This is a genomic window from Arthrobacter sp. MP_M4 (assembly GCF_035984855.1).
Taxonomy (GTDB): domain Bacteria; phylum Actinomycetota; class Actinomycetes; order Actinomycetales; family Micrococcaceae; genus Arthrobacter.
The window spans coordinates 56,575-114,245 of record NZ_JAXCHX010000004.1; the positions used below are offsets into that span (position 1 = coordinate 56,575).

A 57,671-nucleotide genomic window follows, 5' to 3' on the forward strand; every position below is an offset into this window, starting at 1 on the left:
GCCTATATCGACGACGGCGGCGGGCACCGGATTTTTTACCACACAGTTGTGGACGAGGAATTCCGGGGCCGGGGGCTCGCCGGCCGGCTCGCGGCACAGGCGCTTGAGGACACCGTCGCTGCCGGCTTGAAGGTCGTCCCGGTTTGTCCGTACATCAAAAAGTACCTCCAAGGTCACCCCCGGTACGCGGCGAGCGTCCAGGTCCCCACCCCGGCACTGCTCCGAGTTCTCGACGGCGTGTTGCCGCAGCGCGGCCGGCGCTGAAGCCGGGCCCGGGTTCCTTCCCCGGGACTGGCCGAAGGGCGACTCTTAGCTCATGCAGTCAGCGCAATACGAGTGGCCGGCTTTCTCACGGGCGAGCTGCGAGCGGTGTCGGACGAGAAAACATGAGTAGCACATAAACTCGTCGTCCTTCTGCGGGATAACGGTTACCGTTAGTTCCTCGCCGGACAGGTCGGCTCCGGGCAGTTCCACACCCTCCGAAGTGTCGGCTTCGTCGAGCTCACGGGTGACGCTGCGGGCGTCCGGCGCGTTCGCGGACCGCAGGGCTTCCAGTGAGGCGTTGCGTGATTCCGCAACGTCGGATCGGACTTCGTCATAATCGGTTGCCACCTGGTTGATTCTCGATTCCGTTTTGTTATGGGTTTACCGGACTTGAACCGTACAGTACTTACCCGTTAATTCGCTGGGTGCAGGGGGACTGCGGACAGTGACTCTGCTAACACCGTCAGATGGTGGCTGCGGCCGGGATCTGTTGGCTGATTGTCGCCCCGAATTCATGTGCCGTTCACAGCTCGGTCCTAGGCTGGTGCTTCACAGACCATCCGCCAGAAGGGATCCGTGATGGCAGATATAGCAGCAGTGCTCGGCAGGCTCACGCCGGAGGAAGTTGACCACATCCGTTCTCTCGGGCCCGCGGGGCACCTGCCGAGACAGCTCACGGATGCCTTTGACCGCGCAGCTGGCGGTCCGGGGGCGGGTCGCGGATACTACGTGGCCAGCGGCAGCGTCAGCGCCACGGGTGGGCCGCACTTTGTGTTGCGCAGCGACGTCTCTGGCTGGTTTTTTGGGCCCGCGGCCTACGGGTCACAGCCCCGCTAAGACGGTGAGGCAAGCCCGCGGTCGCCGCGCCGGCCCCTGCCGGGTTCCTAGCCCGCGACCCGGATGAAGAGCGGGTCCATCGGCTGTCCGGCAGCATATTGGCCGTCGAAAAGCTCGGATCCTTCCGGGGAAACGACGACGTCGACGTTGTCCCACACCCAGGACCCGGCGTCGACTCGCGGAACGGAAGGGGCGAGAAACCCCACGGTGGCCCGGTCGTGGCGGCCGCCGCCACCGGTGCTGATCGAGAGCACTCCGCTGCCGCCGGTGAATGTGATCCAGGGGTCCAGAAGACGCACCAGCAACATGCCGTGGTGGCCGGCGAGCCGAACGTCGCCGCGGAAGCGCAGTACGCCGGCGCCCCGAGCAAAATCGTAGTCTGAAGCTTCGGGACTGAAGGAGAACAAGGAACAGTCCGAGACGGTGGCCCCGTCGGTCGCGGAAACTGAACCGTCCGGCAAACTGGTGATGTAGTCGACGAAGCTGCGCTTGATGCCCCAGCTCAGGCCCAGCGCGGGCTGCGGATCGGGTGAGGCGGACGCTGGGTTCACGTAGGTTCTCCTGAGGGTGAAAAGTTGGTCTCCTCCGAGCCTAGCGGCGCATGGCTTCCAGGATGAACTGCAGCCAGGCCGCCGTGACATCCGGCGTAGTCCGCCGGGGCAGCAGGGGCGCCCGACCCTGGCGGGCGATGCCTGGCCCCTGATGGTGAAGAGGCCGCCCGCCACGCTGGGCCGCGACAGAGGCAATGTGTCGAAGCAAGGGGAATGGATACTTGCCCGGCTGCCCGGTTACGCAGAATGGTGCCCTCAGGTACTTGGCGCCCTTACGAGGTGTACCTGAGTTTCGGGACGGCAAAGGATCGGGTAGTTGCATTCCTTGTTGTGCATTGTCCTGCATGCAACCGTTTGTCTAGAGGGCGGATAGAAATGCATCTGGATATATCCCGCAATTCTTTTTCAGCTCTTCGACAATCGATTAAGAGATACCGGAAGGAGGTAAAGGTGAAGACTCCGGGCATTTCCACACCGACAATCTCCGTTCAACTTTTTGGAACATTCGAAATCCGGCGCGATGGCGCGGTGCTCCGGGCCGCCGACCTGGGTGGCTGCAAGCCGCGGCATATTCTGGAAATCCTGCTCCTGAACCTCGGTACACCTGTTTCCAAGACGCGCCTGGTGGAGATCCTATGGGGGTCCCGGGCCAGTGCGGGGGCGGTGGCCACTCTTGAGAGCTACGTCAGTGGCCTGCGTCGCGTGATCCAGCCCGGCAACACGAAATGCGGCCCCCTCCGCACCGCCAACGCCGGCTACGTCCTCGATCCCCAGCTGGTGGAGCTGGACCTGTCTGAATTCCAGGACCTGGTCCTCGTGGCCCGGCGCTCCCCGCCGGCGGAGGCCCACGAGCTCTCGATGCGGGCGCTGGAACTGGCGGCAGAGCCGTTGCTGGGTTTTGAACTCGTGGCTGACTGGGCGGAGGAAGCCCGGACCCGGCACGCCGCAGAGAAGGTCGCCACACAGATTCTCGCCGCTGAGACGGCGGCGTTCCTGAACAAATCCGAGCTCGCCATTTCGTTGGCGCAAACGGCGGTCCGGTCCGAGCCACTCAACGAACGGGCGTGGACGGTTCTCGTTGCGGGCTACGAGCAGGCGGGGCTGCCGGTCGAGGGACTGTCCGCATACGAACGCTGCCGCCGGTTGTTTGACCGGGACATGGGTTGCGCTCCCGGGCCTGCGCTGCAGGCGGCGTACTTGCGGCTTTTGCGGCAGCGCGCCGACGGAAACACGGATCTCTCGGAAGTCCTGGCAGCTCTGCTGTATCTCGCCGAACGGTTGCACGGACCCAAGCGCGGCCTGCTCGCCGCGGAGGAGTCCCGGCGCAGGCAGGAGAACGCCGGTCGAGTTGTGGACTCCTTCCTGCGCCAGGCGCTGGCCGTCGCCATCTGAAGTCCGGCCGTGCCGCCCCGGCCCGCGTCCTGGATCATCTAGGCGGCTTTGACGACCGGAAGCTCGGCCCAGTGGGTGGTGTAGCGGGGGGACAGCATGTCCCGTCTCATGCTCCAGTCCGGTCCGCCGCGGATTCCGGCGTGTCCCAGGCCAATCGCCTCGCGTCCATACTTTTTGCTGACCTCTTCAAGGAGGGACCCTATGCCGCGTTCCTCGTGCAAGTTCTCAAAGACTGCCAGAGGCGGCTGATTGCCCGTCGGCCGGAGGTCGGTAACCATGAGACCGGCACACACGTACTTGACGCCCTCATTAATCCGGGGGAGCAGGGCGAAGGCAGCCCGTGCCAGAACGACCGGGTCAGCGGTGGGCATTGGCAGCGGCACGCACACGGACGGGTGCGCACTGTGCTGCTGGTTGAAGGGGGACGTGCCCGCGAACGCCGTCAGAACCTTGGCCTGCAGCCTGTGCCGCGCCAGCCGCGCACTAGCCTGCTGGGCATAGATGCCGAGGACTTGGCGCAGCCCGGCCGCGGTGGTGATGGGAGCGGCGAAGGACCGGCTGAAGATCAGTTGGTCACGTCCGATCCGTTGCTCTTCCAGCGGAATGCACGCAGTTCCCTGGAGCTCAAGCACAGTCCGCATCAGCACCACGGAGAATCGGTCCCTGATCCTGACCGGGTCTGCGCGCGCAAGGTCCAGTACCGAGTGAATTCCCGTGCTGTTGAGTCTCTTGGTCAACCGGGACGCAACGCCCCAGAGTTCAATCACGGACAGTCCGGCCATGAGGTTGTTCCGCTGGGCAACCGGGACAGCATCCCAGTGGCAGACGCCGTCGAACGCTGGATTATTCTTGGCCCACTTGTTGGCCAGTTTTGCGAGGGTCTCCGTGCCGGCGATGCCCACGCAGACGGGGACGCCGACGTTGCGGCGCACCGCCGTTTTCATGCTGTGGCCGACCCGCAACAGCTCGTCCGGGGCGCCGCTGACGCCCAGGAACGCCTCGTCGATGCTGTATACCTCCAGCCAGGCGGAGTATCGGCCAAGGAGTTCCATGACCCGGGCGCTGATGTCACCGTAAAGCTCGTAGTTGCTGGAACGCGCCACCAGTCCCCATTCCCTTGCCCGCGGCGCGAGCTTAAACCAGGGTTCCCCGAGGGGAATTCCGAGTGCCTTGGCCTCCGGCGACCGGGTGACAGCGCATCCGTCCTTGTTGGAGAGCACCACCAGGGGACGGCCCTCCAAGGACGGGTCGAAGGCTCGTTCGGCGCTGGCGTAGAAGCAGTTCACGTCGACAAGGGCAATGCTTCCCCGTCCCGGTCCGGTCCTGTGCGGGTAAGGCATGCTTTTCATTGCTCGTTCCTCTTCCGGGTGTGCGCTCGCGGCCATACCACCGTGCGAGCGCACGAGTCGGGATTCCTGCGACCATGACACACCCTCTATCGAATCCATGTTCGATAGTCCAAGGTAGGGTGCGGCGGTGACAACGTCTTTGCCTTTGGTACGGCGGTTCGGCGGTACTCGGACGTCGAGCAGGGTCCGACCACATGATGAGGGGCCTTCCCACCGAATTGGTCATTCCAAGGCGCCGTTTCGAGGACCCTCTAAGAGCCGGCGGGCGTCCGGCATCTCTTCTGCAGCTTCAGGCCGCCAATCCCGTGCCACAATCTGGCGAAACCCGATCGACCGTTCAGACCCTATTAACCTCGCGGACCTCGTCGGTCCGCAGCGTGCTGGTGGACCACGTCAACTGCGTCCTCACGAACCAGTACCGGCAAGAGCTCGGACTGAGTGACAACCCATCGGACCAAGCAGCACCCGCAGTGACCGGCCGGATGACCAATGATCAGGTCAGTGTCCTGGTCAACGGAGTCGACGTACCCGGTGCGGAAGTCGATACAGACCCGTTCCTGTACGGCATCGGCGCAGAACCAGCAGGCGGTGGCGTCGTTACCGCCGTGCTTCCACGCAACGAGCCCAAACTCATCCGGGTCCAGTTCACGCCCCGGAGCTAGCGGCCCTTGAGAAGGCGAGGCTACTGCAGGGCCGGGGTCCAGGGATCGCCCTGCGAGGTGCGGGACCCGTCAGCCGCGAATCATCTGATTCGCGCGCGACGTCGGTGAGCCAGATCGTACTCTCTGGGTCCCAGCCGGCGATGACCGTAGCCGCGTCTGTGTCGACCTGGAGCGCGCGGGTGGCGCCCCCTGAGGGAGCCCAGGCCAGAGAGGTGCGCGGCGTCCCACTCACCCGCCACCAGGAAGAGTTCAGAATCGCCGTGACCGATGCGGTCTGCCGGGACAAAACGGGTTTCCACTCCGCGTTGGACAAAGTCCTGGACAAGCACCTGAGAACCCGCATGCAGAAACTCGCCCTGCAGATCGAAAAGGTCAAAGAGATACGCCGTACGGCCGGCACGAACGCGGCTACACTGCGTGGTACTGCAACGAGATAGTGGGGCGCGGGCGCAGGGGCCGGCCGCCGCACCGGTCGGGTAGCCGGACGCAATGATTCCATGCGGTCTCCGACCGCTCCGAGTACGATCAAATACGAGGAAACAGCGCGAGAGGAGATCCGATGGATAGGTCGCCCGGGTCACCATATGCCAGCTGTCCTGGCCCTTCCAACATGGTGGCCGGAACGTTCGTTTTGGACGGTGCAACCCAGGCCATGCAGTGGTCTGACGAGATCTACAGCATCCACGGCTACCATCGCGGGGACGTCGTTCCGACCCTGGCCCTGGCTCTGGCGCACAAGCACCCTGACGACTTACCCCGGATCCAGGCCATCAACGGTGAACTTTTCGCCCATGGCGGGCACGTGGCCATCTATCATCGTCTGATTGATGCTCGCTCGCGGGAGCACACGGTACTCACAGCGGGGGAGGCGCTCCTGGACGACCAAGGAAGTCTGCTGTCAGTGACAGGGATCATGCTGGACCTTACCTCAACCATCCGCACCGAGACGGAACTGGCCGCCCGCGATGCCATCCGTGGGGCCCTGGGCACTCGTGTCACCATCGCTAAAGCCGAAGGCATTCTGATGGGGCGCCTCGGTATCAGTTCGACGGAAGCGTTCAGACTGCTGGCAACGTTCAGCAACAACAGGAACATCAAGCTTGCCGGTGTCGCGTGCGGGCTCGTGACGCTGGCCGATGATCCTGCGGACGGAAGCGCGGTGGGGGATTTCATCGAGGAGCTCATCACGGCCGGCCCGCATCCCCGGAGCACCTCTTATAAGACAGTTCCCGCTGCTCGGAGGATCCCGCCCGCGCTGGAAGGGCCCCGTCTAGACGTGGTGCAGGCACCAGGTTGCAACGCCCCAGATAACAAGATCTGACAGCGCCGCAACCCTTATGTCCGGGTACCAGGGGTTGTCCGCCTGAAGGATCACCCCGGACACCGTGATGCGAAGCCTCTTGACGGTGAGTTCGCCGTCGAGGACGGCAACGACGACGCACCCGTCGCGGGGTTCGAGCGCCCGGTTGACGATCAGTTCGTCGCCGTCGCTGATTCCCGCCCCCTCCATGGAGTCCCCGGACACCCGGACCACATAGGTGCTGGTGATGTCTTTGATGAGGTGCTCATTCAAGTCGATCCGGCCGTCAAAGTAATCCTGGGCGGGCGAGGGATAGCCGGCCGCAACCCGCACCGGCGAGATCAGAACCGACAGTAGAGAAGTGCCCGCATCCATCACGCGGGGTCCGATGATTACGCCCACGACACACCCTTATTCGAATATATGTTCGATGTCTCCAGTGTAGCCTCCCCTTCTTCGGAAGGGGGCCTGCCACTGTTCCTTACCGGCCTTGGGGGTCCCTGCCAGGGATCCCGAACCGGGTCCGGCGATGACGTCCGGGGCACCGGTGTTTTTCAGACGTCGCTCAGTCAGGTCCCGCGCGCTGACGTCGGCTCCCAGCCGATCGATCCTGGCAACCACGACGTCCGGTGACGCCAGTTCGGCGAGGGAGCCGACGTCGTCGATCTCGGCTCGCATGGCTGCCTCCACGTCGTATCCGGCGGGAAGGTATCCAAGCACCGGGCCGCCGAAGGCGGTGACCTGTTGCTCTGATAATCCAAAGGGGGTCCATCAGGCCCTGGGCTACGGACAGCGCGCCACTTCCGGGCAGGGTCCTGGTGAAAGCGGCCCTTGCCGGTTTCAGCTGGCGACGCCGCGGCAAAGTTAGCTTCATCACGTACCGGGCCGTCGACGAAATTCGGGGCGCGGCGGGCCCCATACTTGGATTGACCCCGGCGGCCAACTTCCCACCGCCAGGCATGAGGAGGGTCCGTGAAAACTCTAGGTATTGTCAAAAGCGTCGTCAGCAACGAGTACTTCCCCGCGGGTGCGGTCCTGGCCGGAGTAACCCTGTTTTGGGTCCTCGGGCTCTTCGGAGGGCTGTCCCTGCTGAGCGACCACCAGACGCTGCTGACCACTCTGGCGTGGCTGCTGTTCGTCTACGTGGCGGCGGTGCTGACGCCGCTCGCCGGACTGATCGCGGCAATGGACCTGTCCCGCCGTTGGCTGCGGAACCGGGCGTCGACCTCCGCTGGCGCGCCCGATACCGCGTCCAAGTAGCCCCGCGGGGCCCGCTATTCGAAGCGGGACGGGTCGCCCATGCCGCGCCGGACGATTTCCGCCGTGCCGCTGGAGTAATCGATCACCGTCGTCGGCTCGGAGCCGCAGTCTCCGGAGTCAATGACGGCGTCCACTACGTGCTCGAGCCGTTCCTTGATTTCCCATCCCTGCGTCAGGGGCTCGTCCTCGTCCGGCAGCAGGAGTGTGCTCGATAGCAGCGGCTCGCCTAATTCTGCCAGCAGTGCCTGGACCACCCGGTTGTCCGGGATACGCACGCCTACGGTCTTCTTCTTCGGATGCAGGAGACGCCGGGGGACTTCCTTGGTGGCGGGCAGGATGAACGTGTAGCTCCCGGGAGTGACAGCCTTGAGGGTGCGGAACACGTCGTTGTCGATCTGCACGAACTGTCCCAGCTGGGCGAAGTCCTTGCACACCAGCGTGAAGTGGTGTTTGTCGTTGAGATGGCGGATGGTTCGGATGCGGTCCAGGGCCTCCCGGTTGCCGATTTGGGCGCCGAGCGCATAGCAGGAGTCGGTGGGATAGGCGATCAGACCTCCGGACCGGACGATTTCCACCGCCTGGCTGATGGACCGCGCCTGCGGGTTTTCGGGGTGGACATCGAAGTATCTCGCCATGGGACGAGCTTACGCGCCCGACGCCGGCCCGGGCACGCCGACGTGCGGACTCGCCGCGAGCGCCACTGGTGCGGCCGTGGTCAGGGAAGTTCCGGCAGCCTTTGCGCTCCTAAGCCTCGCGGGTCGCGTTGCGTTACGCCGGTGTCGGTGCTAACCCTAGTGGGGGAAGACGATCAACTGACGCACCGCCATCAAAGAGGAGTAGCACATGACTTTGCCCCGCGACGAAGACAGCACACTGCGACACTGGAGTACCCGACTCATCCAGGCGCTGCAGATTCTTGATCTGGAAATGGACCACGAGAAAATCGTCCAGGTCGCGGACGAGTCGCTCAGGGCCGTCGGGCCCCATGCGGACGCCATCAGCGCCTTTATCGTTGGCTTCGCTGCGGGAACAGCATCGACCGACGGCAGGAAGAGCGTCGACGAGGCGGTCCACGCAGCATCAAACAAGGTCCTGGAGCTGTGTGAGCACGGCGAGGCTGGCGGGCCGGACGAAGAGGGCTGGAGCAAGCGCGCCCAGTAAACCGGCGCCAAAAAAGGGCTTGTCCCGCGGGGTGGTGAACCTCCCGCGGGACATGCCCTTTTATTGTTCCCGGGGTGGACGTCCAGGGGTTGGATCTACCGGCTGTTGCCGGCACAGGGCATGTCCTGCTGGGGGGGAGACCCCGCGGGACCCGCCCTGCGCCGGCGGGACTGCTACTGCGTCTTGGCCGGAGTGGAGACCGCGGCAACCGTGCCGGCCGGCGTCTGGTCCTCGCTGGGCTCAAGCCGCACGATGACGGCCTTGGAAACCGGAGTGTTGCTGCCTTCGGCCGTGTGGTTCAGTGGCACCAGCACGTTTGCTTCCGGGTAGTAGGCGGCCGCACAGCCACGGGAGGTCGGGTAGGAGACCACCCGGAACTTGCGAAGCACGCGCTCCGCGCCGTCCTGGTACTCGCCCCGGATGTCCACGAACATTCCGTCGGCCAGGGCAAGTTCCGTAATATCCTCCGGATTCACAAAGACCACATGCCGGCCCTTCTTGATGCCCCGGTAGCGGTCGTTGTGCCCGTAGATGGTGGTGTTGAACTGGTCGTGGGAGCGCATGGTCTGCAGAATCAGCGTGCCTGCGGGCCTCTCCACGTGTTCCAACTCGTTGACGGTCAGCACGGCCTTGCCGGTCGGGGTGGGGAAGGTGCGTGAATCCCGCGGCCCGTTCTCCAGGACGAAGCCGCCTTCATTCCGGATCCGTTCGTTGTAGTCCTCGCAACCACCGACGACCCGCGAGATGTGGTCCCGGATGGCGTCGTAGTTCTTCTCGAAGCCATCCCAGTCCGCGTTGATCTTGTTTCCCACCAGCGCCTTGCCGAGCCTGCTGACAATCACCGGCTCTGACAGCAGGTTGTGCGAAACCGGTTCCACGCTGCCCCATGAGGGGTGCACGGCGCACACGGTGTCCTCCACCGAAACGAACTGCGGCCCGGATTCCTGGATGTCGATCTCCGTGCGGCCCATGGTGGGCAGAATCAGCGCTTCGGCGCCCGTGACCGTGTGGGAGCGGTTGAGTTTCGTGGAAATCTGCACCGAGAGCTCAGTGCTTTCCATCGCGGCCTCGGTGGCGTTGGTGTCCGACATGGCGCCCACGAAGTTGCCGCCGAGCGCGACGAAAGCCTTGATCCCGCCGTCGCGCATCCTGTTGATCGTTTCGACGGCGTCTACGCCGTGTTCGCGGGGCGGCTCAAAGCCGAACTCCTCCCCAAGGGCCTCCATGAAGGACTGCGGCATCTGCTCCCAAATTCCCATGGTGCGGTCACCTTGGACGTTGCTGTGGCCGCGGATGGGGGAGGCGCCGGCGCCGGGCTTGCCGATGTTCCCGCGCAACAGGAGCAGGTTAATGATCTCCTTGATGGTCGCGACGCCCTTCTTCTGCTGCGTGATGCCCATGGCCCAGGTGATGATGACCTTTTCGGCCTTCAGGTAGCGCGCGGCAAGCTCATCGATGTCCTCGGTGCGCAGTCCCGTGGCGGTCAGGACTTCGGCGTCGTCTACCCGGCTGAGGTGCTCCGTGAGTTCCTCCAGCCCCTCACAGTGCTCGTCAAGGAAAGCCTGGTCCAGGACCGTGCCCGGGTTGCGCGCCTCGGCCTCAAGCACCCGCTTCGAGACTGCCTGCAGCAGCGCCATGTCCCCGCCAATGCGGATATGCAGGAACTGGTCTGCGATCTCCGTGCCGCGGCCCACAATGCCCCTGACCTTTTGCGGGTTCTTGTACCGGCGCAGCCCGGCCTCCGGCAACGGATTGACGGCCACGATTTCGCCGCCGTTCTCCTTGCACGCCTCCAGCTCGGTCAGCATGCGCGGGTGGTTCGTGCCCGGGTTTTGCCCCATGATGATGATCAGGTCCGCTTTGGCGTAGTCATCGAAACTGACGGTGGCCTTGCCGATGCCAATGGTCTGGCCCATCCCCCAGCCGGACGATTCGTGGCACATGTTGGAACAGTCGGGCAGGTTGTTGGTGCCATAGCCGCGCACCATGAGCTGGTAAAGGAAAGCTGCCTCGTTGGAGGTGCGTCCACTCGTGTAGAAGGCGGCTTCGTCCGGGGAGTCCAGGCTGTTGAGCTTGTCCGCGATGATACTGATCGCCTCCGGCCAGGACACCGGCTTGTAGTGGTCCTCGCCGGCCGGCTTGTAAACCGGCTCAGTGAGCCGGCCTTGCATTCCCAGCCAGTATTCAGTTTTGCTCCGCAGTTCGCTGACCGAATGCTCGGCCCAGAACTCGGAGCCGATCACCACCGGGGTGGCCTCCCAGGTGACGGCCTTGGCGCCGTTCTCACAAAACTCGAACGCCTTACGATGATGCGGGTCCGGCCACGCGCAGCTGGGGCAGTCGAAGCCGTCCTTCTGGTTCATCGCCAGCACGGTCTTGCGCGTTCGATTCACGCCCATGTGCTCAAGGGCGGGCTTCATGGAGTGCAACACGCCGGGAATGCCAGCCGCCCAGTTCTTGGGACCATCTCCGACAACGATGTCCTTTTCGTCGTTTTCCTCGACCTGGGGATTCTTGCGGGTCATGTGAACTTCCCTTCTACAACCGCCGCCTGCTCAGGCTGGCGCTTCTCTTCTACTAAGCACACTACCTTTCGGCCAGCGCCACGCCTATCAATGGGGCCGGAGCGCCGCGAGGGATCCGGCGTCGACGGCGGCGCCGCAGTTCCGTAGCATGTGCGGTACCGGGACCGCTTCAGTGTATGGACGGTGACCGCCCGGAACCGAGAGGGCCCTGCATGGCCGAGCAACAGGAATCATTGGCCGGTTTCACCGGGTCGACCTTCAGCCACGGGAACATCCACCACCAGGTCTTCCGGGCAGGTGCGGGACCGGCGGTGAACCTGATCCACGAGGTCCCGGGTATCCACCCGGGGGGTGCGGGACCCCCGGAAACAGAGGAGAAGTCATGAAATTAAAGACACTGGCGTGGACGTCCGCCGCTACTGCCGCGACGGCTGCGGCCGGCGGAGTGGCGACGGACCCGGAAAGCAGCTGGTACCGGACGTTGCGTAAACCGGACTGGCAGCCGCCCGCCATCGCGTTTCCGGTGGTCTGGACGGCGCTCTACGCGGATCTCGCCGTGAGTTCCGCCGTCGCGCTGGACAGCAACGAGGGCTCTGACACCCCCGCACACACAACGGCGGCGCAGGAACTGCGCGCCTACCGTGGCGCGCTGGCCGTGAACTTCGCCCTCAATGCCGCGTGGAGCTGGCTCTTCTGGCGCTCCCGCCGGCCGTGGCTGGCTGCCGCTGAGTGCGCTGTTCTGACGGCAAGCAGCGCGGACCTGGTCCGCCGAACCTACCGACTCAGCCCGGGAGCCGGCGTGTCCCTTGCTCCCTACGCGCTCTGGTGCGGCTTCGCGACGGCTCTGTCGACGGCGATCGCGCTGCTCAATCCCCAGGCCGCTGACCGGCGGTAAACCCGGATCAGTGCCCGGCCACGAGGGTGTCCCGGATCTCGCGGCGGAGGACCTTGCCGATCAATGACCGCGGAAGCGAATCGAGCACCACCACTTTGCGCGGCACCTTGTAGCCGGTCAGGTGCTTGCGGGCGAAGGCCAAAAGCGCCTCGGGCTCGATGGAGGCGCCCGGGACAGGCACGACGGCGGCGACGACGTCCTCGCCGCCCCCGGGCCGGGGGAGACCCACGACCGAGACTTCCGAAACGTCCGGATACGTGGCGAGCACGTCCTCCACCTCACTGGGCGAGACATTGAAGCCTCCGGTGATGATCAGTTCCTTGATCCGGTCGCGGATTGTCACGAAGTACTCGTCGTCCACCGAGACGATGTCGCCCGTGCGGAACCAGCCGCCGTCGAGCAGGGCTTCCTCGGTCTCCTCCGGCCGGTTCCAGTATCCAGTGAACACCTGCGGCCCGCGGATGAGGAGCTCGCCCTCCTCGCCCGGGGCGCGATCCAGCGCGACGTTCCGGGGATCGACCACCCGGATGTCGGTCAGCGGGAAGGGCACGCCCACGGTCCCGGGTTTGCGGCTGGGACCGAAAGGGTTGCCGATTGCGATCGGCGAGGTCTCAGTCAGTCCGTAGCCCTCGATCAGATAACCGCCGGTCGCTTTCTCCCACGTCTCCACCGTCGCCGTCGGCAAATTCATGGCGCCCGAGATCGAGAAACGGATGCTGTCCAGCCCGACGCCGCGTTCAGCGGCGGCGGCGGCGATCCGGTCATAGATCGGCGGCACAGCCGGCAGGAACGTCGCCGGGGACTTTTTCAGCGCCTTCATCACGAGGTCGACGTCGAACTTCGGAAAAAGGACCAGCTTCGCACCGATACTCAGGGCGAACGTCATGCAAAGGGTCAGGCCGTAAGCGTGGAACATCGGCAGCACGGCGTACACGGTTTCCCGGCCGTTCTTGAGCCCCGGCACCCAGGCCCGGCCCTGCGCCGCGTTGGCCTGCAGATTGGCGTGGCTGAGCATGGCTCCTTTGGGGAGCCCGGTGGTGCCGGAAGTGTATTGGAGGACGGCGAGGTCCTGGGCCGCGGGGCGCGGATGCTTCTTCCTTAGCTCACCGGCGTCGAGGAGACCCAACCAGGGCAGCACGGCCCGCACAGCCGGGGCGGGCCGGCCCTTCGGCTCGTGCCGGCCCACCGTCAGGGCGGCGCGGGCTTTGCGGGCCGCGCCCACCGGAAGCCGGAGTGCCAGCCGCTGCAGCAGGGGCATGGCCGGAATCAGTTCCACGGAGACGATACTCCGGAGCCCGACGTCGGCCGGCAGTTGGCGGACCTTCTCCACAGCCTTGTCCCAGACGATCGCGACGACGGCGCCGTGGTCCTCGAACTGGTGGCGCAGTTCCCGGTCCGTGTACAGCGGGTTGTGCTCGACCACCACGGCGCCGAGGCGCAGCACCGCATGGAAAGCAACGATGTGTTGCGGACAGTTCGGCAGCACCAGGGCGACCCTGTCACCGGCCTTGACGCCCAGTTTCTCCAGTCCCGCAGCCACGCGGCTGATCAGCGCGCCCAACTCGCGGTAGCTCGTGCGGGCGCCGAAGAACTCCAGCGCAGTCTTGGACCCGTACCGCCGCACCGAGTCGTCCACGAGGTCCACGAGCGACCCCGTTGGAAGCACCAGGCCGGCCGGAACCCCCGGACTGTAAGAACCAGTCCACGGACGGTCGCCGGTGGACTGACCGGCCCGCTGCGCCGGGCTGCTGCGCGCCGCACGTGAGGGTTTGTGCTTCATGATCAATCCTTGCCACTGGTATCCGCCGGGTGCGCCCGGGAGGGTGTCGCCGGGCCAAGGAGCCCGCCGGGAAAAGCCTACCGGTGCCCCGGCCGGCGTGCGTGCGGACAGGCACCCACCGGCCCGCAGGACCCGGCTGGAAAATTGCGGCGGGGCAACGATTTGACTTTTACGAGGGTTTAACGGCCCGGCGACGACGTTCTCTGATAGCGTGCCCGATATCCCGGCAGGCTCATCCGGATAAATACTCTCTCCGGCCCGCAGCCTGCCACCACTATGGAGGAAAAATGCACAAATGGACACCGCTCTTTGGGGGGTGCGCGGTGGGCCTCATAGCCTTGGCCGCTTGTAGTCCGCCGGCGCCCAGCCTGCCGACTTCGTCGGAGTCGTCGGAGCCGTCGGAGTCGTCGCAGCCGTCGCAGCCGTCGGCCCCGACGGCAGCCTCGAGTGCAGCGGCTGTTTCCAGTACAGCACCGCAACCGACGACCCCTGCGCCCGCAACCGGGGTGCCTGCGCCTTCGGCGCTCGCCTCCGACGCTCTCAGCGAGGTCACATGCAGTCCGGACGCTGCAGGCTCGTGGTCCTTCTCGGGAACGCTGAGCAACCAGGGTTCCACCGACGTCACCTACACAGTGGCGGTGGCCGTGGGCTCGACCAGCAGCCCTGCCGGCCACGCGTTGATAGAACGACGAGTAACGGCCGGCGCGTCGGTGACGGTCCGGGCCGATAACTTCGCGTCCGGTGCACCGGCCGGAGCTACCTGCGAGGCGGTGGTTTCCAAATGAAGCCGCTGTTCAAAACCTCCCGGAACTCCGCAGCCGCTATTGTCGCCCTGTCATCGCTGCTGATGGCCGGTCTGGCGGTTCCCGCCCAAGCGACGACAGCCACGCCGACGCCCGTCCCGTCCGCACCGCCAAGCCGGATGGTCGCGCCATCACCTTCGGCCACGCCCTCAGCCAGCGCGAATCCCACCGCTCCGGCGCCGGCTGCCCCGGCCACGGCAACCCCGACTGCTTCCGCACCGACGACGCCGGACGCTACCCCGGCGCCAACGCAAAGCGGGACCGCGCCGGCGCCGGTGACGTCCGCGCCCGCCGCCAGGGGCGGCAGCGAAGATGCTGTCCCTGTTCCTTTCGGTGCCATCGGCGCTAAATGGCGGGAACTCGGCGGCGCCGCAGGTCCGCTGGGAGAACCCACCGCCAACGAAAAGTGCGACCCGGCCGGACTCTGCGTTGAACCTTTCACCTCGGGCGAGATTTACTACACCCCGGCAACGGGCGCCAAAGCCGTCCTGTTTGCCGCCGGAAAGACCGGACCCCAATGGAAGTCCAAGGGCGGGATTGCCGCCTTCGGGTATCCCATCGCCGACGAGAAATGTGTCGCGGATGGCTGCGTTCAACGGTTTTCCCGGGGTACGGACCTCACCTGGTCAGCAGCCGGCGGTCATCAGCAGGTCTGGACCCGTGGGGCCATTGGCGCCGCGGTCTACCAGGTGTACGGCGGATACGCCGGCACGGGGTATCCCACCTCGGCGGAAACCTGCACGCTCAAGGACCAAGGCTGCGCCCAGAATTTTGGGCAGCTCAAGATCATGTGGTCGGCGAAAACCGGTGCGTTCGGGGTCTGGGCCCCCGGAGCGATCGGCGGGCTGTACAAAGACGCAGACGCCGAGCGTGGAAAGCTGGGTTTCCCCACGTCCAAGGAAACCTGCGGCCTCAAAGCGAAGGGCTGCTACCAGAATTACCAAGGCGGAGCGATCGTGTGGTCGCCCGCAAGCGGAGCCCACATCAGCCAGGGCGCCATGCGTCGTGACTGGGCAAGCCGCGGGTACGAGAACGGCGGCCTTGGCTATCCCACAACCGAGGAAGTGTGCGGCCTTCCCGGGTCCGGTTGCCGTCAGGAGTATCAGGGCGGAACCATCTTCTGGTCCCAGGCCACCGGGGCCCGGTCGGTCAACGGTGCCATCAAGGGACGCTACCAGGATCAAGGTGGCGTCACCGGCTATCTTGGGTACCCGATCGAAAACGAGATTTGCAGCCAACCCAGGGGCGGCTGCTACCAGTGGTTCCAGGGCGGGGTGATCTTCTGGTCCCCGGCGACAGGCGCCCAGCCTGTCCGCGGCGGAATGAAAACCAAGTACGAGTCCATGGGATGGCACCTGAGTTATCTCGGCTACCCGGCAGCACCCGAAGTGTGCACCGGCGGCGAGTGCGCGCAGGCGTTCCAGGGCGGTTACATCACCTGGACACCGACGACGTCCAGGGACTACGGCCGTTCGGAGTGCTCGAACCTCAACGAGGGGGGCGTCAAGTACACTGCCGGCGGCGCCAAGCATGTGCTGCTGACCTACGCCGCGGACTACGGGCAGTCATATGCCGCCGTCGTTTACTGCAAGCGGGTCGCCGGAACCTACGTGGTTGACTGGAGGACCGACGGACGGGTTGGCGCCAGTGGCTTCAAGCCGCCGGGAGTTCCCTCCGGACCGACACGCTACAATTTCTCACCCACTGGCTCCTACTCGGTGACTGAGGCATTCGGACTCGGCAATCCGGGGACGGCACTTCCTTATAAGCTGCTGAACCCCAACTCGCGCTGGGGCGGCAACCCGTGGACGGCCACTTACAACAAGTACTTTGAATCCACGTCCTGGGTGGGTTGGGACGAGAACATGTGGTACTTCGCCACAGGCCGGTCCCACGACTACCGCCAAGGGGCCGTGCTCAACTACAACCGGCCGCCGGATTCGGAAATTGTGCAGGACGCCGGTTTCGCCATCTTCCTTCACGAGCACAAAGTTCCCACCGCTGGATGCATTTCGCTGGACGACTGGGCGGTAGAGGATTACCTCCGGAAATCTGTTCCGGGAGACAGGATCATCATGGGAGTGGCCCGGGATATCTTCCGGTAACCAGCACCTGGCGACCCTGCCTGCTAAGCAACGAACCGCCGGTGGTTTCGGAGTCCTTCCGAAGCCTCCGGCGGTTCTGCGTGGGCAGGCCGGTCAGCACCTCCGCCCTTTCCGACGACGGCCGGTGGTGACCTTTGGCCCTAGGTCCCGCCGCGGTACGGGCGGAAGCTGAGTGCATCGCCCGTACCGGCCAACGGCGCCGTTCGCGTCGCTGCATGCCATTCCAGGTGCGTCATGCGGGATCGGAAGCACCATGGAAGACCATCAGCCCACCCTCCGTTTCCTCGGCGCCACGGACACCGTTACCGGCTCGAGGTATCTGGTCGAGGCGGGCGGTGAACGCATACTCGTGGACTGCGGGTTGTTCCAGGGCTACAAACGCAGCAGGGAACGGAACCGAGTGCCCTTCCCGGTCCGGCCGTCCTCCATTGACGCAGTGGTCCTGACCCACGCGCACCTGGACCACACCGGCTACATCCCGGCCCTCGTTCGGGACGGATTTACGGGGCCGGTGATTGCCACTGACGGCACCACGGACCTCTGCAAGCTGCTCCTGCCCGATAGCGGCTACCTGCAGGAGGAGGAGGCCCGCTACGCCACCCACACGGGGTCAAGCAGCCATCACCCGGCGCTTCCGCTGTACACGGCTGCCGACGCCGTAACTTCGCTCAACAGCTTTCAGGCCCTCGACTTCGACGTTCCCCGCGACCTCGGCGGAGGGATGGAATTGACGTTTGTTCCCGCCGGCCACATCCTGGGCGCTGCCCAGGTCCACGTCCGGATCGGTGCGCTCGCGGTGCACTTCACTGGCGACCTGGGCCGGGTGGATGACCCGCTGATGAACCCGCCCCGGCCCCTGGGCAGCACCGATGTCCTGGTGACGGAGTCGACGTACGGGAACCGGAAACACTCCGCGGCGGATCCCGAAGGGCAACTGGGGGACATTATCAACCGGGTCGCGAAGCGCAACGGTGTGGTGTTGTTCGCGGCGTTCGCCGTCGGCCGCGCCGAGACCCTGATGCTGCACCTTTCCCGTCTCCGCAGCAAGAATCTGATTCCCGATATCCCGGTCTACCTCAACAGCCCGATGGCCATCGACGCCTCCGGAATGTACCAGCGGCACCCCGAGGAGCACCGCCTCAACGCGCAGGAATACCTGAACATGTACAAGGTGGCGAAGCTGACCCGCACCGTCGACGAATCCAAACTGCTGAACCTCCGCGGGGGGCCGATGATCATCATCTCAGCCAGTGGCATGCTGACCGGAGGAAGAATCCTCCACCACCTCGCCGCCTATGGCCCCGATCCGAAAAACGCCGTGATCCTCAGCGGTTACCAGGCCGGCGGCACCCGCGGTGCGATGCTGGCGGCCGGCGAACGCGCAGTGCGTGTCTACGGCGAGGACATCAAGATCCGGGCCGAGGTGGTCCAAATGGAAAACCTGTCGGCGCACGCAGACGGCGACGGGCTGATGGCGTGGATGAAAGCCGCGGAGAGAGCACCCAGGATGACGTACATCACCCACGGCGAACCGGACGCCTCGGACGCCCTCCGCCTGCGGATCAAGCGCGAGCTGGGCTGGCGCACCCGCGTCCCCGAACACCTCGAAACGGTCTCCATCGCGGAGCCCCGGTGACCTCCGGCGTCGGGAAAGCCCCGGTACTGGCGGAAATCCACTCGCTGGCCCGTCCGCTGAAGACCGACCGGGACCTCGACGGGCTGGTCCGGCGTGCCCGGGACTGCCGGTTTGTTGCCGTCGGTGAGGCTTCCCACGGCACTCACGAGTTCTACACGTGGCGGGACACCTTCAGCAGGCGCCTCATCGAAGAGGACGGGTACAACTGGATCGGAGTCGAGGGGGACTGGCCCGACTGCTGGCGGATCAACCGCTGGGTGCGGGGCGAGACCGGGCAGGACAAGGGTGTCCACGCCCTGCTGGCCGGCTTTGAACGCTGGCCTACCTGGATGTGGGCAAATGAGGAAGTGGCGGCGTTCCTGGACTGGCTCCGCACGTGGAACCGCCGCCGTCCAACCAGCAGGCGGGTCGGTTTCTACGGCCTCGACGTGTACTCGCTGTGGGATTCGCTGCGCGCGATCATCGGCTGGCTCCAGGAGAATCCTCCCGACGCCGTTGCCGATGCCATGCGTGCCTGGCAGTGCTTCCTGCCCCACCAACAGGACCCGCACAAGTACGCCTGGAACACCCGGCTGGTCCCAGCGTCCTGCGAAGCCGATGTGATTGCGCTCCTCACCGAAATCCGCAGCCGCGCGTCCGGTCCGGACCGTCAGGACGAGGCAGCGTTCGACGCCGTGCAGAACGCCGAGGTGGCAGCCAACGCCGAACACTACTACCGGATCATGGTCCGCGGGGACCGCCAGTCCTGGAACGTCCGCGACCACCACATGGCCGACACCATCGACCGGCTCAGCCGGCACCTGGGTCCCGGTTCAAAGGGCATCGTCTGGGAGCACAACACCCATGTGGGCGATGCCCGCGCCACGGACATGGCCCAGGACGGACTCATCAACGTGGGGCAGTTGCTGCGCGAACGGCACGCCGCGGAAGGCGTGATGTTGGTGGGCCTGGCCGGCCACCGGGGCCGCGTCCTGGCGGCGGATGCCTGGGGCAGCGCGGAGCGGATCATGCCGGTTCCGCCAGCGCGGCCGGGCAGCCACGAGGATCTCCTGCACCAGGCACTGGGGGTGCCGTCAGTACTGGAATTCGGGGAGGACAGATCGGGCCCGTGGCTTTCCAACTGGCGTGGCCACCGTGCGATCGGAGTGGTCTACCATCCGGAGCGGGAGTCAGGGAACTACGTTCCAACCCGGATCGGCGGGCGCTACGACGCGCTGATCTGGCTGGAGAGCACCCATGCCCTGCGGCCGGTGCACCATGAAGGACCTCCGCGGGAACCGGAATTCGAGACGGAACCGACCGGCTACTGAGCCGCCGCCTGGTCCGGCCGGCCGGCAGCATGGAACCGGCAAGAACCGAACGGCGCTGAGGGTGACGAATTCATTAGGCCCCCACGCGCCCCAGTCGGCGGCTTGGAATTCCAGATGCGCCGCCCGGCGGACGGCAGGTTCCTCGGAGGCCGCCAACCACGCGATGACGGCCGGCAAAGCATTCCGCTGCATGGTTTGACGCTACGCAGGGGACCCGTGGGGAGTGGAGGACTTAAGCCCCTAACCGGTGGGGCTGGGCCCGGTGCACACTGAGGTGCCGGCGGATGCCTGGGCTGCCCCCGGAGAGTGCCAGGCACAACAGACCGCGCCATGGAAAGAGCAGGGTTCAAAATGAGTAAACCAATCGTCGTCGGTATCAACGAGTCACCCGGAAGTGAGGCCGCACTCGCGTGGGCCCTGGAGCGGGCGGCCCGCCAGAAGCTCCCGGTCACGGTCATCCACGCCGTGGATGACCGCTGGATGTCCCCGGACTTCCAATACCACGAACTCATCAGGCAATCCGGCATGGAGCTTCTCCAAAAGGCGCAAGCCAGCGCCAGCGAGCAGACGCCCGGCGTGAAGGTGGACATTCAACTCCGTCACGGCAGCGGCGGCTCGGTCCTTCGGGAGGTCTCCAAGGAAGCCGCCATGGTGGTCGTCGGTGAGCACGACAAGCACTGGATGGACGGCGGGCCCATGACCGACCGTGCGCTGCAGATCGTATCGGCTTCGGAAATCCCTGCAGCGGTGATCCCGCTGAACCGCGGCGCCGGCGGCCACGGCGTTGTGGTGGGTGTGGACGGTTCCGAAGAGTCCCTGCAGGCTGTCGAGCTCGCCGCGGCCGAAGCGGACCGGGGAGGGGATGAGCTGACGGTCATCCTTGCGTTCCGCAGGCCGGCCCGTTGGCTCGAAAGCCAGCTGCCGGACAGCAGCCTCGCCGAGACCATCCTCGAAGAAGACCGGGTGGTCCTTGCAGAATCCGTTGCCGGGCTGGGCGATAAGTACCCGGATCTGGTGGTCCACCAGCGCCTGGAGTCCGACGCCGATCCCGCCAAGGCCCTCGTCGAGGCTGCCCGGACTGCCCGGCTTCTGGTGATCGGCAGCCGCGGGCGCGGTGGCTTCTCCCGGATGCTGCTGGGCTCCACAGCCCACGCCGTCCTGCTCAGCTTGCCCTGCCCTACCATCGTCACCCGGGTGCACAAGGTCAAGCACGGGGGCTGACCGGAGCAGCAACGCTCCCCGCTGACTAGCCCCTCCAGGGAGGGGCTTTTCAGCGGGTAACCCTTGAGCCCGCCCGGGCCGGATGGGAGGATGATCCAGTGGAGCACCTCTTCGAATTTGCCGGCCACTTCTGGTGGCTCATCTTTCCGCTAAGCGGTCTGTTCGGCGGCTGGGCGCGCTCCTGGTCCAAAGCCAGTGAACGCCGGCACCGGCGCAAAGTGGAGCTTTACACCCTCCGAAACCAGGCAGCGGCAGTGGACCGGGTGACCCGGGCCGAGGTCGTGCAGCTCATGGCGGCCCACGACGACGTGAACCGGCGGTGGCTCGACTACGAACTGGACGCGGGAAAGCTCATCGACTTTCCGGTCATGACCGATGTCCGCGAACCCTTGACCGTGGCTTTCCTGCGGGCGAAGCGCACCGCTGACGCGATGCGGCCGGGTGCCCCGGAGAACATCACGACGGTGGCTCGGCTGGCGGAGTACCGCGAGGCTGTAAATGCCTTCGAACTCGCCTTTGACGTTGCTGAGCGGGAAGCCCGACGGATCAAGGACGGGAAGTTCAGCGGCCCGGAGCGGGAGCGCCTGGCGACCGCCCGGAAGCTGCTGAGGATAGCCTCCGATGCCGCCGCCACCCCGGCGGAGCGGCAAACCGCTTATAAACGGGCGCGCCGCGAACTGGACGGGCTGATCGTGTTGCCCGACGCCACCCTCGCCGCCTTGGAGGGGAAAACCGCAGGGATGATCGACGCCGGACGGGTACCGGACCTCCATCAGGGCTGACGGGAGCCGGCGCCCGGCCCCGCAGCGCTGCGGGTTTATCGGTCGTTTTGCCCTGCCCCCTTTCCACCGTACGATTTAAGCCGTCAAGCTACTTTGCTGAACGCTGCGCGTCCTCCCGGTAACTCTGGATGACTATTGCGGCGACGGGGAATGAAACTGCTGACCGTCGACTCTGCAGATTGGGCAACAGGTGGAAATCACCATCATGGTGGCGCTGGTAATTATGCTGGCGCTCTTCTTTGACTTCACCAACGGATTTCATGACACGGCCAATGCGATGGCCACGCCCATCGCCACCGGCGCCATCAAACCCAAAACGGCAGTAGCCCTCGCGGCGGTGCTGAACCTGGTGGGGGCCTTCCTGTCCACGGAAGTGGCGAGGACCGTATCCGGTGGAATCATCAAAGAAGGCTCCGACGGGATCCAGATCACTCCGGACATCATCTTCGCCGGGTTGATGGGCGCCATCCTGTGGAACATGATCACATGGCTGAAGGGCCTCCCGTCGAGTTCCTCGCATGCGCTCTTCGGCGGCCTGATCGGTGCGGCCATCGCCGGCATCGGGATCCATTCGATCAACTTTGAAAGCCTGATGCAGAAGGTGATCCTCCCCGCCGTCTTCGCGCCCATCATCGCGGGCGGCGTCGCGTACCTGTGCACCAAACTGGCTTACGGGCTCACGGCCCGGCATGATCCGGAGACCGGCAGCAAGCTCAGGCAAAAGCGCGGCGGCTTCCGGAATGGCCAGATTTTCACCTCCAGCCTCGTTGCCCTGGCGCACGGCACCAACGACGCCCAGAAGACCATGGGCATCATCACCCTGGTGCTGATCGCCGCCGGCACGCAACAGCCTGGTTCCGGTCCGCAGCTTTGGGTGATCGCCTCCTGCGCCCTCGCCATTGCGATCGGCACGTATTCCGGCGGCTGGCGGATCATCCGCACCATGGGATCCGGGCTCACCGACGTCAAACCCGCCCAGGGCTTCGCCGCTGAAAGCAGCACGGCGTCCGCCATCCTGGCGTCCTCGCACTTAGGTTTTGCGCTGTCCACCACCCAGGTGGCCTCCGGGTCCGTCATCGGTTCGGGGCTGGGCCGCCGCGGCACCACCGTCCGCTGGGGCACAGCCGGAAAGATTGCCCTGGGCTGGCTGTTCACCCTGCCGGCTGCCGGCCTTGTGGGCGCCCTGACCGCCGTCCTGGTGAAAACCGGCGTCGTGGGCATCGTGATTGCCGCCGTGGCGGGCACCGGTGCGGTGCTGTACATGTTCCTGCACTCGAAGAAGTCGCATATCGGCCACCACAACGCCGTTGAGGTCGAGGAAGCCGGCGCGGCCGTGCGCTTCCGCAAGAAGAAGGCGCTAGCCGTCAGCCGCGCCAACAACAAGCCGGAGGACGAACTGTAATGAAGTGGCTGGAACTGGTCCAGGTGGCAGGCGCTACCCTCATCTCGGCGGTGACCGTGGTGGTGCTGTACTCCCTCGGGGTGCGCCTCACCGCCATCGCCGGTGACGTGAGTGAGAGGAAGCCGGCCTGGGTCCGGCCGCTCGCCGTCGTGTGTTTCGGCCTGTGCGGGCTGGCCGTGCTGTTTGGGCTCTATTTGATCATTCCCTACTTCAGCAAGTAGTGCGGGGGATGGGCACCCGCGCCGGAATTAGTTAGGCTGTGCCCATGGCCGGCTTCCAGTATTTCGTCGCGTCCTCGCTGGACGGCTTTCTCGCCACCGCCGATGACGGACTGGAGTGGCTGCTGCAGTTCGACGGGTTTGCCGGCGGCAGGGAAAGCTACGACGCTTTTCTGGCCGATGTCGGATGCATCGTGATGGGCGGCGACACGTACGCCTGGCTCCAGAAGCATGAACCGGACACCTGGCCGTATCCCGCGACGCCCTGCTGGGTGTTCACGCACCACGAACTCTCGGCACCCCGGGGCGCCAACGTGACCTTCGTCCGCGGTCCTGTCGCCGAATTCGTCGAGGACCTTCGAACCGACGCGCGGGGCCGGAACGTATGGATCGTCGGCGGCGGAATCCTGGCGGCCCAGTTCGCCGACGCCGGTGCGCTCGACGAGATCATCATCTCAATCATTCCCGTGGTTCTCGGCCACGGCAAAGCGGTGCTGCCCCTGTCAAGCCCCACGCCGCCCTTGGAACTGCTGTCCTCGCACACCATGGGGCGGGGCATCATTGAGCTGCGCTACCGGTTGGGCAGCGGCCCGGCCTAGGCCCGCACGCGGCGGCTACTGTCCCGTGTCCCGGATCAGGTTGGTGATGCGCGCCGTGGACAGCCGCCGCCCTTGCTCGTCCGTCATGACGATCTCGTGCGTGGTGAGGGTGCGGCCAAGGTGGATAGCGGTGCATGTACCGGTCACGGTGCCCGAGGTGACGGCCCGGTGATGGGTCGCACTGACGTCGATACCCAGCGCCTGGCGCATGGGACCGGCGTGCATGCCGGCGGCAAACGACCCGAGCGTCTCGGCGAGCACTACGTGGGCTCCGCCATGGAGGATTCCCGCCACCTGCGTATTGCCTTCCACGGGCATGGTCGCCACGGTGCGCTGGGGGCTCATCTCCAGGAAATGGATTCCCATCTTCACCACCAGCGCTCCCACGCCGAACTGGCCAAGCCAGTCGTGCATGTCCTCGGGAATCCCGGCAGCTGCGAGTTCGGCCGCGTAAGGGCCCGGCGTGAAATTGTCCGTCATGGGAACTAGGCTGGCACCTGTGAGCGAAACTACCAAACCGGCCCCTTCCCCTCTTTCAACAGACACCGCGGACGGTTTTCTTCCGGATCCCGGGACCGGGGCAGTAGGTTCCTCTGCTCCCACCCGGACATCCCGTACGGCGCCGGCGCCGGTTTCCGCCACCGCAGCACCGGTTGTTCCGCTGAGTGACCAGCCCCGCCTGTTGGTCCTGGACGGTCACTCGATGGCGTTCCGGGCGTTCTTCGCCCTCCCCGCGGACAAGTTTTCCACCGCCTCAGGACAGCACACCAACGCGATCCACGGGTTTACCTCCATGCTCATCAACCTGATTAAGGAGCAGAAACCCACCCACGTCGCAGTCGCTTTTGACGTCTCCGACGACACTACGCACCGTAAGGCCGAATACAGCGAGTACAAGGGCGGACGCAACGAGACTCCCCGGGAAATGAGCGGCCAGATAGACCTGATCGACAAGGTCATGGGCGCGTGGGGCATCAAGACCATCAAAATGCCCGGCTACGAAGCTGATGACATCCTCGCGACCCTCGCCGCCATGGGTGAAGAGGCCGGCTTCGAGGTGCTGCTGGTCTCAGGCGACCGGGACGCATTCCAGCTGATTACAGACAACGTTTTTGTGCTGTATCCCCGTAAAGGGGTCAGTGACATTCCCAGGATGGACGCTACGGCGATCCTGGATAAGTACTTCGTCAGCCCTGCCCAATACTCGGATCTCGCAGCTTTGGTCGGGGAGTCCGCGGACAATCTTCCCGGCGTTCCCGGTGTCGGACCCAAAACGGCGGCCAAATGGATCAACCTTTACGGCGGTCTGGAGGGGGTCCTGGAAAACCTCGACGCCATCGGAGGCAAGGTGGGGGACTCGCTGCGGGAAAACGTGGACGAGGTCAAGCGCAACCGCCGCCTTAACCGGCTGCACACCGACCTCAACCTCCCGGTGACCCTGTCCGAACTTGCGGAACCGCGGCCGGACCAGGCCGCGCTTGAGGAACTGTTCGACGAGCTCGAGTTCAAGACCATCCGCACCCGGCTGTTTGCCCTCTACGGCAGTGAGGTGACCGAGGCGGAGCGGGAAAGCCTTGAGACCCCGGATTTCGTGACTCCCCGGGACGCTGCCGAACTGACCGCGTTCCTTGCATCCGGAACAGGCCAGCGCGCAGCCGTCGCCGTTGACCTGGTCCCCGGCCGGATCGTTGAGGACGCCGCCGCCATCGCCATCGTTCACGGCCACGGGGCGGCATACATCGACCTCGCGGGCCAGGACGCCGCCGCCGAAAACGTTTTAGCCGGCTGGCTCCGCGATGCCGGTGCGGCCAAGGTGCTGCACGGTTACAAGGCGGCCCTCAAAGCCCTTTCCAGCCGCGGCCTGGGCCTGCAAGGCGTGGTGGACGACACCTCGATCTCCGGATATCTCATCCAACCCGACCGCCGCAGCTATGAACTCGCCGAGCTGGCCCAGCACCACCTCAACATCAGCATTTCAACCGAAGTCGCCAAGGCCGGACAGCTGGAGCTGGCGTTCGACGGCGTTGATGCCGCCGCGGCCGGTGAACTGGTCCAGGTGGCTGCCGTGGTCCAGGCGCTGAGCCGGTTCTTCGAGACAGAACTGGCCGAACGCAAGGCCCAGGAGCTGTTGACCACCCTTGAGTTGCCCGTCAGCCGCGTTCTTGCTGACATGGAACTCACCGGCATCGCCATCGACATGCCGCGGATGGACGAACAACTGGCGGATCTCGCCAAGGTGATCGACAACGCCCAGGAGCTTGCCTTCGCCGCGATCGGCCATGAGGTCAATCTTGGCTCACCCAAGCAGCTGCAGACGGTGCTCTTCGAAGAGTTGGGGCTGCCGAAGACCAAGAAAATCAAGTCCGGCTACACCACCGACGCGGCGTCCCTCAAGAACCTGCTGGAAAAAACCGGGCATGAATTCCTGGTGCAACTCATGGCGCACCGTGAATCCGCGAAATTGCGGCAGATGCTGGAGTCGCTGAAGAAGTCCGTGACGGACGACGGCCGGATCCACACCACGTACGCGCAAAACGTGGCAGCCACCGGCCGGATCTCCTCGAATAACCCCAATCTCCAGAACATCCCCATCCGCAGCGAGGAAGGCCGGCGCGTCCGGGGCATCTTTGTGGTCAGCGACGGTTATGAGTGCCTGCTGTCCGCAGACTACTCGCAGATCGAGATGCGCATCATGGCCCACCTCTCCGGAGACGCAGGCCTGATCCAGGCCTACAAGGACGGTGAGGACCTGCACCGCTTTGTGGGCTCGAACATCTTCCACGTCCCCACGGACCAGGTGACCAGTGCGATGCGTTCGAAGGTCAAGGCCATGTCCTACGGCCTTGCCTACGGCTTGACGTCGTTCGGGCTGTCCAAGCAGCTGGAGATCTCCGTCGACGAGGCGCGGACGCTGATGAAGGACTACTTCGACCGGTTTGGTGCCGTGCGCGACTACCTCCGGGGCGTTGTGGACCAGGCCAGGATCGACGGCTATACCGCCACCATCGAAGGCCGCCGCCGCTACCTCCCGGACCTCACCAGCACTGACCGCCAGCTGCGCGAGAATGCGGAACGCATTGCCCTGAACTCGCCCATCCAGGGCTCGGCCGCTGACATCATTAAGCGGGCCATGCTTGGTGTCTCCGGGGCTTTGGCTGACCAGGGCCTGAAATCCCGGATGCTGCTGCAGGTCCATGACGAACTCGTCCTCGAGGTGGCGCAGGGCGAGCGCGAGGCAGTTGAGAAGCTGGTGACCGAGCAGATGGGCTCGGCCGCCAGCCTGACCGTTCCGCTGGACGTGCAGATCGGCATCGGCACCAGCTGGTACGAGGCCGGGCACTAACGCCCGAGGGCCGGCACGGCAAGGCCTTTTCAGTTCTTTCAAAGTCGCAGGAATTTTCAGGGGGAAGCACGTGGCAGAGCAGTACGAGATCCGGCGGTTCAAACCTGCGGCCAAGGACGACCCGGCGTACCCGGAGTGCGTCGCCTGGATGCGCGCCGTGGCCTTCGGTTTCCATGACGCCCGCCGCAGCGACGAGCGGGTGGACAGGGGCATCGAGATGCAGCGCACGGACGGGCGGGTGATGACCGGCGCCTACCAGGCCGGGCCCGTCGCCGGCCATTCCCTCGGCGCCGATGTTCCCGTGGCGACCTTCGGCACGCTGGACAAGACGCTGAACATCGGCTTCGGGCGGCTCCTCGACACCCGGCTCGTGACGGCCGTGACCGTGCGGACCTCGCACCGCCGCCGCGGGCTGCTCCGCCGCATGATGGCCGAGGAACTGGGGCTGGCACGGGGGGAAGGCCTGGCGATGGCGGCCCTGACCGCCTCGGAAGCGTCCATTTACGGCCGCTTCGGGTACGGCGTCGCGACCCGGGAGCAGTCGATCAAGGTCGACACCAGCGCCCGCTTCGTCGTGAACCACACCCCGGTCGGCAGTGTCGAGGTGGCCGATCCCAAAGTCCTCCTCGAGCTGGCTTCGGCGGTCTTCGACCGCCTGCACCGCCTCACGCCGGGCTCCATCGGCCGGCACGAGTACTACCGTCAGTTCGCGTCCGGTGCTGTGAGCCGGGAAGACGGAGAGGACCCGAAGGTCAAGGTCGCGCTGCACTACGGCCCCGACGGCGGCGTGGATGGCTACGTGTCCTATAAGTTCGGCGGCTGGTCCAGCACCCCTTACACGATGGAGGTCCTCGACCTGGTGGCGGCCACCCGGGCCGGCTACCTTGAACTCTGGCAATACCTCGGCGCCATCGACCTCGTCGAACGCGTCACCTGGGACGAGGCACCGGTGGACGATCCGCTGCCCTGGGCCCTCGAGGACCCGCGCTGCGTTGACGCCTCAGAGGCCCGGGACATGCTCTGGCTGCGGATCCTGGACGTGCAGAAGGCCCTGGCCGCCCGCCATTACCCGGCCGACGGCCGGCTGGTGCTCAAAGTGGCGGATCCGCTCGGGTTGACCGGCGGCACGTTCGCCCTGGATGTGAACGGGGGTGCCGCCGTCGTCACGGAAGCAGGCGACGCGGTCGTCGACCTTGAACTGGACGTAGCGGCGCTGTCCTCGGTCTACCTCCGCGGTGTGCACCCGGTCACGCTGGCCGCGTCCGGGCGGATGCAGGAGAAGACAACCGGCGCGGCGTTCCGCGCAGCCGGGATGTTCGCGGTTGAACGCCCGGCGCACTGCCTCACGCACTTCTAGCAGCCGCGGCGGAGGCGTCCGGCGCGGGCGCGGCGCGCTTTGACCGGCGTTCGCGTGTACGACTAGACTGAACGGGCGTGTACTACGTGCGCGCATCTTCAATCCACAAATCAGGATGACCCGGCACTACGCCGTGTTCTGTGCCCGTGTCGCCGACGCGGGCGCAGCGGTTTGCCTGACCGACTCACTATCCACAACGGAGCCCCTACTACATGACCATCACCTCCACCGAGAAGCCCGGTACACCCGTAGTCGCTATTAACGACATCGGTACCGCTGAGGACTTCCTCGCAGCAGTCGACGCCACCATCAAGTACTTCAACGACGGAGACCTCGTCGAAGGTACCGTCGTCAAGGTCGACCGCGACGAAGTTCTGCTCGACATCGGTTACAAGACCGAAGGTGTCATTCCCTCCCGCGAGCTGTCCATCAAACACGATGTTGATCCCGGAGACGTCGTCTCCGTTGGCGATCTCGTCGAAGCCCTGGTGCTCACCAAGGAAGACAAAGAAGGCCGCCTGATCCTCTCCAAGAAGCGCGCTCAGTACGAGCGTGCCTGGGGCGACATCGAGAAGGTCAAGGAAGAAGACGGTGTTGTCACCGGTACCGTCATCGAGGTTGTCAAGGGTGGTCTTATCCTCGACATCGGCCTGCGCGGCTTCCTGCCCGCATCCCTCGTCGAGATGCGCCGTGTGCGCGACCTTGCTCCGTACATCGGTCAGAAGATCGAAGCCAAAATCATCGAACTGGACAAGAACCGCAACAACGTTGTGCTGTCCCGCCGTGCTTGGCTCGAGCAGACCCAGTCCGAGGTCCGCTCCACGTTCCTCAACAAGCTGGAAAAGGGCCAGGTCCGTCCCGGCGTCGTGTCCTCCATCGTCAACTTCGGTGCCTTCGTGGACCTGGGCGGCGTAGACGGCCTCGTCCACGTTTCCGAGCTGTCCTGGAAGCACATCGACCACCCGTCCGAGGTTGTCGAAGTTGGCCAGGAAGTCACTGTCGAGGTCCTCGAGGTCGATCTGGACCGCGAGCGCGTGTCCCTGTCGCTCAAGGCTACGCAGGAAGATCCGTGGCAGACCTTCGCCCGCACCCACGCCCTCGGGCAGGTTGTGCCGGGTAAGGTCACCAAGCTCGTTCCGTTCGGCGCGTTCGTTCGCGTTGAAGACGGCATCGAAGGCCTGGTCCACATCTCCGAGCTCGCCGTGCGCCACGTTGAACTGGCAGAGCAGGTTGTCTCTGTAGGAGATGAGCTGTTCGTCAAGGTCATCGACATCGACCTCGAACGCCGCCGCATCTCGCTGTCCCTCAAGCAGGCCAACGAGGGCGTCGACGCCGAGTCCACCGAATTCGATCCTGCTCTCTACGGCATGGCCGCAGAGTACGACGAAGAGGGCAACTACAAGTACCCGGAGGGCTTCGATCCGGAGTCCAACGAGTGGCTCGAAGGCTACGAGACGCAGCGCGCCGCCTGGGAGCAGCAGTACGCCGATGCCCAGACCCGCTGGGAAGCCCACAAGAAGCAGGTTGCTCAGCACGCTGCCGATGACGCTGCAGCTGCAACGTCCGGCGAGAGCGATTCCGGCACCACCAGCTACTCCTCCGAGCCGGCTGTGGCCGAGTCCAACACCGGTGGCGGCACGCTCGCTTCCGACGAGGCTCTTGCTGCTCTGCGCGAGAAGCTGACCGGCAACTAATTGCCCTCCGGTCCGGCGGAGTCCGCTCCCCGGGCCAGGCAGTTCGTAGCTTGATCCAGCACCACGAAGGTGGCCGTCCCTACGGGGCGGCCACTTTTTCGTTGTGGGACCGTTCCTGCCCCAACGTCCAGCGCGCGGCAGGCGCGCCTGCACCTGCTTTTCGTACCCGGGGAATCCTTGACGGCAAGGCATCGTCCGCCCAGACTGGGCAGACTGAGTACACGGCGCGGTGGGAAGAGGGGTCATGGCGGGAAATTCCAACGGCCCGGAGACGACCACGGCCATGCTTGCCAGACCCTGGCCGGGCGGCATCGGTGCCATTACATTGTTCGTCGAGGACCTGCCAGGCACCAAACGCTTTTACAGTGAGGTCTTTGGACTGCCCGTGGCGTTCGAGGATGAGGCGTCCGTGGTCTTCACATTCGGGGACACCCTGGTCAACCTGTTGGCATCGGCTGAGGCCCCCGAACTCATCGGACCGGCCCTGGTGGCATCCCCGGAGTCAGGTGCCCGGATGCAGTTCACCCTGGAGGTCGACGACGTCGACGCGACGTGTGCCGCCTTGGCCGGCCACGGCGTCAGGCTCCTCAACGGCCCAATGGACCGCCCCTGGGGGATCCGTACGGCCACCTTCCGTGATCCCGGCGGCCACATTTGGGAAATTGCGGCTCCGGCCACTTATCCGCCGGAGGACATGTCCTGTGCAGGGGTGCGGGAATGGGCATAACAGGATTATGTCCCGTGGCCCGGGTCAAGAGAGGGCATGCCCAGCGGCCCGGGTCAAGAGAGGGCATGCCCAGCGGCCCGGGTCAGGAACGGGCATGTCCCGTGGCCCGGGTCAGGGGAGGGCATGTCCCCTAGGCAGCGCGATCCGGGCCCTGACGGGGACGGCGGCGGCTTCGGAAGCACCGCCCTCCTCCAGCTCCGCCCCGGCTGAGCGCAGCAGGACCAACGCCGCGGTATTCCCGGCTGTGGTGTAGGCCTCCAGCACGGCAGCTCCGGACGCCGCGGCCCGGCCGATCACCAGGCGAAGCGCTTCGCGTGCGACTCCCCGGCCCCTAAAGCCGCGGCCCAGCCAGATGCCGGTCTCCAGCGAGTCCGCTCCGGTCCGCTTGAGCCGGACCGATCCCGCCAGTTCCCCGCCGGCGTTGATGGCCCAGGTTTTCTCCTGCGCGGGCCCGTCCAGCGCTGCCGCCGCGAGGTGGTACTCCCGGAACCAGCTGATCCGTTCTGAATTCCAGCCCGTGGCGCTGCCCAGGGGAGGCGTCACCTCGTCCGCGTCGGCATCCTGGATCGCCACCGTCAGGAGTTGCTCCAGAACCCGGCCGGAGACGTCGATCAGCAGGACAGGGGGAGGATAAGGATCAGCTGTGGGGGACATCGATCCACTCCGATTCGCCAGGCACCAACGTGGCAGTTCCGGCAGACAGCGCGGCGAGCCGTTCACCGGCCCGGGCCAGACCCGCCGGGTCATCCGGGAGGGCGAGCCGCAGGACAGCCGTGTCCGCCGCGTATCCGGTCGCGGCCATCACGTATCCGGCGGCACGCAAATCGTTCTCCAGCCGCCCTGCGGCCGTGTGGGCAACGGGTACAGTGCAGATCCGCAGCCGGCGGCGCTGCACCAGGGGCGCCTGAGCCAGCGCGGCGGCCACGGATTCCGAGTAGGCCCGGACAAGCCCGCCCGCGCCCAGCAGAATCCCGCCGAAGTAACGGACCACCACCGCGGTGATATCGCTAAGGTCGGTGACGCCGGGCCCGGTTTCGCGTTTCAGCAGCGCCTCAAGCATCGGGGCACCGGCCGTGCCGGAGGGCTCACCGTCGTCATTGGAGCGCTGCACATCGCGGTCCGGGCCGAGCACGAAGGCGGAGCAGTGATGCCGCGCGTCATAAAATTCCCGACGCAGCCCGGCGAGGAACGTACGGGCGCTTTCCTCATCCGGGGTGCGGTGGAGCACGGTGATGAAGCGGGAGCGCTTCGCCTCAAGTTCCCGGCGGAACGCCGGCCCGGCTGCCAGAGTGGTGTACACGGCGGCCCTGCTCTCCGGAAAAACCGCATCTTCAGCCACCGGATCAGTTTAGTCTGGTGGAGTGCTGAAAATAGGGTTGACGGGCGGCATCGCCGCAGGCAAGTCAGTGGCCGCCTCGCGGCTGCGCGAACTCGGGGCGGTGGTGATCGACGCCGACGCCCTGGCCCGCGAAGTCGTCCACCCCGGAACGCCGGGGCTCGAGCAGGTCGTGGCGGCCTTCAGCAAGGCCGTCCTGGCGTCCGACGGCGGCTTGGACCGCCCGAAGCTCGGCGCCCTGGTTTTCGGCGACCCGGAACGCCTGGCCGTGCTGAACGGCATCATTCATCCCCTGGTCCGGGAACGGGCCGCCGCGCTGGCCGCTGCTGCACCGAAAGGCGGCATCGTGGTCCAGGACATTCCGCTCCTGGTGGAGACCGGCCAGGGACCCAACTTCCACCTGGTGGTGGTGGTGGACGCCCCGGATGAAGTCCGGGTCCGACGAATGATGCAGCACCGGCACATGTCCGCCGCGGACGCCCGGGCGCGGATGGCCGCGCAGGCCAGCCGGGAGGGCCGGCTCGCCGCCGCCGACGTCGTTCTCGACAACTCCGGGTTCAAGGAAGAACTCCGGGACGCCGTGGACCGGCTTTGGAAGTTTCGGCTGGTGCCGTTCGCGGAAAACCTGGCCAGACACCGCATGGCATCCCGGACCGGCGGGCCGGTGCTGGTGCCGGCCAACCCGGACTGGCCCGGGCAGGCACACCGGCTCATGGCGCGCCTCCAGGCAGCCGCCGGGCAAGAAGTCCTCGCACTCGACCACGTCGGGTCCACTGCCGTTCCCGGACTCGCCGCCACAGACGCCCTGGACCTCCAGCTCGGCGTCGCGGATATGGCCTCTGCGGACCGGATTGCGCCGCTGCTGGCCGACGCCGGGTTCCCCGCGCGGCCCGGCGTCGTTGCTGACACTTCCAGTCCGACGGACCCGGACCCTGCGGGCTGGCAAAAGCGGCTGCACGCCAACGCGGACCCCGGCCGCACCGTTAACCTCCATGTCCGGGCCGTGGGATCCCCGGGCTGGCGGTCCGCGCTCTGCTTCCGGGACTGGCTGCGGAACGACGCGGCCGCCCGGGCGGACTACCTCACCGAGCAGCGCCGGCTCGCGAGGGTACACGCCGCGGCAAAGTCCACGGCGGGGACCGCCGCGGACAAGGACGCCTGGTCCACCGGGCAGGCAGCGGAACGGATGGCAGCGTGGGCGCAGCGCACCGGCTGGCAGCCGCCGCCGTCCACGGGCACAGGCACAGGACCCGAGCCTGACCCGGACGGAACGGCCCCAGGTGCCGCCCAAAGCTGAATCATGGTGAAGCGTCGGACCCCGGCGGTAGATTAGAACCATGAGTCTCGCCCAGCAAATCAACCGTGTCGTGGCACCCTTTGAGGTCATCAGCGAATTCCAACCGGCAGGCGACCAGCCGGCCGCCATCGGGGAACTGACCGAGCGCATCAAGAACGGCGAGAAGGATGTCGTGCTGCTGGGCGCCACGGGCACCGGCAAGAGCGCCACGACGGCGTGGCTGATCGAACAGGTGCAGCGGCCCACCCTGGTGATGGTGCAAAACAAGACCCTCGCCGCGCAGCTCGTCAACGAATTCCGCGAACTGCTGCCAAACAACGCCGTCGAGTACTTCGTCTCCTACTACGACTACTACCAGCCGGAAGCTTATGTTGCGCAGACGGACACCTTCATCGAAAAGGACTCCTCCGTCAATGAGGAAGTCGAACGGCTCCGGCACTCCGCCACCAACGCGCTCCTGACCCGCAGGGACGTGATCGTCGTCGCCACCGTGTCCTGCATTTACGGCCTCGGCACCCCGGAAGAGTACATCGCCGGTATGGTGACGCTGCGCAAGGGCGCCCAGATGAACCGCGATGACCTGCTCCGGAAGTTCGTTTCCATGCAGTACGCCCGCAACGACATGGACTTCCACCGCGGTACGTTCCGGGTCCGCGGTGACACCGTGGAAATCATTCCGATGTACGAGGAACTCGCGATCCGGATCGAGTTCTTCGGCGACGAAATCGAGAACATCTACACCCTGCACCCGCTTACCGGGGAAATCATCCGGGACGAGACTGAGATGTACGTCTTCCCGGCGTCCCACTACGTGGCTGGTCCCGAACGTATGGGCCGGGCGATCAAGCGGATCGAAGACGAGCTTGCCGAGCGGCTCCAGGTCCTGGAAAGCCAGAACAAGCTGGTGGAGGCGCAGCGCCTCAGGATGCGCACCACCTACGACCTGGAAATGATGCAGCAGATGGGCTTCTGCAACGGCATCGAGAACTACTCCAGCCACATCGACGGCCGGGCCCGGGGAACCGCGCCGCACTGCCTCATCGATTACTTCCCGGACGACTTTCTCCTGGTGATTGACGAATCGCACGTCACGGTTCCGCAGATCGGCGCGATGTACGAAGGAGACATGTCCCGGAAGCGGAACCTCGTGGACCACGGCTTCCGCCTGCCTTCCGCGATGGACAACCGCCCGTTGAAATGGGACGAATTCCAGGACCGCGTGGGCCAGACGGTCTACCTCTCCGCGACGCCGGGCAAGTACGAGCTCGGCAAGGCCGACGGCTTCGTCCAGCAGATCATCCGGCCCACGGGCCTGATCGACCCCGAGGTGATCGTCAAACCCACCAAAGGCCAGATTGATGACCTCCTCGGTGAAATCAAAGCCCGCACCGCGAAGGATGAGCGCATTCTGGTCACCACGCTGACCAAGCGGATGGCGGAGGACCTCACCGACTATCTGCTGGGGCACGGCGTCAAGGTCGAGTACCTGCACTCGGACGTGGACACCCTGCGCCGTGTGGAGCTGCTGCGGGAGCTCCGGATGGGCGTTTTCGACGTCCTGGTCGGCATCAACCTGCTCCGGGAAGGCCTGGACCTGCCCGAAGTGTCCCTGGTCAGCATTCTGGATGCTGACAAGGAAGGCTTCCTGCGCTCGGCGACCTCGCTGATTCAGACCATCGGCCGTGCCGCCCGCAACGTCTCCGGCGAGGTCCACATGTACGCGGACCGGATCACCGACTCCATGGCAAAGGCCATTGACGAGACCAACCGCCGTCGTGAAATCCAGGTGGCATACAACACCGCAAATGGAGTCGATCCGCAGCCGCTGCGCAAGAAGATCGCCGACATCACAGACCAAATCGCCAAGGAAGACGCCGATACGCGCGAGCTCCTCGCCGCCGCCGGCAAGGCACGCGGCAAGGGGAAGGGCTCGGCGAAGGTCCGGGCGGACGGCCTGGCCGCGGCGCCGGCCGAGGACCTGGTGGGACTGATCGAACAGCTCACCGAGCAGATGCACGCCGCCGCCGGAGAACTGCAGTTCGAGCTTGCCGCCCGGCTTCGGGACGAGGTGGGTGAACTCAAGAAGGAGCTCCGCCAGATGCAGTCCGCCGGGCACGCCTAGGGCAACGTGGGGCGGACGTAGGGGAGTATCCGGAGCGTTCCGATCGTCACCACGCCCGGCAGCGGTGCCCTGCCGGGTAGCGGGCAGCCAAACGGTACCAGGTAGGCACTACCGGACATGCGGCCAGTCGGAGAGACTTACATCGCACCGTCACACCCTGCGAGAGGTATCTCCGTGCCCGGACTTCCCATCTGGTTTGAGATCGGCTCCTTTGCCGTCCTCGGCATCATTCTGGCCATTGACCTGCTTTTGGTCCTCAAACGCCCGCACGAGCCGTCCATGAAGGAAGCCGGCCTGTGGGTGTCCTTTTACATCGGACTTGCGCTGGTTTTTGCCGGCGCCATGTTCGTCTTCGCTGGCCCGGAATACGGCGGCCAGTTCGTCGCGGGCTGGGTGACGGAATACAGCCTCAGCATGGACAACCTGTTCGTCTTCATCATCATCATGGCCCGCTTCTCCGTACCCCGGAAGTACCAGCAGGAAGTGCTCATGGTGGGCATCATCATCGCCCTGATCCTGCGCGGGATCGTCATCCTGCTGGGCGCAATCGTCATCGAACAGTTCAGCTGGGTGTTTTACATCTTCGGCGCCTTCCTGCTGTGGACCGCCTGGAAACAGGCCCGGGACGACGGTGCGGACGCCGAGGACAAGGAAAATCCGCTCATCGCCCGGATCCGCAAGGTCCTGCCAATGTCCGCGAAGTTCGACGGCGGCAAGCTCCGTACCGTGCTGGACGGCAAGAAGGTCTTCACCCCGATGCTGATCGTCTTCGTCACCATCGGCCTCACGGACCTGCTCTTCGCGATGGACTCCCTTCCGGCCATCTTCGGCCTGACCCAGAGCGCGTTCATCGTGTTCACCGCCAACATTTTCGCCTTGATGGGATTGCGCCAGCTGTACTTCCTGCTCGGCGGCCTGATGACCCGATTGATCTACCTCAAGCATGCACTCTCCGTGATCCTCGCCTTCATCGGCGTGAAACTGGTCCTGCACGCCATGCACGTCAACGAACTGCCCTTCATCAACGGCGGCCGGCACATCGAACGGGCACCCGAGATCCCGACATACGTCTCGCTCGGCGTGATCATCGGCACCATTATCATTGCCGTCATCGCCAGCCTGGTCAGCTCCGGTTCGTCGAAATCCAAGCTCGATTCCCGGCTGGAGGAGGACTCCCGCAAGAGCCTCAGCGATGCCGAATAGCCCCATCGGTTCGGCTAAGCTCGGACCGTGAAAGTCTTTGACGCCAGGCCACAGAACGGTACGGCGCTGGACCCGCAACGGGTCCAGCGCCGTACCGTTCGGATCCTAAGCGCAGCCCAGCTCCTCAGCGGGGTGGGTAGTGGTGCCAGCCTCTCCGTTGGTTCGCTTCTGGCCGTGCAGCTGTCCGGCTCGAATGCGTGGGCCGGTTCTGTCACCACCACCATGACACTCGGGGCTGCTGCAGCCGCCCTGCCCCTGGCCGGCCTGGCCGGCCGGCGGGGCAGGCGGGCTTCCCTTGTCACTGGCCTGCTCTCGGCCATGGCCGGAGCGCTGTTGGTGATCGTGTCCACAGCGACGGGCAGCTTCCCGGTGCTGCTGCTCGCTGCGGCGTTGCTGGGGCTCGGCACAGCCGCCAACCTGCAGGCCCGGTTCGCCGCGGTCGACCTCGCCGAGCCGGAACGGCGGGGCCGGTCCCTGGCGATCGTGGTGTGGTCCGTGACCATCGGCGCCGTCGCCGGTCCCAACCTGATCCGCCCGGGCGCGCTGGTGGGGGAGGCCCTCGGCCTGCCGGCGCTGGCCGGACCCTTCGTGTTCTCGACGGCGGGGCTGGCGGCGGCCGCCCTGCTCCTGCTCCTTGGCCTGCGGCCGGACCCGCTGCTGCTCGCCGCCCGGCTCCGGTCCGGCGGGGACCCGCCAGCGGCCGGCGCCGCGGCCGTTCGGCGGCCGCGCGGCCTGCGCCACGGCCTGGCCGCTGTCCGGGCCTCGCCCCGGGCCGGGCTGGCCCTTCTCGCCGTCATCACCGCGCACGGCTGCATGGCCGCCGTCATGTCGATGACGCCCCTGCACCTGCAGTTGCTGACCGAGGGTCCCCTCGCGGACATGCCAGCCGGCCACACCCACGCCGCCAGTACTGATGTCCTGGTCCTGATCGGCTTCACCATTTCGCTGCATATCGCCGGGATGTACGCACTCTCACCGGTCATGGGCTGGCTGACGGACAAGGCGGGCCGGCTGCTCGTCATTCTGCTTGGCCACGGCCTGATCCTGCTCTCGGTCCTCGTTGCCGGGTTCGGACAGGCCCAACCGGTCCTCGTGACCGTGGGCCTGGTGCTGCTCGGGCTGGGCTGGTCCGCAGCGACAATCGCCGGGTCCACGATGCTGGCCGAAAGCGTCCGCGCGGACGACCGCGTCCTCGTCCAGGGCGTCTCGGACACTCTGATGGGCGTCGCCGGCGCGGTCGGCGCAGGATTCTCCGGACTGGTGATGAGCGGCGTCGGCTATCAGGGCCTGAACCTGGCGGCCGCCGTCATCGCGGCGGCCGTGCTCGCTGTCGTCGTCTCCGCTGCGGCCCGCGACCGCGCCCAGCCCGCACCCGTCTAAGCGGGACGGCGCGCCCGGTCAGCCGATCGGTGGAGTTCCCGCCGCACGGTCTCCACAGCTGCACAGTTCCGCAGCTGCACAGTTTCCCCCGCCCGGTCTCCACAGCTGCACAGTTCCGCAGTCCCTTGTCCGCCTATGTCCGCGCTGAGCGGGTCATGCCCAGGAGCCGGGCGAAGATGCCCTCGCCGTCGTCAGCGATGCCGTCATGGTGGAAGTCCGCGGACTCCCACACCTGCAGGCCGCGGACGGCCGAGGCCGTCTCCAGCGAAAGTGCGCGCTCAACGTAGATATCCGCGGAGTACACGGCGGCGGCAACCGGCACAGTATTGAGGGCCAGACGTTCGGCATCATAGAGCGGCGGCCAGTCATCCTTTTCGGCGAGGAGCTGGGCAACGTTCCGCAGCGGCTTCAGGGCGGGATCCTGGTCGAAGTACCACGGGTAGACCATCTCGCCCGTGAGCAGGGGCTCAGGAGCGTCGGGGGAGAACTCCGGAAAGTCCTGCAGCACCCGCCAGGCGGCCCAATCCGTGGACTCACCCTGGCCGTAAATGGATTCGTGCATGAGGGCGTACAACGGGTTGGTGGATCGTGAGGCGAGGGCGCGGACCTGCTCCAGGAAGGTGTCGGAGAGCCGGTCCCCGGCGGCGGTGCCTACGAAGGCGTCCTCCAGCAGGTGGTGCAGCGAGTCCATCCGGGTGTTTCCGCCCAGGAAGGACCCCGCCATCTGGAAACGTTCCACGGTGAGCCGTTCGCCGTCAGGCAGAAATTCTTCCGTGTCGCGCAGGTGCCGGGCGATCCGGGTAACCGCCGGGCGATCCTCGGGGTACCGGCCAAAATACTCGGCGTTGCGGGCCGCGACCCGCAAGAAGGTGGCTTGATAGACCCGGTCCGCAGGACCCTTCAGGGGCGCCAGCCCGCCCGTCACCAGGGCTTCCCGGAGGCCGTCCGGGGCGAAGGAAAGGTAACTGAGTGCACAGAAGCCGCCATAGCTCTGGCCGTAGATCGTCCACGGACCGGAGCCGAGAGCCCGCCGGATGGCCTCCGCGTCCGCGACGATGGAGTCGGCCCGGAAATGCGCGAGGTAGGCGGCCTGATCGGCGTCGTTCCCGCGCAACGGCAGGGTGTTGCGGTCGACGGCGGATGACAGGCCGGTGCCGCGCTGATCCAGCATGAGGATGCGGAAGTCTTTGGCAGCGGCTTTGCTCCAGCCGCCGAGAGCGGGAAAGCGGTTCCCGCGCCCGCCGGGGCCGCCCTGCAGGTAGAGCAGCCATGGGAGCTGGGCGGCTTCCTCCTCGGTGTAGTCCGCGGAGACGTATTCGCGCGCAAAGACGGTGATGGTTTCGGCCGGCGGTCCGGCGCTGAAGTGATCCAGCGGAACTTCGAAGTAATGCTCAACGGTGCGCATTCCGCGGTAGGCGTGCCGGGCCTTGACTGTGTGGGGGACAGGGGGCCGGTCAGCCACGGGCCGGCACCTGGCGGGCGCCGAAGGCTTCCAGTGCCTCGCCGGTGAGCCGGAAAGTGGACCATTCCTGCATTGGCTGGGCACCGAGTTTCTTGTAAAAGTTGATGGAAGGCTCGTTCCAGTCCAGGACGCTCCATTCCACGCGCGCGTACCCGCGGTCCACGGCGGTCTGCGCCAGGTGCTGCAGCAGCGCCTTGCCGTGCCCTTCGCCGCGGGCCTCGGGGCGCACGTAAAGGTCCTCAAGGTAGATGCCATGGACACCTTCCCAGGTGGAGTAGTTCAGGAACCAGAGCGCGAATCCACGGACCTCGCCGGCCTCGTTCTCAGCCATGGCGGCAAACACCCGCGGGTTCCCGCCGAAGAGAGCCTCGCCCAGCATCTCCGGGGTGTTCCGGACGGCGTCGGGTTCCTTCTCGTAGAGGGCCAGGTCATGGATCATTTGCAGGATTGCGGGGACATCGTTCGCCGTAGCGGGCCGGATTACACTCATTGTTCGAGTTTACTGGTGCCGGACCTAGAGTCGGTTGACGTCCGTGACACGGACGACGGCGGTGCCGGACTCATCCGATGCCGCGAGGTCCACCTCTGCGGAGATGCCCCAGTCGTGGTTGCCTGCCGGGTCCTCGAAGATCTGCCGGACCTTCCACGTACCGGTCTCCTCCGTGATGATCAGCAGCCCCGGTCCGCGGGCGTCCGGGCCGGTGCCGATGTCGTCGTGTTCGTCGAAGTAGTCATCGAGCGTGTCCTCCCAGCGCTCGGCATCCCAGCCGGAGCCGGCGTCGAGCTCGCCCAGGGCGGTGGCGTTCTCGTCCGCGAACAGTTCCACCCGGCGGAACAACTCGTTGCGGACCATCACGCGGAAGGCGCGGACGTTGGAGGTGAGCGACGGCGGCGGGGGCGGCGGGGCGTCGTGCGGGGTCGGGGCCTTGCCGGAGGTAAGTTCCTCCCACTCGTCCAAGAGGCTGGAGTCAACCTGCCGGACCAGCTCACCGAGCCATGCGATGAGGTCCTCGAGGTCCTCGCGGAGGGCGTCCCGGGGGACGGTCTGCCGCAGGGCCTTGTAACCATCGGCAAGGTAACGCAGCACGATCCCCTCGGAACGGGCCAAACCGTAGAACTGGACGAACTCGCCGAAGTTCATGGCCCGCTCGTACATGTCCCGAACAATGGATTTCGGTGCGAGTTCGAAGTCGCCGATCCACGGCGCGGCCCTGCGGTAGATGTCGAAGGCCTCGCCGAGAAGTTCCGCCAGCGGCTGCGGGTACGTGACGTCGTCGAGCATGGCCATGCGCTGGTCGTAGTCGATCCCGTCGGCCTTCATCGCGGCAACTGCCTCACCGCGCGCCTTCTTCAGCTGGGCGGACAGTATCTGCCGCGGTTTCTCCAGCGTCGACTCAATGACGGACACGACGTCGAGGGCGTAGGACGGCGAATCCGGATCCAGCAACTCCAGGGCCGCGAGCGCGAACGGGGACAGCGGCTGGTTCAAAGCGAAGTTGGCCTGCAGGTGCACGGTCAACCGGACAGTGCGTCCGTCGGTACCCTGTTCCGCCGCCGGAATCCGTTCGACGACGCCGGCGGCCAGGAGCTCACGATAGATGCCAAGGGCCTTTTTCATCAGCTGCAGCTGGGAGGACCGGGTCTCGTGGTTTTCGGTGAGCAGCCGGCGGGCCGCCTGGAACGGATCCCCCGGCCGTTCCATCAGGTTCATCAGCATCGCATGGGTCACCGTGAAACTGGACGTCAGTGGATCGGGCACCGAGTCGACCAGACGCTTGTAGGTCGGTTCCCCCCAGGACACGAAGCCCTCCGGCGGCTTCTTCTTGACCACTTGGCGCAGTTTCTTCTGATCATCACCGAACTTGGCCGTGGCCTTGGCCATCGCCTTGACGTTCTCGGTGACGTGCTCCGGGGCCTGGACCACGACGGTGCCGGCGGTGTCGTAGCCGGCACGCCCGGCGCGGCCGGCAATCTGGTGGAACTCACGCGAATTCAGCACCCGGGTGCGGACGCCGTCGTACTTGCTCAAGGCGGTGAGCAGCACGGTGCGGATAGGCACGTTGATGCCCACGCCAAGGGTGTCCGTACCGCAGATGACTTTGAGCAGCCCGGCCTGGGCGAGCTGTTCCACCAGTCTGCGATATTTCGGCAACATGCCCGCGTGGTGGACCCCGATGCCGTGCCGGACCAGCCGGTTGAGGGTCTTGCCGAACCCTGCGGCGAACCGGAAACCGGCGATAAGCTCCGCGATTTTGTCTTTCTCCTCGCGGGTGCAGACATTGACGCTCATGAGGTTCTGGGCCCGGTCGATCGCCTCCACCTGGCTGAAGTGCACCACATACACCGGCACCTGCTTCGTGGCGAGAAGCTCCTCGAGGGTCTCGTGCACGGGGGTCTGCTCGTAGTAGTAGTGCAGGGGAATGGGGCGTTCCACCGAACTCACCGTCGTGGTTGGGCGGCCCGTCAACTCGGTCATACCGGCTTCGAAGCGGCTGACGTCGCCAAGCGTGGCGGACATCAGCAGGTACTGCGCCTGGGGGAGTTCCAGCAACGGGACCTGCCAGGCCCAGCCGCGCTGCGGGTCGGAGTAGAAATGGAATTCGTCCATGATGACGGCGCCGAGCTCGGCCGCAGCACCTTCGCGGAGGGCAATGTTGGCCAGGATTTCGGCTGTGCAGCAGATGATCGGGGCGTCCTGGTTGACGCCGGAGTCTCCGGTGATCATGCCGACGTTTTCGGCGCCGAAGATCTCGCAGAGAGCAAAGAACTTCTCCGAGACGAGGGCCTTGATCGGTGCCGTGTAGTAGCTGCGCTGGCCGCGGGCCAGGGCCTGGAAATGAACGGCGATCGCGACAAGGGACTTTCCCGACCCGGTGGGGGTGGCCAGGATGACGTTCGCGCCGGAGGCAAGCTCCATGATGGCTTCGTCCTGGGCGGTGTACAGGGCCAGCCCGCGGGTCTCCGCCCACTCGACAAAGCGGGTGTAGAGCTCGTCCGGGTCAAGACCGGTCCGGCCTGGGACCCGGGCGGACGGGGCGGGGAGCTGATCAACTAGTTTCATTGCCCACCAGCTTAGTAGCCGGATCCGCCGCCGCCCGCCGAAGACCGCGGCCCGCCGCGCGCCTCCCCGGCTGCTGCACCCGGCCGGGGTTAGGCTTCGGACGGCGTACCGTCGCCGGCGACTGGAGGACAACAGTGATATGGGACCCCAGCACGTACATGCAGTTCGGGGATTGCCGTGACAGGCCCTACTTTGACCTGACCGCCCGCATCCGCGCCGGCACTCCACGGCACGTCGTGGACCTCGGCTGCGGTCCGGGGAACCTGACGGCCACCCTCGCCGCACGCTGGCCCGCAGCGCAGGTCGTGGGCCTTGACTCTTCCGGTCAAATGCTGGCCCGGGCCGCCGGGTATGCGGACCGCCTGCCCAATCTCTCTTTCAGCCAGGCCGACATCGCCGGTTGGATGCCCACCGCGGATACTGACGTGGTGGTAACCAATGCCGCACTGCAGTGGGTCCCCGGGCACCGGGACATGCTGCGGCGTTGGCTCGCCGCGCTCAGGCCCGGGGCGTGGTTCGCGTTGCAGGTGCCCGGAAACTTCGACGCGCCCTCGCACGCGCTGATGCGAGGGCTGGCCGAGTCAACGGCGTGGACGGGCCGGCTGTCCGGTGTCCTGCGGCACACAGACGCAGTGGGCCGGCCGGAGGAGTACCTGGAGATCATGCTCGACGCCGGGTGTGAGGCGGACGCCTGGGAGAGCACCTACCTCCAGCTCCTGCCGGGTCCGGACCCCGTGCTGGAGTGGGTCAGGGGTACCGGTCTCCGGCCCGTGCTCGCCGCCCTGTCCGCCCGTGACGCGGCGGAATTCGAAGCCGACTACGCTGCCTTGCTGGCGGACGCGTACCCGGCCGGCCCCCACGGCACGGTGTTCCCGTTCCGCCGGGTCTTTGCCGTGGCCCGCAAGCGGGACCAAGCGGGGACGGGTGTCAACGCCGGTGAAACGGCGGGCAACGAGGACCGCGGGGAGGGCCGCGGGGAGCGGAACACCACATGACAACCGGGCACGGTGTGAGCGTGCTTACAATGTCGAGGCGGCGCGGGGGCGGCCGCCTCGGGCTCCTGCGATCCATGCCCCTCACCTAGCGATGGAGGTTCGGTGCTCATTGGCCTGACGGGCCGGCTGTTGGCCGCCCACAAAGGTGCCGTGCTGGCCATCGTGGCGCTCCAGCTCATCCAGACGATGGCCACCCTCCTCCTTCCCACGCTGAACGCGGCCATCATCGACAACGGAATCGTCGGCGGGGATGTACCTCAGATCGTGAACCTGGGCTCCTGGATGGCGGTGACCGCCGGTGTGCAGGTGGTGGCGGCCGTGGCGGCCGGCTATCTCGGCGCTGTCGTGGCGATGGAGCTTGGCCGGACGCTGCGCGAGGAATTGTTCGCGACGGTCCAGTCGATGTCGTCCCAGGAGGTCAATGCGTTCGGTGCCGCCAGCCTCGTGACCCGGGTCACCAACGACGTCACGCAGGTGCAGAACCTGGTGGTCCTCGTCTTCACGATGCTGGTCGCAGCGCCCGCCATTTTCGTTGGCGGGATCGCGCTCGCCGTGCACCAGGACGTCGTCTTGTCCGGCATCGTCATCGCGGTGGTTCCGGTGCTCGCCGTGATCATGGTGCTGATTGTCCGCCGTCTCATCCCGCTGTACCGGCAGGGCCAGGAGCTGATCGACCGGATCAGCCGGGTGCTGCGGGAGCAGATTATCGGAGCCTCCGTGATCCGCGGCTTCGGGCGGCAGGGGCACGAGGAACGGCGCTTTGACGGGGCCAACAAGGAGTTGACCGACAACAACCTGCGCTCGGCACTGCTGGTGGCCGGGATGATGCCCATGATCATGCTGGTGGTGAACCTCTCCTCCGTCGGCGTCGTCTGGTTCGGCGGTCACCGGATCCAGTCCGGCGACATGCGGCTGGGCGCCTTGACGGCGTTCATCGCGTACATTCTGCAGATTCTGATCGCGATCATGATGGCCATGTACGTCTTCATGACGGCTCCCCGCGCTGCCGCGTGCGCTGAACGCATCCAGGCGGTCCTCGACACAACACCGGCGGTCACCGACGGCCCGGGTGTCGGTGGTCCCGGCGGAAATGCCGTGGAGTACCGGAACGTCTCCTTCGCGTACCCCGGCGCCGAGCAACCCGTCCTCGACGGCGTCACGTTCACTGCCGCGCCCGGAACCGTGACGGCCATCATCGGTGCCACAGGCACCGGCAAAAGTACCCTGCTGAATCTTCTGCCCAGGTTCCTGGATGCCAGCGGCGGCGCCGTCAGCATCGGCGGATGCGATGTGCGCAGCCTCAGCCTTCCGGCGTTGCGGAGCCTGGTCGCCGTCGTTCCCCAGCACTCCTACCTGTTCTCCGGAACCATCGCCGGGAATCTGCGGATGGCCGCTCCTGCGGCGACGGACGCGGACCTGTGGCGGGTGCTGGGAAGCGCGCAGGCCGAGGAGTTTGTGCGGAAATCCCCGCAGGGTCTGCGTGCGCCGGTGAGCCAGGGCGGCACGAACTTTTCCGGAGGCCAGCGCCAGCGGTTGTGCATCGCCCGGGCCCTGCTTCGGGAGGCGGACGTGTACCTGTTCGATGACAGCTTTTCGGCGCTGGACTATGGCACCGACTACCGTCTCCGCGAAGCGTTGCGGTCGCTGCTGCGCACAGCCACCGTGCTGGTCGTCGCGGAGCGGGTCGCGACGATTATGGACGCGGACCTGATCCTGGTCCTCGAGGACGGCCGGGTCGTAGCCCAGGGCACACACCGGCAACTGATGACGTCCTCGCCGAGCTACCAGGAGATCGCCGCCTCCCAGCTCGTGCTCGAGGAAACCCCGTGACGCCGCAACCGGACCCCGGCGCCGGAACCAGCACCCCCACCGGCGTCCGGGACCAGGCACCGGAGGGCCCGCCGTCGGCAGGCCGCATCAACCCCCTGCCGGCAGCAGCCGTCACGGACCTCAAGGCGCCCGGCCGGTTCCGCTGGCGCACGGCCGGGCGGCTGCTCGGTCTGCTCCGCCCTTCCAGGTGGCTGATGGCCGGTGTGGTCATCGCAACATGCGCCTTTGTGGCCCTGAACGTCGCGGCGCCGAAGCTCCTGGGGGACGCCACCGACGTCGTCGTCCGGGGGGTGGCCGGCGGAACTTTCGACCAGGAAAAGCTGGCCGTCCTGCTGGCGGTTGTGTCTGTTTTGTATCTGGGGGCCTCCATCTTCAGCTGGGTGCAGGGCAGTCTGACCGCCGTGGCGGTGCAGCGCCTGGGCTACGGGCTGCGCGCCTCGGTGGAAGGAAAACTCCAGGTCCTGCCGTCAAGCCATTTTGACGAGCAGCACCGCGGCGACGTGTTGAGCCGCGCTACCAACGACGTCGACAACATCGCCCAGGCCCTGAACCAGTTGCTGAACCAGCTGATCCTCTCGCTGCTGATGCTCTCCGGAGCCCTGGCCATGATGCTGTGGCTCTCCCCGGTCCTGGCCGGAATCGCCCTGGTTTCCGTTCCGTTGTCCACCCTCATCACCATCGTGGTGGCCCGGAAGTCCCAGGCCCATTTCGCGGAGCAGTGGGACAGCACCGGCGGCCTCAACGCACAGCTGGAGGAGTTCTTCACCGGCCACGAGGTGGTTAAGGCCTTCGGCTGGCAGGACGCGGCCGCGGCCAGCTTCAGGGACGGCAACGACAGATTGTGCCGGGCCAGCACCTCCGCCCAGTACGTATCCGGGATCGTCCAGCCCCTGATGGTATTCGTCGCCAACCTCAACTACATTGCCGTGGCCGTTGTCGGGGCCTTACAGGTCCTGTCCGGCGCCATGACCCTCGGCGGTCTGCAGGCCTTCATCCAGTTCAGCAGGCTCTTCAGCCAGCCGATGGGGCAGATCGGCGGCATGTTGACCCTCATGCAGTCCTGCTTGGTCTCGGCAGGGCGGGTCTTCGACCTCCTGGACGCGCCGGAGATCCCGCCGGAAACCCGGTCGCTTCGTGCCCGCGGCGCTGAGCCAGCAGCGGCCACGGCGGCGGACCGGGCCTGCGGTCCTGTGACCGGCGCCGCCGGCCCGGTGGTGTTCGAGCATGTCACCTTCGGCTACGCCGCCGGATCACCGGTTATTCAAAACCTGAGCTTCGCGGTCGAACCCGGGCAGACCGTGGCGATCGTGGGACAGACCGGCGCCGGCAAGACCACCGTGGTGAACCTGCTGCTGCGCTTTTACGAACCGGACACGGGGCGGATCACCATCGGCGGCAGGGACATCGCGGAGCTGACCCGGGACGAGGTACGGGCCAACTTCGGCACGGTGCTGCAGGAAGCCTGGCTGTTCACCGGCAGCATCCGCGACAACATTGAATACGGCCGCCCCGGAGCCACCGACGCGGAGATTGTCGCCGCCGCAAAGGCCAGTTATGTGGACCAGTTTGTCCGCGCCCTGCCCGGCGGCTACGCCACCATCCTCGCCAACGATGGCGGTTCGCTCAGCCGCGGCCAGCGCCAGCTCATTTCGATCGCCAGGGCCCACCTGGCCGGGCGCGACATCCTGATCCTGGACGAGGCCACGAGCTCGGTGGACAGCCGCACCGAGGTGCAAATCCGGCAGGCCCTGGTGCGGCTGCGGCAGGGACGCACCAGCTTCATCATTGCCCACCGCTTGTCCACCGTCCGGGACGCTGATCTAATTCTGGTCATGGATCAAGGACGGATCGTTGAACAGGGAACCCACGAACGACTCATGGCTGGAGGCGGCCTGTACCTGGAACTTTACGAAGCACAGTTCGCCCGCCGCGAACACGGCAAGCCCGCCCGGGAGCCCGGACTGTGATGCCTCCGGCAGCATCAACCGCACCGTTCCCCGGTGTCTGGCGGCCCAATCCGGGGAGCTCCGTCGCCTTGTTTGACCAGCTCCGGCTCAACATCATCGAACGAGCCGACGACGGCACCCTGGCCCCCGGGACCAAGCTCCCCGCCGTCCGTACCCTCGCCGGCGAACTGGGCGTCGCGCCCCACACCGTGGCCCGCGCCTACAAGGAATTGGAGGCAGCCGGCGTCGTGGTGACCCGGGGCCGGAACGGGACCGTGGTCTGCGCCCGCGACGAGGCCTGGAGCTCGCTGTCCGCTGCGGCCGCCGAATTCGCGGAGGCCGCCAAAGCCCAAGGTGCCAGCTTCGCGGAGGCCGTGCAATTGCTCGCCGCCGCCTACGACCGCCGCTAACCCCCGATAGCACAGCGCTGGGGATTTCGGGGCCCGGGACACCGTCCGGAATAGATGTTCGAAGAAGTTTTCGATTAGCATTGGTAGCGTGCCTAAAGCCGTAGCTGAAGATCCAGCAGTTGATTCCCCGTCCGCCGTCGTCCCGCTGGGCTCCGTCAGGGCGGGCCGTGCAGACGACGCCCGCCCCGCCGTCAAACGCCCGGACATGTCCCGGCTGGTGGTCAAGGGCGCCCGCGAGCACAACCTGCGCAATGTCGACCTGGACCTGCCCCGGGACTCCATGATCGTCTTCACCGGACTCTCCGGTTCCGGCAAATCCTCCCTCGCCTTCGACACCATCTTCGCCGAGGGCCAGCGCCGCTACGTTGAGTCGCTCTCCGCCTACGCCCGGCAGTTTCTCGGCCAGGTGGACAAGCCGGACGTCGACTTCATCGAGGGGCTTTCTCCCGCGGTGTCCATCGACCAGAAGTCCACCAGCAAGAACCCCCGCTCCACGGTCGGCACCATCACCGAAATCTATGACTACATGCGGCTCCTGTGGGCCCGAGTGGGCCGTCCGCACTGCCCCATTTGCGGGGAGCCGGTCGCGAAGCAGACCCCGCAGCAGATTGTCGACCAGCTGCTGGAACTGCCGGAAGGTACCCGCTTCCAGGTCCTGGCCCCCGTGGTCCGTGGCCGCAAGGGCGAGTTCGTCGAACTGTTCAAGGAACTCACAGCCAAGGGCTACTCGAGGGCCCGGGTGGATGACAAGCTGATCCAGCTCAGCGATCCGCCCAAGCTGGGCAAGCAGTTCAAACACACCATTGAGGTGGTGGTGGACCGCCTGGTGGTCAAAGACGGCATCAGCCAGCGGCTCACCGACTCCGTCGAGACCGCCCTCGGCCTGGCCGAGGGCAGGATCCTCGCCGAGTTCGTCGACCTCGACGCCGACGATCCGGAACGGATCAGGGCCTTCTCGGAGCACCTCGCCTGCCCCAACGAGCATCCGCTCGCCATCGATGAGATCGAACCCCGCTCCTTTTCCTTCAACAACCCCTTCGGTGCCTGCGCCGCCTGCAGCGGCATCGGCACCAAACTGGAAGTTGACGAGGAACTCATCATTCCGAACGGCGAACTCTCCCTCGCTGAGGGCGCCATAGCACCGTGGTCCCTGGGTACAGCCACCACCGAATACTGGAACCGTCTGCTCGGTGGACTCGCGAAGGAACTCGGCTTCTCGATGAAGACCCCGTGGGACGAGCTCTCCCGCGACGTCCGCCAGACCGTTCTGCACGGCAAGGACCACAAGGTGGTGGTGCAGTACCGCAACCGGTTCGGCCGGGAACGCAAGTACAGCACCGGCTTTGAGGGCGTCATTCAGTACGTTCACCGCAAGCACGTCGAGACGGACTCGGACAAGGCCCGGGACCGCTACGAGGAATACATGCGGCAGATCCCGTGCCCTGCCTGCAACGGCGCCCGCCTGAACCCGGCGTCGCTGTCCGTGCTGATCAACGGCAAGTCCATCGCCGAGGTCGCGGCCCTGCCGATGCGCGAATGCGCCCACTTCCTGGACAACCTGGTGCTCACCGGCAGGGAAGCCCAGATCGCCAACCAGGTCCTCAAGGAGATCCAGGCCCGGCTGACCTTCCTGCTGGACGTCGGCCTGGAGTACCTGAACCTGGAACGGCCCTCCGGAACGCTCTCCGGCGGCGAAGCCCAGCGCATCCGGCTGGCCACGCAGATTGGCTCCGGACTCGTGGGGGTGCTCTACGTCCTGGACGAGCCCTCGATTGGCCTGCACCAGCGGGACAACCGACGCCTCATCGAAACCCTCACCCGGCTGCGCGACCTCGGTAATACCCTGATCGTCGTCGAGCACGACGAAGATACCATCCAGGAAGCCGACTGGGTCGTGGACATCGGACCGGGCGCCGGCGAGCACGGCGGCATGGTGGTTCACTCCGGTTCCTACAAAGACCTGCTGGAAAACACGGAATCGCTCACCGGCGACTACCTGTCCGGCCGGAAGCAGATTGAAGTACCTAAGAAGCGGCGGAAGTACGACAAGAAGCGTGAAATCAAGGTGGTTGGCGCGAAAGAACACAACCTCCTGAACGTGGATGCCGCTTTCCCGCTCGGCCTGTTCACCGCGGTCACGGGCGTCTCCGGCTCCGGTAAATCCACGCTGGTCAACGAAATCCTCTACAAGGTGCTGGCCAACAAGCTCAACGGCGCCAAGCAGGTGGCAGGACGGCACAAGTCCATTCAAGGCCTGGAACATCTCGACAAGGTGGTCCACGTCGACCAGAGCCCCATCGGCCGGACCCCGCGGTCCAACCCGGCCACGTACACGGGTGTGTTCGACAACATCCGCAAGCTCTTCGCCGACACCACCGAAGCCAAGGTCCGCGGTTACCTGCCGGGCCGGTTCTCCTTCAACGTCAAGGGCGGCCGCTGCGAGGCCTGCTCGGGCGACGGCACGCTGAAGATCGAAATGAACTTCCTGCCCGACGTCTATGTGCCCTGCGAGGTGTGCCACGGCGCCCGGTACAACCGCGAAACCCTGGAGGTCCATTACAAAGGCAAGACGATCGCCGATGTGCTGAACATGCCCATCGAGGAAGGTGCCGAATTCTTCGCGGCATTCTCGCCGATTGCCCGGCACCTGCGCACCCTCGTCGACGTCGGACTCGGCTATGTACGCTTGGGTCAGCCGGCGACGACGCTCTCCGGCGGCGAGGCCCAGCGCGTCAAGCTCGCGGCGGAACTCCAGAAGCGCTCCAATGGCCGCAGTATCTACGTGCTGGACGAGCCCACCACCGGACTCCACTTCGAGGACATCCGGAAACTGCTCCTGGTCCTGCAAGGCCTTGTGGACAAGGGCAACACCGTCATCACGATCGAGCACAACCTGGACGTCATCAAAAGTGCCGACTGGATTGTGGATCTCGGCCCGGACGGCGGATCGGGTGGCGGCCGCATTATCGCTTCGGGAACGCCGGAACAGGTGGCCAAGTCCACCGAAAGCTACACGGCAGCGTTCCTGGCGGACATCCTCGCCTGAGATCGGACCGGACCGCGGCTGCTGCCCACGCGGCGGCCGCGGTGCCGCCGCCGATACATTCCGCTCCGGGCATGGGAGTTTCTGGCATCCGGAGACTCGTGAGAAACTAAGCCGGTGACGCAAACAACAGTGCCCGTGCCCGCCGACCGAGCCCTAAACGAGGTGCGCACCGATGGCGATGTTTGATGCGATCCGCTGGACCACCCGGGGTCTGGTCAGCTCAACCTGCCGGCCGACGGTCATCGGACTGGATAACGTGCCCGAAGAGGGCCCGTTCATTGTGGCCCCCAACCACCTGTCCTTCCTGGACAGCGTGATCGTCCAGGCGCTGATGCCCCGGCCCGTGGCGTTCTTCGCGAAAGCGGAATATTTTACCACGGGCGGGGTCAAAGGGAAGGTGATGAAGTCCTTTTTCGAAGCCGTGGGATCCATTCCGGTGGAACGCGGTGAGCAGGCGGCGAGCGTGCAGGCGCTTAAGACGCTCCTGGACATTCTGAACTCCGGCAAGGGCATCGGGATCTATCCGGAGGGTACCCGGTCCCGCGACGGCATCCTCTACCGCGGCCGGACCGGAGTGGGCTGGCTTGCCCTGACCACCGGTGCCCCCGTGATCCCGGTCGGATTGATCGGGACCGAGCACCTACAACCTGCGGACAGCAAATCCGTCAAGCCCCAGCACTTCACCATGAAGGTCGGGGAACCGTTGTACTTCGACAAAACCGGGCCGGACCACTCCCTGCCTGCGCGCCGTCAGGCGACCGACCGTATCATGGACGCGATCGCCGAGCTCAGCGGCCAGGAACGCTCCACCAGCTACAACCAGAGTAAATCCGTCGACTAGCGCAACCTCTGCCGGCGGCTGAACCGTCAAGGGCACGGGCGCAGGCTCAGTAGACTTGAACCGTGGCAGATCCAGCAAGTTACCGACCCCAGACGGGTGAAATACCGACCAATCCGGGCGTCTACCGCTTCCGCGACCCGCACGGCAGGGTCATCTACGTCGGCAAAGCCAAAAACCTCAGGGCCAGGCTGAACTCGTACTTCGCGAACCCTGCCGGGCTGCTCGCGAAAACCTACGCCATGGTCCACACCGCCAGCAGCGTCGAGTGGACCGTCGTCGGCAGCGAACTGGAATCGCTGCAGCTGGAGTACACGTGGATCAAGGAATTCAAACCCCGGTTCAACGTGATGTTCCGCGACGACAAGAGTTACCCCTACCTCGCCGTCACGATGGGGGAAAAGTACCCCCGCGTCCAGGTCCTCCGCGGTGACCGGCGCAAAGGCACCCGCTACTTCGGCCCCTACACCGCCGGGGCCATCCGGGACACCATGGACACCCTCCTGCGCGTTTTTCCGGTCCGCAGCTGCAGCGCCGGGGTCCTGAAACGCGCTGAGGCCAGCGGCCGTCCCTGCCTGCTCGGCTACATCGACAAGTGCGCCGCGCCGTGCGTGGGCCGCATCTCCGCTGAGGACCACCGCGCCCTCGCCGAGGACTTCTGCACCTTCATGGGCGGCGAAGCAAAGCCCTTCGTGACCCGGCTGGAGAAGGACATGGCCGCCGCCGTCGCTGAATTGGACTACGAGCGCGCGGCACGCATCCGCGATGACATCGTCGCGCTCAAAAAGGTCTTCGAACGCAACGCCGTCGTCCTGGCGGAGGGCACCGACGCCGACGTCTTCGCCTTGCACGAGGATGAACTCGAAGCCGCCGTGCAGGTCTTCCACGTCCGCGGCGGCCGTATCCGCGGGCAGCGCGGCTGGGTGGTCGAAAAAGTGGAGGACTCCACCACGCCCGACCTCGTGGAACACCTGCTGCAGCAGGTCTACGGCGAAGAAGCCGGCCTGGAGGGCAGGCTGCCCCGCGAAGTCCTCGTCCCGGAGGAGCCCAGCAACGCCGCCGAACTCGCGCAATGGCTCAGCGGCCTGCGCGGAGCCAGGGTGGAAGTCCGTGTACCCCAGCGCGGCGACAAGGCCGCGTTGTTGTCCACCGTCCGGGACAACGCCGAGCACGCCCTGCGGCTCCACAAATCCCGGCGGGCAGGGGACCTGACCATGCGGTCCCAGGCATTGCAGGAACTGCAGGAAGCCCTCGAGATTCCGGTCGCGCTGATGCGGATCGAATGCTTCGACATCTCCCACGTCCAGGGCACCAACGTGGTCGGCTCCATGGTCGTCGTTGAGGACGGGCTGCCAAGGAAGTCCGACTACCGGAAATTCTCCGTCACCGGCGCCGCCGCAACGGACGACACCGCAGCCATGCACGACGTGCTGACCCGGCGTTTCCGGAACTACCTTCAGGAGAAGGAGGTCCAGGCCGACGCCGCCGGGCAGCCGGGCCATCAGGCCATGCTCAACGCCGTGGCCGACGCTGCCGTCGCCGGCCACACCGCCACGGTGGCGGACACCACCACCCCGGCGCCGCGGACCAAGTTCGCCTACCCGCCCAACCTCGTCGTGGTCGACGGCGGCAAGCCGCAGGTCAACGCGGCAGCACGGGCCCTGGCGGAACTGGGCATCGTCGACGTCTACGTCGTCGGCCTCGCCAAACGGCTCGAGGAGGTCTGGCTGCCGGACAGCGACTTCCCGGTGATCCTGCCCCGGGCCTCCGCCGGGCTGTACCTGCTGCAGCGTATCCGCGACGAGGCCCACCGCTTCGCCATCTCCTTCCACCGGCAAAAACGCGGCAAGGCGATGACAGTCTCCGCGCTCGACGGCGTGCCCGGCCTCGGCGACTCCAAGCGCAAGGCGCTGCTGGCCCAGTTCGGCTCGGTCAAAAGCATTAAAGCGGCCACGGCCGGGGAACTGACCGGTACCAAGGGGATTGGCCCGTCCCTGGCCGACGCCATCGTCCGGCACTTCGCCGACGGCGGCGACGCTTCCACAGTGCCCGCCATCAACATGACCACCGGCGAAATCCTGGAGACTTAGCTAGCACCAGCAAACTTAGCTAGGGTTAGGACTTGGGAAATGGCCCGCGCGGTACTTCCGTGCGGCCCTCCCTGTCCGCGATAGAGCACAACAGCACAGCAGAACGGGGCTTCACTGATGGCAGAGTCGACGGCAGGATCCGGTACGGAGTCGGACGGCATGACGCCGGTCAAACCCGTTGAGGCCGAACTGCTCGTAGTGACGGGCATGTCGGGAGCCGGCCGGAGCACAGCTGCGGACGCCCTCGAGGACCACGGCTGGTACGTCGTGGAGAACCTTCCCCCGCAGATGCTCGGCACGCTGGCGGAAATCGTGTCCCACGCACCGGGTTCCATCTCCAAGCTCGCCGTCGTGATGGATGTCCGCAGCAAGGAACTGTTTGTGGACATCCGCACCGCGCTGCGCAACCTGGAAGCCAGCGGCGTCGCATTCCGGGTGCTGTTCCTGGACGCCAACGACGACGTCCTGGTGCGCCGCTTCGAACAGGGCAGGCGCCCCCACCCCCTGCAGGGCGGCGGCAGGATCCTGGACGGCATCGCCGCCGAACGCGAGTTGCTCCACGAACTGCGCACCTCCGCCGACATCGTCCTGGATACCTCCATGCTGAACGTCCACGGCCTCGCCACGGCGATTACCGAACTCTTCAGCGAAACGGGGCCCGTGGCCCTCCGCCTCAACGTCATGAGTTTCGGCTTCAAGTACGGGTTGCCGGTGGACGCCAACTTCGTCGCCGACGCCCGCTTCATTCCCAACCCGCATTGGGTACCGGCGCTTCGCCCGCACACCGGGCTCGACGACGACGTCAGTAGCTACGTGCTCCAGGCGCAGGGCGTCAGTGACTTCGTGGAACGCTACGTGCTGGCACTCGAGCCCGTCCTGGACGGCTACCGACGGGAGAATAAGCACTACGCGACCATCGCCGTCGGGTGCACCGGCGGCAAGCACCGCTCCGTGGCTGTTGCGGTGGAACTCTCGCGGCGGCTCGCGCAGTACCCGCGTGTCACGGTGACCACCACCCACCGGGACCTGGGCCGCGAATAATGGCGCTCCTCACCGGTCCGCTTCCCCTCGTCCCGCCCGCCAGCGCTGCCTTGTCCAGCCAGCAGGACAAGGGACCCTCCGTCGTCGCGCTCGGCGGTGGCCACGGCCTTTCGGCCTCCCTGTCAGCGTTGCGTCTGCTCACATCGGAGCTGACTGCCGTCGTCACGGTCGCGGACGACGGCGGCTCCTCGGGACGGCTCCGCGAAGAGTACGGGGTGCTGCCGCCCGGTGACCTTCGGATGGCTCTTTCCGCGCTCTGCGACGACACCGACTGGGGCCGCACCTGGCGTGATGTGATGCAGCACCGGTTCGCGCCCGGCAAAGGCCGCGGCGGTTCCCTCGACGAGCACGCCATGGGCAACCTGCTGATCGTGACACTCTGGGAGCTTCTGGGCGATACCGTGGCGGGCCTCAAATGGGCCGGTGCGCTGCTCGGTGCCCGCGGCGACGTCCTGCCGATGTCCAGCATCCCGCTGACCATCGAAGGCCAGGTCCGGGTCCCCGCTCCGGACGGCACCCCGGTGCTGCAGACCCTGACCGGCCAGGCAAAGTGCGCTGTCGCCGGATCCCTCGAACACGTCCGGCTGCTGCCGGAGAACGCTCCGGCCTGCATTGAGGCGCTCACCGCCATCGAGCTCGCGGACTGGGTGATCCTCGGACCGGGCTCCTGGTACACCTCCGTCCTGCCGCACCTGCTGCTCCCGGAGATGCGTGAGGCGCTCTGCAGCACGGCCGCCCGCCGGTGCCTCACCATGAACCTGGCCATGGACACGAAGGAGACATCCGGTATGTCCGCCGGGGACCATTTGCGGGTCCTGCGGGAGTACGCGCCGGACTTCACGGTCGACGTTGTGCTGGCCGACCCGGCGTCTGTCGCCGACGCCGCAGACTTCGAAAAGGCGGCCGGGATGCTCGGCGCCGAGGTGGTGTTGGGTAAAGTGGGGGCGTCCAGCCGCCGGCCGGTCCACGACCCACTGCGTCTGGCAACGGCGTACCACGACATTTTCGGGAACAGGTAGGAAGGTGCCATGGCACTGACAGCATCAGTCAAGGAAGAACTTTCCCGGCTGGATATCAAGAAGTCTTCGGTCCGCAAGGCTGAAGTGTCCGCCATGCTCCGTTTCGCCGGTGGCTTGCACATTATTTCCGGCCGGATCGTGATCGAGGCCGAAGTTGACCTCGCCTCCACCGCACGGCGGCTGCGCGCCGCCATCGCCGAGGTCTACGGGCACCAGAGCGAAATTATCGTTGTGTCCGGCGGCGGACTGCGCCGCGGCAGCCGCTACGTGGTCCGGGTGGTGCGCGACGGCGAAGCCCTCGCCCGCCAGACCGGCCTGCTGGACGCCCGGGGGCGCCCGGTGCGCGGGCTGCCCTCCGTAGTGGTGAATGGTTCCGCCGCTGACGCCGAGGCCGTCTGGCGCGGCGCCTTCCTGGCTCACGGATCCCTCACGGAACCCGGCCGGTCCTCGGCCATGGAGGTCACCTGCCCGGGCCCGGAGTCCGCCCTGGCGCTTGTCGGTGCGGCCCGCCGGCTCGGCATCCAGGCCAAGGCCCGTGAGGTCAGGGGAGTGGACCGTGTGGTCATCCGCGACGGCGACACGATCGCGGCGCTCCTGACCCGGATGGGCGCCCATGACGCGCTCATGGTCTGGGAGGAACGGCGGATGCGCAAAGAGGTCCGTGCCACCGCCAACCGGCTGGCCAACTTCGACGACGCCAACCTCCGGCGATCGGCGCAGGCAGCGGTAGCCGCCGGCGCCCGGGTGGACCGCGCGCTGGAAATTCTCGGTGATGACGTGCCGGACCATCTAAAGTACGCCGGCGAATTGCGGGTGGCCCACAAGCAGGCGAGCCTGGACGAGCTCGGCCGCCTTGCGGACCCTGTCATGACCAAGGACGCGATCGCCGGCCGGATCCGCCGGTTACTGGCCATGGCGGACAAACGCGCCCAGGACCTCGGCATTCCCGGCACGGAAGCCAACGTGACGCCGGAAATGCTGGACGAGTAGACCCGCCGGCGCAGCCCCTGCAGAATCGGATCGGGACGGTGGGAATACCTCGGGGGAACCGGAGGCTATGCCCAGTGGACGCCAATCCAGAAATTTCCGGGTGCCAAACCATCCGGATGCACAATCCGAGAGTTACCAACCGGACAACCAGTCCACGACATTGGAGGATTTTGTGACCGAGTACGTACTGCCCGAACTGGACTACGACTACGCCGCGCTGGAGCCCCATATCTCCGCAAGAATCATGGAACTGCACCACAGCAAGCACCATGCCGCGTACGTGGCCGGGGCCAACAACGCTCTCGCCCAGCTGGCCGAGGCCCGCGACAAGGGCGACTTCGCCAACATTAACCGCCTTTCCAAGGACCTCGCGTTCCACACCGGCGGCCACGTGAACCACTCCGTGTTCTGGAAGAACCTCTCCCCGGACGG

The 57,671-nt window shown here is 66.0% G+C and carries 51 protein-coding genes (2 of these 51 only partly in view); 36 read left to right on the forward strand and 15 right to left on the reverse strand.

Annotated features, from left to right (window positions below; translation table 11 throughout):
• On the forward strand, positions 1 to 264 hold the 3' portion of the coding sequence (locus tag RCH15_RS05730) for a GNAT family N-acetyltransferase (protein ID WP_326958932.1). Its footprint begins 84 nt before the window's first position; only the last 264 of its 348 coding nucleotides appear in the window; its start codon lies beyond the left edge, outside the window; the stop codon is at positions 262 to 264.
• 45 nt (positions 265 to 309) lie between these two features.
• On the opposite strand, the gene RCH15_RS05735 is transcribed toward RCH15_RS05730, so the two are convergent.
• Together RCH15_RS05735 and RCH15_RS05740 are read right to left on the reverse strand one after the other, a co-directional pair.
• A complete protein-coding gene (locus RCH15_RS05735; protein ID WP_282379109.1) occupies positions 310 to 612 on the reverse strand; it encodes a DUF4193 domain-containing protein in 303 nt (100 codons plus the stop codon).
• A 536-nt stretch (positions 613 to 1,148) separates the two neighbouring features.
• Entirely contained in the window at positions 1,149 to 1,652 is a 504-nt protein-coding gene (locus tag RCH15_RS05740; protein ID WP_326958937.1) for an HtaA domain-containing protein, read from the reverse strand.
• Positions 1,653 to 2,102: 450 nt separating this feature from the next.
• Here RCH15_RS05740 and RCH15_RS05745 point away from each other — a divergent pair, with 450 nt between their 5' ends.
• On the forward strand, positions 2,103 to 3,044 hold the full coding sequence (locus RCH15_RS05745) for an AfsR/SARP family transcriptional regulator (RefSeq protein ID WP_326958939.1): 942 nt from the start codon (positions 2,103 to 2,105) through the stop codon (positions 3,042 to 3,044).
• A gap of 38 nt (positions 3,045 to 3,082) precedes the next feature.
• Here RCH15_RS05745 and RCH15_RS05750 read toward each other — a convergent pair whose 3' ends face one another.
• Entirely contained in the window at positions 3,083 to 4,393 is a 1,311-nt protein-coding gene (locus RCH15_RS05750) for a Y-family DNA polymerase (protein WP_326958941.1), read from the reverse strand.
• Positions 4,394 to 4,875: 482 nt separating this feature from the next.
• Between RCH15_RS05750 and RCH15_RS05755 the strand changes: the two genes are divergently transcribed.
• The 3 genes from RCH15_RS05755 (at position 4,876) to RCH15_RS05765 (ending at position 6,376) form a co-directional block, all read left to right on the forward strand.
• Complete coding sequence (locus tag RCH15_RS05755) at positions 4,876 to 5,055, forward strand: hypothetical protein (RefSeq protein WP_326958943.1); 180 nt, start codon at positions 4,876 to 4,878, stop codon at positions 5,053 to 5,055.
• Positions 5,056 to 5,234: 179 nt separating this feature from the next.
• A complete protein-coding gene (locus RCH15_RS05760; RefSeq protein WP_326958945.1) occupies positions 5,235 to 5,492 on the forward strand; it encodes a hypothetical protein in 258 nt (85 codons plus the stop codon).
• A 173-nt stretch (positions 5,493 to 5,665) separates the two neighbouring features.
• The gene (locus RCH15_RS05765) at positions 5,666 to 6,376 is read left to right on the forward strand and encodes a PAS and ANTAR domain-containing protein (RefSeq protein WP_326958947.1); all 711 of its coding nucleotides are present in this window, start codon (positions 5,666 to 5,668) and stop codon (positions 6,374 to 6,376) included.
• Here the strand turns inward: RCH15_RS05765 and RCH15_RS05770 are convergent.
• Both RCH15_RS05770 and RCH15_RS05775 read right to left on the reverse strand, forming a co-directional pair.
• Complete coding sequence (locus RCH15_RS05770; RefSeq protein WP_326958949.1) at positions 6,326 to 6,757, reverse strand: LexA family protein; 432 nt, start codon at positions 6,755 to 6,757, stop codon at positions 6,326 to 6,328. The two genes, RCH15_RS05765 and RCH15_RS05770, sit on opposite strands and share 51 nt — an antisense overlap.
• A gap of 9 nt (positions 6,758 to 6,766) precedes the next feature.
• On the reverse strand, positions 6,767 to 7,033 hold the full coding sequence (locus tag RCH15_RS05775) for a hypothetical protein (protein WP_326958951.1): 267 nt from the start codon (positions 7,031 to 7,033) through the stop codon (positions 6,767 to 6,769).
• Positions 7,034 to 7,327: 294 nt separating this feature from the next.
• Between RCH15_RS05775 and RCH15_RS05780 the strand changes: the two genes are divergently transcribed.
• Entirely contained in the window at positions 7,328 to 7,615 is a 288-nt protein-coding gene (locus RCH15_RS05780; protein WP_326958953.1) for a hypothetical protein, read from the forward strand.
• A gap of 14 nt (positions 7,616 to 7,629) precedes the next feature.
• Here RCH15_RS05780 and RCH15_RS05785 read toward each other — a convergent pair whose 3' ends face one another.
• Positions 7,630 to 8,250 (reverse strand): L-threonylcarbamoyladenylate synthase, encoded by a 621-nt coding sequence (locus tag RCH15_RS05785; protein ID WP_326958955.1) that lies wholly within the window; start codon positions 8,248 to 8,250, stop codon positions 7,630 to 7,632.
• Between the two features lie 208 nt (positions 8,251 to 8,458).
• Here RCH15_RS05785 and RCH15_RS05790 point away from each other — a divergent pair, with 208 nt between their 5' ends.
• Positions 8,459 to 8,776, forward strand: coding sequence for a DUF6457 domain-containing protein (locus RCH15_RS05790; RefSeq protein WP_326958957.1), 318 nt, complete (start codon positions 8,459 to 8,461; stop codon positions 8,774 to 8,776).
• Positions 8,777 to 8,949: 173 nt separating this feature from the next.
• Here RCH15_RS05790 and RCH15_RS05795 read toward each other — a convergent pair whose 3' ends face one another.
• Positions 8,950 to 11,301 carry an FdhF/YdeP family oxidoreductase gene (locus tag RCH15_RS05795; RefSeq protein ID WP_326958959.1) on the reverse strand — a complete coding sequence of 784 codons (2,352 nt, stop codon included), beginning with the start codon at positions 11,299 to 11,301 and terminating at the stop codon, positions 8,950 to 8,952.
• A gap of 212 nt (positions 11,302 to 11,513) precedes the next feature.
• Between RCH15_RS05795 and RCH15_RS05800 the strand changes: the two genes are divergently transcribed.
• Entirely contained in the window at positions 11,514 to 11,687 is a 174-nt protein-coding gene (locus RCH15_RS05800) for a hypothetical protein (protein WP_326958961.1), read from the forward strand.
• A complete protein-coding gene (locus RCH15_RS05805; protein WP_326958963.1) occupies positions 11,684 to 12,196 on the forward strand; it encodes a TspO/MBR family protein in 513 nt (170 codons plus the stop codon). Before RCH15_RS05800 ends, RCH15_RS05805 begins: the two co-directional genes overlap by 4 nt.
• Before the next feature lie 7 nt (positions 12,197 to 12,203).
• Here RCH15_RS05805 and RCH15_RS05810 read toward each other — a convergent pair whose 3' ends face one another.
• On the reverse strand, positions 12,204 to 13,976 hold the full coding sequence (locus RCH15_RS05810; RefSeq protein WP_326958965.1) for a long-chain-fatty-acid--CoA ligase: 1,773 nt from the start codon (positions 13,974 to 13,976) through the stop codon (positions 12,204 to 12,206).
• A 274-nt stretch (positions 13,977 to 14,250) separates the two neighbouring features.
• Positions 14,251 to 14,592 carry a hypothetical protein gene (locus RCH15_RS05815; RefSeq protein WP_326958967.1) on the reverse strand — a complete coding sequence of 114 codons (342 nt, stop codon included), beginning with the start codon at positions 14,590 to 14,592 and terminating at the stop codon, positions 14,251 to 14,253.
• 165 nt (positions 14,593 to 14,757) lie between these two features.
• On the opposite strand from RCH15_RS05815, the gene RCH15_RS05820 reads away from it, so the two are divergent.
• The 8 genes from RCH15_RS05820 (at position 14,758) to RCH15_RS05855 (ending at position 24,052) form a co-directional block, all read left to right on the forward strand.
• Positions 14,758 to 16,884, forward strand: coding sequence for a hypothetical protein (locus RCH15_RS05820; protein WP_326958969.1), 2,127 nt, complete (start codon positions 14,758 to 14,760; stop codon positions 16,882 to 16,884).
• 253 nt (positions 16,885 to 17,137) lie between these two features.
• On the forward strand, positions 17,138 to 18,520 hold the full coding sequence (locus RCH15_RS05825; protein ID WP_326958971.1) for an MBL fold metallo-hydrolase: 1,383 nt from the start codon (positions 17,138 to 17,140) through the stop codon (positions 18,518 to 18,520).
• Positions 18,517 to 19,830, forward strand: a complete 1,314-nt coding sequence (locus RCH15_RS05830; RefSeq protein WP_326958973.1) for an erythromycin esterase family protein — start codon at positions 18,517 to 18,519, stop codon at positions 19,828 to 19,830. The genes RCH15_RS05825 and RCH15_RS05830 overlap by 4 nt, the downstream gene beginning before the upstream one ends.
• Positions 19,831 to 20,181: 351 nt before the next feature.
• Positions 20,182 to 21,051: a universal stress protein gene (locus RCH15_RS05835; RefSeq protein WP_326958975.1), complete on the forward strand. Its 870-nt coding sequence runs from the start codon at positions 20,182 to 20,184 to the stop codon at positions 21,049 to 21,051.
• A gap of 98 nt (positions 21,052 to 21,149) precedes the next feature.
• Positions 21,150 to 21,833, forward strand: a complete 684-nt coding sequence (locus RCH15_RS05840) for a hypothetical protein (protein ID WP_326958976.1) — start codon at positions 21,150 to 21,152, stop codon at positions 21,831 to 21,833.
• Positions 21,834 to 22,023: 190 nt separating this feature from the next.
• Positions 22,024 to 23,235, forward strand: a complete 1,212-nt coding sequence (locus tag RCH15_RS05845; protein WP_326958978.1) for an inorganic phosphate transporter — start codon at positions 22,024 to 22,026, stop codon at positions 23,233 to 23,235.
• Positions 23,235 to 23,456 (forward strand): hypothetical protein, encoded by a 222-nt coding sequence (locus RCH15_RS05850; RefSeq protein ID WP_326958980.1) that lies wholly within the window; start codon positions 23,235 to 23,237, stop codon positions 23,454 to 23,456. The genes RCH15_RS05845 and RCH15_RS05850 overlap by 1 nt, the downstream gene beginning before the upstream one ends.
• A 44-nt stretch (positions 23,457 to 23,500) precedes the next feature.
• Complete coding sequence (locus tag RCH15_RS05855) at positions 23,501 to 24,052, forward strand: dihydrofolate reductase family protein (RefSeq protein WP_326958982.1); 552 nt, start codon at positions 23,501 to 23,503, stop codon at positions 24,050 to 24,052.
• 15 nt (positions 24,053 to 24,067) lie between these two features.
• On the opposite strand, the gene RCH15_RS05860 is transcribed toward RCH15_RS05855, so the two are convergent.
• Entirely contained in the window at positions 24,068 to 24,532 is a 465-nt protein-coding gene (locus tag RCH15_RS05860) for a hotdog fold thioesterase (RefSeq protein WP_326958983.1), read from the reverse strand.
• Between RCH15_RS05860 and polA the strand changes: the two genes are divergently transcribed.
• The 4 genes from polA (at position 24,531) to RCH15_RS05880 (ending at position 31,173) form a co-directional block, all read left to right on the forward strand.
• On the forward strand, positions 24,531 to 27,395 hold the full coding sequence (polA, locus tag RCH15_RS05865) for a DNA polymerase I (protein ID WP_326958985.1): 2,865 nt from the start codon (positions 24,531 to 24,533) through the stop codon (positions 27,393 to 27,395). The genes RCH15_RS05860 and polA overlap by 2 nt on opposite strands.
• Before the next feature lie 70 nt (positions 27,396 to 27,465).
• Positions 27,466 to 28,752: a GNAT family N-acetyltransferase gene (locus RCH15_RS05870; RefSeq protein WP_326958987.1), complete on the forward strand. Its 1,287-nt coding sequence runs from the start codon at positions 27,466 to 27,468 to the stop codon at positions 28,750 to 28,752.
• A gap of 212 nt (positions 28,753 to 28,964) precedes the next feature.
• Positions 28,965 to 30,446, forward strand: a complete 1,482-nt coding sequence (rpsA, locus tag RCH15_RS05875) for a 30S ribosomal protein S1 (protein WP_326958989.1) — start codon at positions 28,965 to 28,967, stop codon at positions 30,444 to 30,446.
• A gap of 244 nt (positions 30,447 to 30,690) precedes the next feature.
• Positions 30,691 to 31,173, forward strand: coding sequence for a VOC family protein (locus RCH15_RS05880; RefSeq protein ID WP_326958991.1), 483 nt, complete (start codon positions 30,691 to 30,693; stop codon positions 31,171 to 31,173).
• Between the two features lie 111 nt (positions 31,174 to 31,284).
• On the opposite strand, the gene RCH15_RS05885 is transcribed toward RCH15_RS05880, so the two are convergent.
• Complete coding sequence (locus RCH15_RS05885) at positions 31,285 to 31,827, reverse strand: GNAT family N-acetyltransferase (RefSeq protein ID WP_326958993.1); 543 nt, start codon at positions 31,825 to 31,827, stop codon at positions 31,285 to 31,287.
• Positions 31,811 to 32,512, reverse strand: coding sequence for an IMPACT family protein (locus tag RCH15_RS05890; RefSeq protein ID WP_326958996.1), 702 nt, complete (start codon positions 32,510 to 32,512; stop codon positions 31,811 to 31,813). The genes RCH15_RS05885 and RCH15_RS05890 overlap by 17 nt, the downstream gene beginning before the upstream one ends.
• A 22-nt stretch (positions 32,513 to 32,534) precedes the next feature.
• Between RCH15_RS05890 and coaE the strand changes: the two genes are divergently transcribed.
• The 4 genes from coaE (at position 32,535) to RCH15_RS05910 (ending at position 38,511) form a co-directional block, all read left to right on the forward strand.
• Positions 32,535 to 33,806 carry a dephospho-CoA kinase gene (coaE, locus tag RCH15_RS05895; protein ID WP_326958998.1) on the forward strand — a complete coding sequence of 424 codons (1,272 nt, stop codon included), beginning with the start codon at positions 32,535 to 32,537 and terminating at the stop codon, positions 33,804 to 33,806.
• Between the two features lie 40 nt (positions 33,807 to 33,846).
• Entirely contained in the window at positions 33,847 to 35,928 is a 2,082-nt protein-coding gene (uvrB, locus tag RCH15_RS05900) for an excinuclease ABC subunit UvrB (protein ID WP_326958999.1), read from the forward strand.
• A gap of 174 nt (positions 35,929 to 36,102) precedes the next feature.
• The gene (locus RCH15_RS05905) at positions 36,103 to 37,131 is read left to right on the forward strand and encodes a TerC family protein (protein WP_326959001.1); all 1,029 of its coding nucleotides are present in this window, start codon (positions 36,103 to 36,105) and stop codon (positions 37,129 to 37,131) included.
• Between the two features lie 27 nt (positions 37,132 to 37,158).
• Positions 37,159 to 38,511: an MFS transporter gene (locus tag RCH15_RS05910; protein ID WP_326959003.1), complete on the forward strand. Its 1,353-nt coding sequence runs from the start codon at positions 37,159 to 37,161 to the stop codon at positions 38,509 to 38,511.
• A 133-nt stretch (positions 38,512 to 38,644) separates the two neighbouring features.
• On the opposite strand, the gene RCH15_RS05915 is transcribed toward RCH15_RS05910, so the two are convergent.
• Genes RCH15_RS05915 through RCH15_RS05925 form a run of 3 tightly spaced genes read right to left on the reverse strand, consistent with a single transcriptional unit; the run spans position 38,645 to position 43,034 of the window.
• Positions 38,645 to 39,916 carry an alpha/beta fold hydrolase gene (locus RCH15_RS05915; RefSeq protein WP_326959141.1) on the reverse strand — a complete coding sequence of 424 codons (1,272 nt, stop codon included), beginning with the start codon at positions 39,914 to 39,916 and terminating at the stop codon, positions 38,645 to 38,647.
• A gap of 49 nt (positions 39,917 to 39,965) precedes the next feature.
• A complete protein-coding gene (locus tag RCH15_RS05920; protein WP_326959005.1) occupies positions 39,966 to 40,463 on the reverse strand; it encodes a GNAT family N-acetyltransferase in 498 nt (165 codons plus the stop codon).
• 24 nt (positions 40,464 to 40,487) lie between these two features.
• Positions 40,488 to 43,034, reverse strand: a complete 2,547-nt coding sequence (locus RCH15_RS05925) for a DEAD/DEAH box helicase (protein WP_326959007.1) — start codon at positions 43,032 to 43,034, stop codon at positions 40,488 to 40,490.
• Between the two features lie 134 nt (positions 43,035 to 43,168).
• On the opposite strand from RCH15_RS05925, the gene RCH15_RS05930 reads away from it, so the two are divergent.
• The 11 genes from RCH15_RS05930 to RCH15_RS05980 form a co-directional block, all read left to right on the forward strand.
• Positions 43,169 to 44,029: a trans-aconitate 2-methyltransferase gene (locus tag RCH15_RS05930; protein ID WP_326959009.1), complete on the forward strand. Its 861-nt coding sequence runs from the start codon at positions 43,169 to 43,171 to the stop codon at positions 44,027 to 44,029.
• Between the two features lie 102 nt (positions 44,030 to 44,131).
• On the forward strand, positions 44,132 to 45,859 hold the full coding sequence (locus RCH15_RS05935) for an ABC transporter ATP-binding protein (RefSeq protein ID WP_326959011.1): 1,728 nt from the start codon (positions 44,132 to 44,134) through the stop codon (positions 45,857 to 45,859).
• 194 nt (positions 45,860 to 46,053) lie between these two features.
• On the forward strand, positions 46,054 to 47,826 hold the full coding sequence (locus RCH15_RS05940) for an ABC transporter ATP-binding protein (protein ID WP_326959143.1): 1,773 nt from the start codon (positions 46,054 to 46,056) through the stop codon (positions 47,824 to 47,826).
• A complete protein-coding gene (locus RCH15_RS05945; protein WP_326959013.1) occupies positions 47,826 to 48,215 on the forward strand; it encodes a GntR family transcriptional regulator in 390 nt (129 codons plus the stop codon). The genes RCH15_RS05940 and RCH15_RS05945 overlap by 1 nt, the downstream gene beginning before the upstream one ends.
• Before the next feature lie 88 nt (positions 48,216 to 48,303).
• Positions 48,304 to 51,261 (forward strand): excinuclease ABC subunit UvrA, encoded by a 2,958-nt coding sequence (gene uvrA, locus RCH15_RS05950; RefSeq protein WP_409017172.1) that lies wholly within the window; start codon positions 48,304 to 48,306, stop codon positions 51,259 to 51,261.
• Between the two features lie 172 nt (positions 51,262 to 51,433).
• Entirely contained in the window at positions 51,434 to 52,102 is a 669-nt protein-coding gene (locus RCH15_RS05955; RefSeq protein ID WP_326959015.1) for a lysophospholipid acyltransferase family protein, read from the forward strand.
• Between the two features lie 62 nt (positions 52,103 to 52,164).
• On the forward strand, positions 52,165 to 54,189 hold the full coding sequence (uvrC, locus tag RCH15_RS05960) for an excinuclease ABC subunit UvrC (protein WP_326959017.1): 2,025 nt from the start codon (positions 52,165 to 52,167) through the stop codon (positions 54,187 to 54,189).
• A gap of 117 nt (positions 54,190 to 54,306) precedes the next feature.
• Entirely contained in the window at positions 54,307 to 55,230 is a 924-nt protein-coding gene (gene rapZ / locus RCH15_RS05965; RefSeq protein ID WP_326959019.1) for an RNase adapter RapZ, read from the forward strand.
• Positions 55,230 to 56,249, forward strand: coding sequence for a gluconeogenesis factor YvcK family protein (locus tag RCH15_RS05970; RefSeq protein ID WP_326959021.1), 1,020 nt, complete (start codon positions 55,230 to 55,232; stop codon positions 56,247 to 56,249). Before rapZ ends, RCH15_RS05970 begins: the two co-directional genes overlap by 1 nt.
• 9 nt (positions 56,250 to 56,258) lie before the next feature.
• Positions 56,259 to 57,239 (forward strand): DNA-binding protein WhiA, encoded by a 981-nt coding sequence (whiA, locus tag RCH15_RS05975; RefSeq protein ID WP_066438143.1) that lies wholly within the window; start codon positions 56,259 to 56,261, stop codon positions 57,237 to 57,239.
• Between the two features lie 172 nt (positions 57,240 to 57,411).
• Positions 57,412 to 57,671: the beginning of a superoxide dismutase gene (locus tag RCH15_RS05980; RefSeq protein WP_326959026.1), read on the forward strand. The gene runs 364 nt beyond the window's last position; only the first 260 of its 624 coding nucleotides appear in the window; the start codon lies at positions 57,412 to 57,414; the stop codon falls past the right edge of the window.

Excerpts from the sequence above, each read along its gene's own strand:
- RCH15_RS05920 (WP_326959005.1), bottom strand. The coding sequence starts at position 40,463 with ATGAGTGTAATCCGGCCCGCTACGGCGAACGATGTCCCCGCAATCCTG.
- RCH15_RS05795 (WP_326958959.1), bottom strand. The coding sequence starts at position 11,301 with ATGACCCGCAAGAATCCCCAGGTCGAGGAAAACGACGAAAAGGACATC.
- rpsA (WP_326958989.1), top strand. The coding sequence starts at position 28,965 with ATGACCATCACCTCCACCGAGAAGCCCGGTACACCCGTAGTCGCTATT.
- RCH15_RS05750 (WP_326958941.1), bottom strand. The coding sequence starts at position 4,393 with ATGAAAAGCATGCCTTACCCGCACAGGACCGGACCGGGACGGGGAAGC.
- RCH15_RS05915 (WP_326959141.1), bottom strand. The coding sequence starts at position 39,916 with ATGCGCACCGTTGAGCATTACTTCGAAGTTCCGCTGGATCACTTCAGC.
- RCH15_RS05820 (WP_326958969.1), top strand. The coding sequence starts at position 14,758 with ATGAAGCCGCTGTTCAAAACCTCCCGGAACTCCGCAGCCGCTATTGTC.
- RCH15_RS05885 (WP_326958993.1), bottom strand. The coding sequence starts at position 31,827 with ATGTCCCCCACAGCTGATCCTTATCCTCCCCCTGTCCTGCTGATCGAC.
- RCH15_RS05940 (WP_326959143.1), top strand. The coding sequence starts at position 46,054 with ATGGCCGGTGTGGTCATCGCAACATGCGCCTTTGTGGCCCTGAACGTC.
- RCH15_RS05880 (WP_326958991.1), top strand. The coding sequence starts at position 30,691 with ATGGCGGGAAATTCCAACGGCCCGGAGACGACCACGGCCATGCTTGCC.
- uvrB (WP_326958999.1), top strand. The coding sequence starts at position 33,847 with ATGAGTCTCGCCCAGCAAATCAACCGTGTCGTGGCACCCTTTGAGGTC.
- RCH15_RS05955 (WP_326959015.1), top strand. The coding sequence starts at position 51,434 with ATGGCGATGTTTGATGCGATCCGCTGGACCACCCGGGGTCTGGTCAGC.
- RCH15_RS05775 (WP_326958951.1), bottom strand. The coding sequence starts at position 7,033 with ATGCGAGCCGAGATCGACGACGTCGGCTCCCTCGCCGAACTGGCGTCA.
- RCH15_RS05800 (WP_326958961.1), top strand. The coding sequence starts at position 11,514 with ATGGCCGAGCAACAGGAATCATTGGCCGGTTTCACCGGGTCGACCTTC.
- RCH15_RS05925 (WP_326959007.1), bottom strand. The coding sequence starts at position 43,034 with ATGAAACTAGTTGATCAGCTCCCCGCCCCGTCCGCCCGGGTCCCAGGC.
- rapZ (WP_326959019.1), top strand. The coding sequence starts at position 54,307 with ATGGCAGAGTCGACGGCAGGATCCGGTACGGAGTCGGACGGCATGACG.
- RCH15_RS05855 (WP_326958982.1), top strand. The coding sequence starts at position 23,501 with ATGGCCGGCTTCCAGTATTTCGTCGCGTCCTCGCTGGACGGCTTTCTC.
- RCH15_RS05970 (WP_326959021.1), top strand. The coding sequence starts at position 55,230 with ATGGCGCTCCTCACCGGTCCGCTTCCCCTCGTCCCGCCCGCCAGCGCT.
- RCH15_RS05850 (WP_326958980.1), top strand. The coding sequence starts at position 23,235 with ATGAAGTGGCTGGAACTGGTCCAGGTGGCAGGCGCTACCCTCATCTCG.
- RCH15_RS05755 (WP_326958943.1), top strand. The coding sequence starts at position 4,876 with ATGACCAATGATCAGGTCAGTGTCCTGGTCAACGGAGTCGACGTACCC.
- whiA (WP_066438143.1), top strand. The coding sequence starts at position 56,259 with ATGGCACTGACAGCATCAGTCAAGGAAGAACTTTCCCGGCTGGATATC.
- RCH15_RS05805 (WP_326958963.1), top strand. The coding sequence starts at position 11,684 with ATGAAATTAAAGACACTGGCGTGGACGTCCGCCGCTACTGCCGCGACG.
- RCH15_RS05825 (WP_326958971.1), top strand. The coding sequence starts at position 17,138 with ATGGAAGACCATCAGCCCACCCTCCGTTTCCTCGGCGCCACGGACACC.
- RCH15_RS05860 (WP_326958983.1), bottom strand. The coding sequence starts at position 24,532 with ATGACGGACAATTTCACGCCGGGCCCTTACGCGGCCGAACTCGCAGCT.
- RCH15_RS05785 (WP_326958955.1), bottom strand. The coding sequence starts at position 8,250 with ATGGCGAGATACTTCGATGTCCACCCCGAAAACCCGCAGGCGCGGTCC.
- RCH15_RS05810 (WP_326958965.1), bottom strand. The coding sequence starts at position 13,976 with ATGAAGCACAAACCCTCACGTGCGGCGCGCAGCAGCCCGGCGCAGCGG.
- RCH15_RS05765 (WP_326958947.1), top strand. The coding sequence starts at position 5,666 with ATGGTGGCCGGAACGTTCGTTTTGGACGGTGCAACCCAGGCCATGCAG.
- RCH15_RS05790 (WP_326958957.1), top strand. The coding sequence starts at position 8,459 with ATGACTTTGCCCCGCGACGAAGACAGCACACTGCGACACTGGAGTACC.
- RCH15_RS05945 (WP_326959013.1), top strand. The coding sequence starts at position 47,826 with ATGCCTCCGGCAGCATCAACCGCACCGTTCCCCGGTGTCTGGCGGCCC.
- polA (WP_326958985.1), top strand. The coding sequence starts at position 24,531 with ATGGGAACTAGGCTGGCACCTGTGAGCGAAACTACCAAACCGGCCCCT.
- RCH15_RS05835 (WP_326958975.1), top strand. The coding sequence starts at position 20,182 with ATGAGTAAACCAATCGTCGTCGGTATCAACGAGTCACCCGGAAGTGAG.